Annotated in this window: 56 protein-coding genes and 2 pseudogenes (1 of these 58 running past the window's edge); 30 read left to right on the top strand and 28 right to left on the bottom strand. The window is 72.1% G+C overall.

The genetic code is table 11. From position 1 onward, the window contains the following. Window positions 1–148 precede the first annotated feature (148 nt). Window positions 149–544: a cupin gene (locus tag NR112_RS19630; protein ID WP_256795977.1), complete on the top strand. Its 396-nt coding sequence runs from the start codon at window positions 149–151 to the stop codon at window positions 542–544. Beyond that, window positions 541–1,698, top strand: a complete 1,158-nt coding sequence (locus NR112_RS19635) for an adenosine deaminase (RefSeq protein WP_256795978.1) — start codon at window positions 541–543, stop codon at window positions 1,696–1,698. Before NR112_RS19630 ends, NR112_RS19635 begins: the two co-directional genes overlap by 4 nt. 95 nt (window positions 1,699–1,793) lie before the next feature. Here the strand turns inward: NR112_RS19635 and NR112_RS19640 are convergent, their stop codons facing one another. From NR112_RS19640 to deoC, 5 genes are all read right to left on the bottom strand, one after another. Next, a complete protein-coding gene (locus NR112_RS19640; protein WP_256795979.1) occupies window positions 1,794–2,489 on the bottom strand; it encodes an aspartate/glutamate racemase family protein in 696 nt (231 codons plus the stop codon). Next, window positions 2,486–3,142: a uridine kinase gene (locus NR112_RS19645; protein ID WP_256795980.1), complete on the bottom strand. Its 657-nt coding sequence runs from the start codon at window positions 3,140–3,142 to the stop codon at window positions 2,486–2,488. The genes NR112_RS19640 and NR112_RS19645 overlap by 4 nt, the downstream gene beginning before the upstream one ends. 115 nt (window positions 3,143–3,257) lie before the next feature. Beyond that, on the bottom strand, window positions 3,258–4,145 hold the full coding sequence (locus NR112_RS19650) for an aldehyde dehydrogenase family protein (RefSeq protein ID WP_256795981.1): 888 nt from the start codon (window positions 4,143–4,145) through the stop codon (window positions 3,258–3,260). Further along, window positions 4,142–5,614: an aldehyde dehydrogenase family protein gene (locus NR112_RS19655; protein ID WP_256795982.1), complete on the bottom strand. Its 1,473-nt coding sequence runs from the start codon at window positions 5,612–5,614 to the stop codon at window positions 4,142–4,144. The genes NR112_RS19650 and NR112_RS19655 overlap by 4 nt, the downstream gene beginning before the upstream one ends. Window positions 5,615–5,674: 60 nt before the next feature. Beyond that, window positions 5,675–6,661 (bottom strand): deoxyribose-phosphate aldolase, encoded by a 987-nt coding sequence (gene deoC / locus NR112_RS19660; RefSeq protein WP_374513251.1) that lies wholly within the window; start codon window positions 6,659–6,661, stop codon window positions 5,675–5,677. Between the two features lie 55 nt (window positions 6,662–6,716). Here deoC and NR112_RS19665 point away from each other — a divergent pair, with 55 nt between their 5' ends. Then, a complete protein-coding gene (locus NR112_RS19665) occupies window positions 6,717–7,370 on the top strand; it encodes a PH domain-containing protein (protein ID WP_256795984.1) in 654 nt (217 codons plus the stop codon). Window positions 7,371–7,474: 104 nt separating this feature from the next. Here the strand turns inward: NR112_RS19665 and NR112_RS19670 are convergent, their stop codons facing one another. Continuing rightward, window positions 7,475–9,160 (bottom strand): phospho-sugar mutase, encoded by a 1,686-nt coding sequence (locus tag NR112_RS19670; protein WP_256795985.1) that lies wholly within the window; start codon window positions 9,158–9,160, stop codon window positions 7,475–7,477. Next, window positions 9,160–9,993, bottom strand: coding sequence for a purine-nucleoside phosphorylase (locus tag NR112_RS19675; protein WP_256795986.1), 834 nt, complete (start codon window positions 9,991–9,993; stop codon window positions 9,160–9,162). Before NR112_RS19675 ends, NR112_RS19670 begins: the two co-directional genes overlap by 1 nt. Window positions 9,994–10,116: 123 nt before the next feature. Here NR112_RS19675 and NR112_RS19680 point away from each other — a divergent pair, with 123 nt between their 5' ends. Then, window positions 10,117–11,520: an NAD(P)H-quinone dehydrogenase gene (locus NR112_RS19680; protein ID WP_256795987.1), complete on the top strand. Its 1,404-nt coding sequence runs from the start codon at window positions 10,117–10,119 to the stop codon at window positions 11,518–11,520. A gap of 85 nt (window positions 11,521–11,605) precedes the next feature. Here NR112_RS19680 and NR112_RS19685 read toward each other — a convergent pair whose 3' ends face one another. Beyond that, entirely contained in the window at window positions 11,606–11,827 is a 222-nt protein-coding gene (locus NR112_RS19685) for a hypothetical protein (protein WP_256795988.1), read from the bottom strand. A 120-nt stretch (window positions 11,828–11,947) separates the two neighbouring features. Between NR112_RS19685 and NR112_RS19690 the strand changes: the two genes are divergently transcribed. After that, complete coding sequence (locus tag NR112_RS19690) at window positions 11,948–12,526, top strand: antitoxin (protein ID WP_256795989.1); 579 nt, start codon at window positions 11,948–11,950, stop codon at window positions 12,524–12,526. Window positions 12,527–12,609: 83 nt separating this feature from the next. Here NR112_RS19690 and NR112_RS19695 read toward each other — a convergent pair whose 3' ends face one another. Continuing rightward, a complete protein-coding gene (locus NR112_RS19695; protein ID WP_256795990.1) occupies window positions 12,610–14,403 on the bottom strand; it encodes a biotin carboxylase N-terminal domain-containing protein in 1,794 nt (597 codons plus the stop codon). Window positions 14,404–14,521: 118 nt separating this feature from the next. Between NR112_RS19695 and NR112_RS19700 the strand changes: the two genes are divergently transcribed. From NR112_RS19700 to kynA, 3 genes are read left to right on the top strand one after another with little or no spacing between them, the layout of a single operon-like run. Further along, a complete protein-coding gene (locus NR112_RS19700; protein ID WP_256795991.1) occupies window positions 14,522–15,364 on the top strand; it encodes an aldo/keto reductase in 843 nt (280 codons plus the stop codon). Between the two features lie 39 nt (window positions 15,365–15,403). Then, on the top strand, window positions 15,404–15,916 hold the full coding sequence (locus NR112_RS19705; RefSeq protein WP_256795992.1) for a DUF3806 domain-containing protein: 513 nt from the start codon (window positions 15,404–15,406) through the stop codon (window positions 15,914–15,916). 22 nt (window positions 15,917–15,938) lie between these two features. Then, a complete protein-coding gene (kynA, locus tag NR112_RS19710; RefSeq protein WP_256795993.1) occupies window positions 15,939–16,814 on the top strand; it encodes a tryptophan 2,3-dioxygenase in 876 nt (291 codons plus the stop codon). A 32-nt stretch (window positions 16,815–16,846) separates the two neighbouring features. Here the strand turns inward: kynA and NR112_RS19715 are convergent, their stop codons facing one another. From NR112_RS19715 to NR112_RS19730, 4 genes are all read right to left on the bottom strand, one after another. After that, the gene (locus tag NR112_RS19715; protein ID WP_256795994.1) at window positions 16,847–17,542 is read right to left on the bottom strand and encodes a helix-turn-helix domain-containing protein; all 696 of its coding nucleotides are present in this window, start codon (window positions 17,540–17,542) and stop codon (window positions 16,847–16,849) included. A 379-nt stretch (window positions 17,543–17,921) separates the two neighbouring features. Further along, window positions 17,922–18,377, bottom strand: a complete 456-nt coding sequence (locus NR112_RS19720) for a SufE family protein (RefSeq protein WP_256795995.1) — start codon at window positions 18,375–18,377, stop codon at window positions 17,922–17,924. Between the two features lie 25 nt (window positions 18,378–18,402). Continuing rightward, entirely contained in the window at window positions 18,403–19,281 is an 879-nt protein-coding gene (locus NR112_RS19725; RefSeq protein ID WP_256795996.1) for a sulfurtransferase, read from the bottom strand. A gap of 31 nt (window positions 19,282–19,312) precedes the next feature. Next, on the bottom strand, window positions 19,313–19,735 hold the full coding sequence (locus NR112_RS19730) for a MerR family DNA-binding transcriptional regulator (RefSeq protein WP_256795997.1): 423 nt from the start codon (window positions 19,733–19,735) through the stop codon (window positions 19,313–19,315). An 85-nt stretch (window positions 19,736–19,820) separates the two neighbouring features. Between NR112_RS19730 and NR112_RS19735 the strand changes: the two genes are divergently transcribed. Genes NR112_RS19735 through NR112_RS19745 form a run of 3 tightly spaced genes read left to right on the top strand, consistent with a single transcriptional unit; the run spans window position 19,821 to window position 23,852 of the window. Then, window positions 19,821–20,999 (top strand): acyl-CoA dehydrogenase family protein, encoded by a 1,179-nt coding sequence (locus NR112_RS19735; RefSeq protein WP_256795998.1) that lies wholly within the window; start codon window positions 19,821–19,823, stop codon window positions 20,997–20,999. Next, the gene (locus NR112_RS19740) at window positions 20,996–22,591 is read left to right on the top strand and encodes an acyl-CoA carboxylase subunit beta (RefSeq protein ID WP_256795999.1); all 1,596 of its coding nucleotides are present in this window, start codon (window positions 20,996–20,998) and stop codon (window positions 22,589–22,591) included. Before NR112_RS19735 ends, NR112_RS19740 begins: the two co-directional genes overlap by 4 nt. Then, window positions 22,545–23,852, top strand: coding sequence for a hypothetical protein (locus tag NR112_RS19745; RefSeq protein ID WP_256796000.1), 1,308 nt, complete (start codon window positions 22,545–22,547; stop codon window positions 23,850–23,852). The genes NR112_RS19740 and NR112_RS19745 overlap by 47 nt, the downstream gene beginning before the upstream one ends. Here the strand turns inward: NR112_RS19745 and NR112_RS19750 are convergent. The 6 genes and pseudogenes from NR112_RS19750 to NR112_RS23225 form a co-directional block, all read right to left on the bottom strand. Continuing rightward, a complete protein-coding gene (locus tag NR112_RS19750) occupies window positions 23,843–24,511 on the bottom strand; it encodes a nucleoside triphosphate pyrophosphatase (protein ID WP_256796001.1) in 669 nt (222 codons plus the stop codon). The two genes, NR112_RS19745 and NR112_RS19750, sit on opposite strands and share 10 nt — an antisense overlap. A 90-nt stretch (window positions 24,512–24,601) precedes the next feature. After that, the gene (locus NR112_RS19755; protein ID WP_256796002.1) at window positions 24,602–24,829 is read right to left on the bottom strand and encodes a hypothetical protein; all 228 of its coding nucleotides are present in this window, start codon (window positions 24,827–24,829) and stop codon (window positions 24,602–24,604) included. Between the two features lie 112 nt (window positions 24,830–24,941). Then, window positions 24,942–25,181, bottom strand: a complete 240-nt coding sequence (locus tag NR112_RS19760) for a hypothetical protein (protein WP_256796003.1) — start codon at window positions 25,179–25,181, stop codon at window positions 24,942–24,944. 76 nt (window positions 25,182–25,257) lie between these two features. Further along, window positions 25,258–26,952, bottom strand: coding sequence for a DUF885 domain-containing protein (locus NR112_RS19765; RefSeq protein ID WP_256796004.1), 1,695 nt, complete (start codon window positions 26,950–26,952; stop codon window positions 25,258–25,260). A 74-nt stretch (window positions 26,953–27,026) separates the two neighbouring features. Further along, complete coding sequence (locus NR112_RS19770) at window positions 27,027–27,317, bottom strand: PASTA domain-containing protein (protein WP_256796005.1); 291 nt, start codon at window positions 27,315–27,317, stop codon at window positions 27,027–27,029. A 24-nt stretch (window positions 27,318–27,341) separates the two neighbouring features. Beyond that, window positions 27,342–27,725, bottom strand: a pseudogene (locus NR112_RS23225) (hypothetical protein); the annotation flags it as partial. A gap of 35 nt (window positions 27,726–27,760) precedes the next feature. Between NR112_RS23225 and NR112_RS23230 the strand changes: the two are divergent. Then, entirely contained in the window at window positions 27,761–27,901 is a 141-nt protein-coding gene (locus NR112_RS23230; RefSeq protein ID WP_374513269.1) for a hypothetical protein, read from the top strand. A gap of 47 nt (window positions 27,902–27,948) precedes the next feature. Here NR112_RS23230 and NR112_RS23235 read toward each other — a convergent pair. From NR112_RS23235 to NR112_RS19785, 3 genes and pseudogenes are all read right to left on the bottom strand, one after another. Next, window positions 27,949–28,719, bottom strand: a pseudogene (locus NR112_RS23235) (protein kinase); the annotation flags it as partial. Window positions 28,720–28,773: 54 nt separating this feature from the next. Beyond that, window positions 28,774–29,028: an acyl-CoA carboxylase subunit epsilon gene (locus tag NR112_RS19780; protein ID WP_256796007.1), complete on the bottom strand. Its 255-nt coding sequence runs from the start codon at window positions 29,026–29,028 to the stop codon at window positions 28,774–28,776. After that, on the bottom strand, window positions 29,025–30,689 hold the full coding sequence (locus NR112_RS19785) for an acyl-CoA carboxylase subunit beta (RefSeq protein ID WP_256796008.1): 1,665 nt from the start codon (window positions 30,687–30,689) through the stop codon (window positions 29,025–29,027). The genes NR112_RS19780 and NR112_RS19785 overlap by 4 nt, the downstream gene beginning before the upstream one ends. 24 nt (window positions 30,690–30,713) lie before the next feature. Between NR112_RS19785 and NR112_RS19790 the strand changes: the two genes are divergently transcribed. The 8 genes from NR112_RS19790 (at window position 30,714) to purE (ending at window position 37,964) form a co-directional block, all read left to right on the top strand. Next, window positions 30,714–31,637 (top strand): biotin--[acetyl-CoA-carboxylase] ligase, encoded by a 924-nt coding sequence (locus tag NR112_RS19790; protein WP_256796009.1) that lies wholly within the window; start codon window positions 30,714–30,716, stop codon window positions 31,635–31,637. A 7-nt stretch (window positions 31,638–31,644) separates the two neighbouring features. Then, window positions 31,645–32,838, top strand: coding sequence for an adenylate/guanylate cyclase domain-containing protein (locus NR112_RS19795; RefSeq protein ID WP_256796010.1), 1,194 nt, complete (start codon window positions 31,645–31,647; stop codon window positions 32,836–32,838). A 20-nt stretch (window positions 32,839–32,858) separates the two neighbouring features. Further along, on the top strand, window positions 32,859–33,704 hold the full coding sequence (locus NR112_RS19800; RefSeq protein WP_256796011.1) for an enoyl-CoA hydratase/isomerase family protein: 846 nt from the start codon (window positions 32,859–32,861) through the stop codon (window positions 33,702–33,704). A 108-nt stretch (window positions 33,705–33,812) separates the two neighbouring features. Continuing rightward, window positions 33,813–34,490 (top strand): response regulator transcription factor, encoded by a 678-nt coding sequence (locus NR112_RS19805; RefSeq protein ID WP_020145846.1) that lies wholly within the window; start codon window positions 33,813–33,815, stop codon window positions 34,488–34,490. A gap of 2 nt (window positions 34,491–34,492) precedes the next feature. Next, window positions 34,493–35,521, top strand: a complete 1,029-nt coding sequence (locus NR112_RS19810) for a HAMP domain-containing sensor histidine kinase (RefSeq protein ID WP_256796012.1) — start codon at window positions 34,493–34,495, stop codon at window positions 35,519–35,521. Between the two features lie 41 nt (window positions 35,522–35,562). Next, a complete protein-coding gene (locus tag NR112_RS19815) occupies window positions 35,563–36,216 on the top strand; it encodes a GtrA family protein (RefSeq protein WP_256796013.1) in 654 nt (217 codons plus the stop codon). 21 nt (window positions 36,217–36,237) lie between these two features. Next, a complete protein-coding gene (locus NR112_RS19820; RefSeq protein WP_256796014.1) occupies window positions 36,238–37,434 on the top strand; it encodes a 5-(carboxyamino)imidazole ribonucleotide synthase in 1,197 nt (398 codons plus the stop codon). Further along, entirely contained in the window at window positions 37,431–37,964 is a 534-nt protein-coding gene (purE, locus tag NR112_RS19825; RefSeq protein ID WP_256796015.1) for a 5-(carboxyamino)imidazole ribonucleotide mutase, read from the top strand. Before NR112_RS19820 ends, purE begins: the two co-directional genes overlap by 4 nt. Before the next feature lie 56 nt (window positions 37,965–38,020). Here the strand turns inward: purE and NR112_RS19830 are convergent, their stop codons facing one another. Then, window positions 38,021–38,698: an alpha/beta fold hydrolase gene (locus NR112_RS19830; protein WP_256796016.1), complete on the bottom strand. Its 678-nt coding sequence runs from the start codon at window positions 38,696–38,698 to the stop codon at window positions 38,021–38,023. A 7-nt stretch (window positions 38,699–38,705) separates the two neighbouring features. Further along, on the bottom strand, window positions 38,706–39,170 hold the full coding sequence (locus NR112_RS19835; RefSeq protein WP_256796017.1) for a CoA-binding protein: 465 nt from the start codon (window positions 39,168–39,170) through the stop codon (window positions 38,706–38,708). Between the two features lie 74 nt (window positions 39,171–39,244). On the opposite strand from NR112_RS19835, the gene NR112_RS19840 reads away from it, so the two are divergent. Next, window positions 39,245–40,264: an LLM class F420-dependent oxidoreductase gene (locus tag NR112_RS19840; protein WP_256796018.1), complete on the top strand. Its 1,020-nt coding sequence runs from the start codon at window positions 39,245–39,247 to the stop codon at window positions 40,262–40,264. An 86-nt stretch (window positions 40,265–40,350) separates the two neighbouring features. Here the strand turns inward: NR112_RS19840 and NR112_RS19845 are convergent, their stop codons facing one another. The 3 genes from NR112_RS19845 to NR112_RS19855 are packed head-to-tail and all read right to left on the bottom strand — an operon-like array spanning window position 40,351 to window position 42,943. Continuing rightward, window positions 40,351–41,139, bottom strand: a complete 789-nt coding sequence (locus tag NR112_RS19845; RefSeq protein ID WP_256796019.1) for an SDR family oxidoreductase — start codon at window positions 41,137–41,139, stop codon at window positions 40,351–40,353. Beyond that, window positions 41,136–41,918, bottom strand: coding sequence for an acylneuraminate cytidylyltransferase family protein (locus tag NR112_RS19850; protein WP_256796020.1), 783 nt, complete (start codon window positions 41,916–41,918; stop codon window positions 41,136–41,138). Before NR112_RS19850 ends, NR112_RS19845 begins: the two co-directional genes overlap by 4 nt. Then, window positions 41,915–42,943, bottom strand: coding sequence for a Gfo/Idh/MocA family oxidoreductase (locus NR112_RS19855; RefSeq protein WP_256796021.1), 1,029 nt, complete (start codon window positions 42,941–42,943; stop codon window positions 41,915–41,917). The genes NR112_RS19850 and NR112_RS19855 overlap by 4 nt, the downstream gene beginning before the upstream one ends. Before the next feature lie 101 nt (window positions 42,944–43,044). Between NR112_RS19855 and NR112_RS19860 the strand changes: the two genes are divergently transcribed. The 9 genes from NR112_RS19860 (at window position 43,045) to NR112_RS19900 (ending at window position 54,248) form a co-directional block, all read left to right on the top strand. Beyond that, window positions 43,045–44,481: an oligosaccharide flippase family protein gene (locus NR112_RS19860; protein WP_256796022.1), complete on the top strand. Its 1,437-nt coding sequence runs from the start codon at window positions 43,045–43,047 to the stop codon at window positions 44,479–44,481. A 76-nt stretch (window positions 44,482–44,557) separates the two neighbouring features. Further along, window positions 44,558–45,976, top strand: a complete 1,419-nt coding sequence (locus NR112_RS19865) for a hypothetical protein (RefSeq protein WP_256796023.1) — start codon at window positions 44,558–44,560, stop codon at window positions 45,974–45,976. Next, the gene (locus NR112_RS19870) at window positions 45,973–46,617 is read left to right on the top strand and encodes a NeuD/PglB/VioB family sugar acetyltransferase (protein ID WP_256796024.1); all 645 of its coding nucleotides are present in this window, start codon (window positions 45,973–45,975) and stop codon (window positions 46,615–46,617) included. Before NR112_RS19865 ends, NR112_RS19870 begins: the two co-directional genes overlap by 4 nt. Beyond that, window positions 46,614–47,672, top strand: a complete 1,059-nt coding sequence (locus NR112_RS19875) for an N-acetylneuraminate synthase family protein (RefSeq protein WP_256796025.1) — start codon at window positions 46,614–46,616, stop codon at window positions 47,670–47,672. The genes NR112_RS19870 and NR112_RS19875 overlap by 4 nt, the downstream gene beginning before the upstream one ends. Window positions 47,673–47,676: 4 nt before the next feature. After that, complete coding sequence (gene neuC / locus NR112_RS19880; protein WP_256796026.1) at window positions 47,677–48,897, top strand: UDP-N-acetylglucosamine 2-epimerase; 1,221 nt, start codon at window positions 47,677–47,679, stop codon at window positions 48,895–48,897. Continuing rightward, window positions 48,894–49,949 carry a nucleotidyltransferase family protein gene (locus NR112_RS19885; protein WP_256796027.1) on the top strand — a complete coding sequence of 352 codons (1,056 nt, stop codon included), beginning with the start codon at window positions 48,894–48,896 and terminating at the stop codon, window positions 49,947–49,949. Before neuC ends, NR112_RS19885 begins: the two co-directional genes overlap by 4 nt. A 68-nt stretch (window positions 49,950–50,017) precedes the next feature. Next, on the top strand, window positions 50,018–51,115 hold the full coding sequence (locus NR112_RS19890) for an SDR family NAD(P)-dependent oxidoreductase (protein WP_256796028.1): 1,098 nt from the start codon (window positions 50,018–50,020) through the stop codon (window positions 51,113–51,115). Next, a complete protein-coding gene (locus NR112_RS19895; RefSeq protein WP_256796029.1) occupies window positions 51,112–52,293 on the top strand; it encodes a DegT/DnrJ/EryC1/StrS family aminotransferase in 1,182 nt (393 codons plus the stop codon). The genes NR112_RS19890 and NR112_RS19895 overlap by 4 nt, the downstream gene beginning before the upstream one ends. Window positions 52,294–52,355: 62 nt before the next feature. Further along, window positions 52,356–54,248, top strand: coding sequence for a Na+/H+ antiporter (locus NR112_RS19900; RefSeq protein ID WP_256796030.1), 1,893 nt, complete (start codon window positions 52,356–52,358; stop codon window positions 54,246–54,248). A gap of 13 nt (window positions 54,249–54,261) precedes the next feature. Here the strand turns inward: NR112_RS19900 and recQ are convergent, their stop codons facing one another. Further along, on the bottom strand, window positions 54,262–56,144 hold the 3' portion of the coding sequence (recQ, locus tag NR112_RS19905) for a DNA helicase RecQ (RefSeq protein ID WP_256796031.1). 73 nt of this gene lie beyond the right edge of the window; 1,883 of the gene's 1,956 nt are visible here — the last part of the coding sequence; the start codon falls outside the window, past its right edge; the stop codon is at window positions 54,262–54,264.

The following is a 56,144-nucleotide window of genomic DNA, read 5'->3' on the forward strand; positions in this document are numbered from 1 at the left end:
AGCGCCGATGGTACTGCACTGGTGACGGTGTGGGAGAGTAGGACGCAGCCGGACAACCATTCACGACAACCCCGCCAGCACCCCTGGCGGGGTTGTCGCATGTCCGCATCCATTCACGGATGTAATTGGTGTCCACTAGTCTGGGCTCGTGCCTGAACTCATCCCCTCCCCGACCCGTATCCCCGTTCCCGGTGGCAAGGTCATCGACGAGCACGTCGGAGCCGTCAACACCCCTGACGCCCGCCTGCAGGCCTCGGTCTCACTAGCCCGCATGGTGGCTCCGGCCGGCTGGTCCGAGCCCTTCCAGACCCCCGACTTCGACGAGATCACGCTCGTGCTGGCCGGGACGGTGCTCGTCGACCACGACGGCGGCACCCTGGAGGTCACCGCCGGCCAGTCGGTGGTGACGCGAGGCGGCGAGCGCGTCCGTTACTCGTGCGGTCCCGAGGGCGCCGAGTACGTCGCCGTCTGTCTGCCGGCCTTCAGTCCGGACTCGGTCCATCGTGAGGAGGAGGCCGACTCCGCGGCCGGGGAGGCGTCGTGAGCTCGGACGACGTGCTGCGCGCTCCCAAGGTCCTGCTCCACGACCACCTCGACGGCGGCCTGCGCCCGCAGTCGGTCATCGAGCTCGCCGCGGACGTCGGCTACGACGCCCTCCCCGAGACCGAGGCGGCCGCCCTCGGCACGTGGTTCCGCGAGAGCGCCGACTCCGGGTCGCTCCCGCGCTACCTCGAGACCTTCGACCACACTCTCGCCGTCATGCAGACCCGGGATGGCCTGTTCCGGGTCGCGAGCGAGTGCGCGCAGGACCTGGCCGCCGACGGCGTCGTGTATGCCGAGAGCCGCTACGCGCCGGAGCAGCACCTGACCCGTGGCCTCACGCTCGAGGGGGTCGTCGAGGCCGTCAACGCCGGACTGCGTGACGGGGAGGCCGAGGCCGCGGCTGCCGGGCACCCGATCCGGGTCACCTCTCTGCTCACGGCGATGCGCCACGCCGCGAAGTCGACCGAGATCGCAGAGCTGGCGATCCGCTACCGCGACGAGGGCGTGTCCGGCTTCGACATCGCCGGCGCGGAGGCCGGCTACCCGCCCACCCGTCACCTCGATGCGTTCGAGTACCTCCGCCGCGAGAACTTCCACTTCACGATCCACGCGGGGGAGGCCTTCGGTCTGCCGTCGATCTGGGAGGCGATCCAGTGGTGCGGCGCGGACCGTCTCGGTCACGGTGTCCGCATCGTCGACGACATCACCATCGACGGCGCACCCTTCGCGCAGTGGGTCGAGGGGAACAAGGACGAGGCCGACGCGCTGACGTCGCTCGAGCTGGACCGGGTGCGTCTGGGGCGCCTGTCGGCCTACGTGCGCGACAAGCGCATCCCCCTCGAGATGTGCCCGAGCAGCAACCTGCAGACCTCCGCGGCGCCGTCGATCGCGCTGCACCCGATCACGCTGCTGCGTCGCCTGCGCTTCCGCGTCACGCTCAACACCGACAACCGGCTCATGAGCGACACGTCGATGAGCAAGGAGGCGGCCCTGCTGCGCGACGAGGCCGGCTGGACCCTCGAGGACCTGCGTTGGGTGACGATCAACGCCATGAAGTCGGCCTTCATCCCCTTCGACGAGCGTCTGGCACTCATCGACGACGTCATCAAGCCCGGCTACGCAGCCCTCGGCTACCAGGCCCCGCCCATCGCCTGAGAGCGTCCGTACCTCGCCCGGTTCGAGGTGATCGTGACGCCCCCTGGGGGCGCGCGATCACCTCGAACCGGCTGTTGGCGTCAGGGACAGAGAGGTCAGTCGTCCGCGAGCGCGGCGTCGACGGCGGCCTCGACGTGCAGGCGCGTCGTCGGGAAGACCGGTACGTCCGCGTCGGACTGGTCGACGAGCAGCTCGATCTCGGTGCAGCCGAGGATGACGCCCTCGGCTCCGGCCGCGACGAGCCGGGCGATGACCTGCCGGTAGGCCTGCCGGGACTCCTCGGTCACCACGCCGAGGCACAGCTCCTCGTAGATGATGCGGTGCACCACGGCGCGGTCGTCGCCGTCGGGCACGAGCACCGTCAGCCCGTGATCGGCGAGCCGCTCGCGCAGGAAGCGCTGCTCCATCGTGTAGGACGTCGCGAGCAGCCCGACGCGCCCCAGACCCGCGGCACGCACGGCCCGGCCCGTCACGTCGCCGATGTGCAGCAGGGGGATCGAGACGGCGGCCTCGATGGCGGGAGCGACCTTGTGCATCGTGTTGGTGCACAGCACGAGCAGCTCGGCGCAGCCGGCCTCGAGTCCCGCGGCCGCCGTCGCGAGCAGCGCCCCGGCCTCGTCCCAGCGGTCCTCGGCCTGGAGCCGCTCGACCTCGGCGAAGTCGACGGAGTGCAGCAGCAGGCGCGCCGAGGCGAGCCCGCCCAGGCGCTCACGGACCAGCTCGTTGGCGAGCCGGTAGTACTCCGCGCTCGACTCCCAGCTCATCCCACCGAGGAGGCCGACGAGTCTCACGTCGAGGTGCCGACCCCGAGCAGGGCGCCGAGCTCGGACTCCGCCTCGCGCGGATGCAGGCAGCGGGCGCCGTCGGCCCGCGCCTGCGCGATGACCCGCGGCTCGTCTCGCCAGAGGGTGAGCCCGCGGCGCACGAGGATGTGCGGCGGCTTGCGACGCTCGGAGAGGTCGCGCACGAAGCGACGCAGGGCCGTGAGGGTGCGGTTCTGTCTCACGCAGAGGGCGTCGGCGAGCAGGCCCTCGCGACGGAGCGGCTCGACGAGGCGTCCCGCGAAGAGCCCCTCGGCCAGGACGAAGTCGGTGGGGAGTGCGTCCACGACGTGCCGACCCGTCACCGCGGAGGCGCCGATGTCGTAGACGGGCACCTCGACGCGCCCCTCGTCGACGAGCGTCCGCAGGGCGTCGACGGCCGCCCCCGCGTCCCACGAGTCGGCGTGGTCCCAGTCGGGGATGCCCAGGGGGGAGCGGGGCAGCCGAGGGTCGCTCGCCTCGCGGTAGAAGTCGTCGAGGCGGACGACCGGCCACCCGTGGGTGGCACTCAGCCGGGCCGAGAGCCGGCTCTTGCCGGCGCCGCTCGGTCCGGTGAGGAGGATGACCCGGCGACGGTCACGACTGGTCGCACGGGCCGCGGGCGCTCCGACGGGGTCCACCACGGGGTCCACTACGGGGTCCACCACGGGCTGCCCCGCCGGCTGATCGCCCGCGGTGCCGCCCGAGCGGTGGTCGACCGCCGCCACGTCGCCCTCCTCAACCGATCCAGGGACCTGGTCAGAGACCCTTGGGGTGCCAGACGGTCTTCGTCTCGACGAAGGCCCGGATGCGACCGAGGCCCGGGTCGGCGTTCCAGTCGGGCTCGACCGGAGCACCGTCGGCCAGAGTCGGGCGGTAGACGCGCTTGAGGTTGCCGGCGGCCTCCGCCTCGAGGGCAGCCCAGTCGACGCCCTCAGCGCCGGCGACGCCGGTGAGGTCGATGGCGTTGACGTCACGGTGTGCGGCCAGCCACGTCGCGACCTCGGCGGTCTGGGCCGTGACGATGTTGACGACGCCACCGGGCACGTCGGACGTCGCGAGCACCTCGCTGAACGTCACGGCGGGCAGCGGTCGAGCAGCCGACGACACGACGACGGCGGTGTTGCCCGACGCGATGACCGGGGCGACGACCGACACGAGACCGAGCAGCGAGGAGCCCTGCGGTGCAAGGACGCCCACGACACCCGTCGGCTCCGGCGCCGACACGTTGAAGAACGGCCCGGCGACGGGGTTGAGGTTGCCGAGCACCTGGGCGATCTTGTCGGTCCATCCGGCGTACCAGACGAGGCGGTCGACGGCGGCGTCGACGACGGCGCCCGCCGCGCGGACCGACAGGCCCTCGCTCGCGGCGACCTCCTCGACGAACTGGGCGCGGCGGCCCTCGAGCACCTCGGCGACGCGGTAGAGCACCTGGCCGCGGTTGTACGCGGTCGCTCCGGACCACTTGGCCAGCGCCCCTCGCGCCGCCACGACGGCGTCGCGGACGTCCTTGCGCGATCCCATCGCCGCGTTGGCGAGGAACTCGCCCGAGGCCGAGACGACCTCGTAGGAGCGACCGGACTCGCTGCGCGGGAACGCGCCGCCGATGTAGAGCTTGTAGGTCTTGCGCACGTCGAGGCGGCTCATCGGGCGGCTCCCGTCAGGGTCGAAGGGGCGGTGGTGACGTAGGCCTCGAGGCCGTGGCGGCCACCTTCGCGGCCGTAGCCCGACTCCTTGTAGCCACCGAACGGCGAGGTCGGGTCGAAGCGGTTGAAGGTGTTGGCCCAGACGACGCCGGCCTTGAGCTGGTCGGCCATCCAGAGGATGCGCGAGCCCTTCTCGGTCCAGACGCCGGCCGACAGGCCGTACGCGGAGTTGTTGGCCTTGGCGACCGCCTCCTGAGGCGTGCGGAAGGTCAGCACCGACAGGACCGGTCCGAAGATCTCCTCGGTCGCGACGCGGTGCGTCTGCGAGACACCGGTGAGCACCGTCGGCGGGAACCAGTAGCCCTTGGTGGGCAGCGTGCACTCGGGGCTCCAGCGCTCGGCGCCCTGCGCCACGCCGGCCTCGACGAGCGAGGTGATGCGGTCGAGCTGCGCCTGGGAGTTGATCGCTCCGAGGTCGCTGTTCTTGTCCATCGGGTCACCGACCCGCAGCGTGCCGAGGCGGCGCTTGAGCTTGGCGACGACCTGGTCGTGGACGTTCTCCTGGACCAGCAGGCGCGACCCGGCGCAGCAGACCTGACCCTGGTTGAAGAAGATGCCGTTGACGATGCCCTCGACGGCCTGGTCGAGGGGCGCGTCGTCGAAGACGATGTTGGCGGCCTTCCCGCCGAGCTCGAGCGTCGCCTTCTTCGACGTGCCGGCGATGGACCGCGCGATCGCCTTGCCGACGTCGGTCGAGCCGGTGAACGCGATCTTGTCGACGTCGGGGTGCTCGACGAGCGCCTGTCCGGTGCGGCCGTCACCCGTGATGATGTTGACGACACCGGCGGGCAGCTCGGCCTGCTGGCACACCTCGGCGAAGAGCAGTGCGCTCAGCGGGGTGGTCTCGGCGGGCTTGAGCACGACGGTGTTGCCCGTCGCGAGGGCGGGCGCGATCTTCCACGCGAGCATGAGCAGCGGGAAGTTCCACGGGATGACCTGCCCCACCACGCCGTGCGGGCGCGGCACGTCCGCGCCCGAGGCGGACAGGCCGGCATACTCCAGCTTGTCGGCCCAGCCCGCGTGGTAGAAGAAGTGCGCCGCGGCGACCGGCACGTCGACGTCGCGCGTCTCCTTGATCGGCTTGCCGTTGTCGAGCGTCTCGAGGACGGCGAACTCGCGGGCCCGCTCCTGCAGGATGCGGGCGATGCGGAAGAGGTACTTGCCGCGCTCGGCTCCGCTCATCCGGCCCCAGACGCCCTCGTAGGCTCGACGGGCCGCGGCGACGGCCTTGTCGACGTCCTTGGGGCCGGCCTGGCTCACCTCGGCGAGGACCGTCTCGTCGGCGGGGTTGACGGTGGGGAAGGTCGCCTTGGGGCGCGTGAAGACGCCGTCGATGAACAGACCGTAGGACTTCTCGATCGTGACGATGGCGCGCGACTCCGGCGCTGGGGCGTACTCGAACTTCGGCATCAGGGTGTCTTTCGTGGGCGCTGTCGTGTGAGGCGCGGTGGGTCAGTCAGGCAGTCACCGTCAGTCGATCGTCACGTAGTCGGCGCCGGAGTAGGCGCCCGTGGCGAGCTTCTGACGCTGGAGGATGAGGTCGTTGAGCAGGCTCGAGGCGCCGAAGCGGAACCACTCGGGCGCCAGCCAGTCGTCGCCGGCGATCTCGCTGACCATGACGAGGTACTTGATGGCGTCCTTGGTCGTCTTGATGCCACCGGCCGGCTTGACCCCGACCTGGCTGCCGGTGAGGTCGCGCCAGTCGCGCACGGCCTCGAGCATGATGAGCGTGACGGGCAGGGTGGCGGCGGGCTGCACCTTGCCCGTGGAGGTCTTGATGAAGTCACCGCCCGCGAGCATCGAGAGGTAGGAGGCCCGGCGGACGTTGTCGTAGGTGACGAGCTCGCCCGTCTCCATGATGACCTTGAGGTGCGCCGTGCCGCAGGCCTGCTTGACCTCGGCGATCTGGTTGAAGACGGTGAGGTAGTCACCCGAGAGGAACGCGCCGCGGTCGATGACCATGTCGATCTCGTCGGCGCCGGCCTCGACGGCGTCGCGGGTGTCGGCCAGCTTGACCGGCATGCTCGCCCGCCCGGAGGGAAAGGCCGTCGCCACCGCGGCGACGTGGATGCCGCTGTCGCCGAGTGCCGCCTTCGCGGTCGCGACCATGTCGCCGTAGACGCAGATCGCGGCGGGACGTGGCGTCGTCGGGTCGAGCGGGTCGGGCACGAGGGCCTTGGCGCACAGGGACCGGACCTTGCCGACGGTGTCGGAGCCCTCGAGGGTCGTCAGGTCGATCATCCCGATGGCGGTGTCGATGGCCCAGGCCTTGCTCGTGGTCTTGATCGAGCGGGTGCCGAGCGAGGCCGCACGCGCCTCGCAGCCGACCTGGTCGACCCCGGGTAGGCCGTGCAGCCACGAGGTGAGGGCGTGGTTCGTCAGACGCGACACCCCGAGGACGTCCCGCGCCTGCGCGGTGAGGTCCTGCGCGGTGTGCGTCGTGGTGCTAACTGTCACCACGGGAGTCTATCCACCTATCGAGACGGCCCGTGACGCGTGAGAGAGTCTGTCCGTGAGCCCCGACGTGTCCCCGCTGCCCTCCGACTCACCCGCGGAGGAGCGTCCCGAGGGCGTCGCCCTGCGCGACGCCCGCACGCTCCGACCCGGCTCGTCGGTCACCGTCGGCGTCATCGGCGCAGCGGCGGGCCTCGCCCTGCTCGTCCCCGGCGTGCTGACCGAGCCGCGCAGCTGGACCCTCATCTCGAGCGTGGTGCTCGCGCTCGTGCTGCTGTGGCTCTTCGTCGTGCGTCCGTGCGTCGTCATCCACGCCGAGGGGATCCGGCTCGTCAACCCGCTGCGGGTCGTCGACGTCACGTGGCCGGCCATCAGCGAGGTCAGGTCACGCTGGGCGCTCGAGATCGTCGCGGACGGTCGCCGCTACACCGCGTGGGGCGTGCCGGCCGACCCGGGGCGTCCGAGGTACGGCCGCGGCATGCTGACCGTGGGCGCCAACAAGGTGCGGGGCAAGAGGACCACCGAGGAGCCGACGAAGTCGAAGGTCGAGGCGCAGGCCGTCGCGGCCGAGGTCGAGGCCCGGATGAGTGCCGATCGCAAGCGCAAGGACGGCCGGACGCCACGCATCGCGCACCAGGTCTGGGACCCCGCGTCCGTCGGCCTGCTTCTCGTCGGCCTCGCCTTCTTCGTCATCGGCACGTTCGTCGTCTGACGGAGCCGACTCTGAGGGGGCCGACTCCGGCGCCGCCCATCCTGACGGGCCCACGTGACCCGGCCCCACGCGTACGCCGTCGATGGCGTACGCGTGGAGCGGCGTCACAGGGAGGTGAGGCGTTCCAGGTCGGCCCGGACCCGGGCGAGGCGGGTCTCGGCGACCGCCCGCGACTCCCCGAGGGATGCCGGACCGGCCACCGGCTCGATGACCTCGAGGTAGACCTTCACCTTGGGCTCGGTGCCGCTCGGGCGCACGATGACCCGCGAGCGGTCCGCGAGGAGGTAGCGCAGGCCCTCGGTCGGGGGCAGCCCGCCGTCGCCCTCGGCCAGGTCGTCGACGCGGACGACGTCGATGCCGGCCACCGTGGTGGGCGGCTCGGCGCGCAGGCGGCCCATCAGGGTGTCGGTCTGGGCGAGGTCCGAGACGCGCACCGAGAACGAGTCGGTCGCGTGGACGCCGTGCTCGATCGCGAGGTCGTCGAGCAGGTCGATGAGGGTGCGCCCCTGCGCCTTGAGGCCTGCCGCGAGCTCGGCGAGCAGGAGGGCGGCGCTGACGCCGTCCTTGTCGCGGACGAGCTGCGGGGCGACGCAGTAGCCCAGCGCCTCCTCGTAGCCGTAGCGCAGCCGGTCGACGCGGGAGATCCACTTGAAGCCGGTCAGCGTCTCCTCGTGGGCGAGTCCGGCCGCCTTGGCGATCGAGGCGAGCAGCCGCGAGGACACGATGGAGTTGGCGAAGACGTCGCGGCGCGAGACACCGCGCTGCACGATGTGCGCGCCGAGCAGTGCCCCCACCTCGTCGCCGCGCAGCATCCGCCAGTCGCCGAGCGCCGGGTCGAGCACGGCTGCGGCGCAGCGGTCGGCGTCGGGGTCGTTGGCGATGACGAGGTCGCAGCCGACGGTGCGCGCACGAGCGAGCGCAAGGTCGATCGCTCCCTTCTCCTCGGGGTTCGGGAAGGCGACGGTCGGGAAGTCCGGGTCGGGCACGGCCTGCTCGTCGACGACGACGGGGGCCGTGAAGCCCGCCTGGACGAAGGCCGTGTGCACCGTGCCGTGGCCGACGCCGTGCAGGCTCGTGTGGACGATGCGCAGGTCGCGCGGTGACTGCGGGTCGACGACGCTGACGACGGCGTCGACGTAGTCCTCGAGGAGGTTGTCGCCCAGCGTCTCCCAGCCCTCGGACACGCGGGGCACGTCGGCCACCCGCTCGACGCGACCGATGTGGGCGGCGATCTGGGCGTCGGCCGGCGGCACGATCTGGCTGCCGTCGCCGAGGTAGACCTTGTAGCCGTTGTCCTGAGGCGGGTTGTGGCTCGCCGTCACCATGACGCCGGCATCGGCACCGAGGTGGCGGATCGCGAACGCGAGGACGGGCGTCGGCAGGGGCTGGGGCAGCAGCAGCGCGCGACCGCCGGCCCCTACGACGACCGCGGCCGTGTCGCGGGCGAAGACGTCGGAGTTGTAGCGGGCGTCGTAGCCGACGACGACGGTCGGCGCCTCGCCTGCGCGCCCCTCGTCCTTGAGGTATGCCGTGAGGCCGGCTGCCGCACGGATGACGACGCTGCGGTTCATCCGGTTGGGGCCGGCACCGAGGGCCCCGCGCAGGCCGGCGGTCCCGAACTCGAGCAGGCCCGACATGCGGTCGGCGAGGTCGGCGGCGGCCTCCGCGTCTCCCGCTGCGGCCCGCCCGAGGACGGTGTCGAGCTCGTCACGCGTCGTCGGGTCGGGGTCGTCGTCGCGCCAGGCGCGCGCCGCGGCATACAGCGTCCCGGTCGTGTCGAGGGTCGTCATCAGAGACGCCCCACGACCGCTGCGAGCAGGCGGCCGCACCGTTCGGCGGCGGCCTCGCCGGCCTCGAGCACCTCCGCGTGGCTCAGCGGCTGGTCCGAGATGCCCGCGGCGAGGTTGGTGACGAGCGAGATGCCGAGGACGTCGAGCCCGGCCTGACGCGCGGCGATCGCCTCGAGGCTCGTCGACATGCCGACGAGGTCGCCGCCGATGACCTTGGCCATCTGCACCTCGGCCGGGGTCTCGTAGTGGGGGCCGCGGAACTGGACGTAGACGCCCTCTTCGAGGTCGGGGTCTACCTCGCGGGCGAGGTCGCGCAGCCGCGGGGTGTAGAGGTCGGTGAGGTCGACGAAGTTCGCCCCCTCGATGGGGGAGTGCGCGGTGAGGTTGATGTGGTCGCGGATGAGGACCGGGGTGCCGGGCGCCCAGTCCGGGTTGAGGCCGCCGCACCCGTTGGTCAGGACGATCGTCGAGCAGCCCGCGGCCTTCGCGGTGCGCACGCCGTGGACGACCGCCCGCACGCCGCGTCCCTCGTAGAAGTGGGTGCGGGTCCCGAAGACGAGGGCCCGACGGCCGGTGTCGCCGATGGCGACCGAGCGCATGCTGCCGGAGTGGCCGGCGACGGCGGCCTTGTGGAAGCCGGGGACGTCGGCGTTGTCGACGGTCGCGAGCGTCTCACCGATGAGGTCGGCGGTCTGGCCCCAGCCCGAGCCGAGCACGAGTGCGACGTCGTGGTGGTCGACGCCGGTGCGCTCGGCGATGACGGCGGCGGCGTCGGCGGCGACGTCGAAGGGGTCGGTGGAGGGGTCGCTGAGATCGCGGTGGGAACTGGTCACGCTCAGGACTCTAGCGAGGTCGGCGCGGCGCAGGAACCGGCCCTGCGGGTCGGCCGGGACTCCCCGCGAAGGGCCCGAGCCCCGTCGGACGGGGGCCCGTCCGGAGGATGGTTGGATGGTCCCGTGATCACGCGCGAGACATCCGTTGTCATCATCGGCGGCGGCCCGGGGGGCTACGAGGCAGCCCTCGTCGCGGCCCAGCTGGGGGCGCAGGTCACGATCGTCGAGAAGGACGGCCTCGGCGGCGCGGCCGTGCTCACCGACTGCGTTCCCAGCAAGGCCCTCATCGCGACCGCCGACTACATGTCCGACTTCGAGACGGCCTCGCGTCTCGGCGTGCGGTTGCAGGACGACGACGGTGACGAGGTGTCCGACGCCGTCGCCCAGGCGCAGACCGTGAACGACCGGATCCTCGCGCTCGCCGCCGCCCAGAGCGCCGACATCCAGGGAAGCCTCGAACAGGTCGGCGTCACGGTCCTGCGCGGCACCGCCCGGATTGCCGGGCGCGAGCGCGTCGTCGCCGATCTCGCCGACGGCACGACGCGGGAGCTCTCCGCCCACGTCGTCCTCGTCGCCACCGGCGCAGCGCCCCGCGTCATGGACACGATGCGGCCCGACGGCGAGCGCATCCTCACCTGGCAGCAGATCTACTCCCTCGAGGAGCTTCCCCAGCGCATCATCGTCATCGGCTCCGGCGTCACCGGCGCCGAGCTCGCCCAGGCCTACCTCGGCCTCGGCTCCCAGGTCGTCCTCGTCTCCTCCCGTGAGCGGGTGCTGCCCGGCGAGGACGCCGACGCCGCCACCGTCATCGAGGACGTCTTCCGCAAGCGCGGCATGGAGGTCATGGGCACCTCGCGTGCGGCCTCGGTCGAGCGCACCGCCGACGGCGTCGTCGTGACCCTCGTCGACGGCCGCACGGTCGAGGGCTCGCACGCGCTGCTCGCCGTCGGGTCCGTGCCCAACACCGCGGGTCTCGGCCTCGAGGAGGCCGGCGTCGAGCTCAGCCCCTCCGGACACGTCCAGGTCGACCGCGTCTCCCGCACGAGCGTCGGCGGCGTCTACGCGGCGGGCGACTGTACCGGGGTGCTGCCCCTTGCGTCGGTCGCGGCCATGCAGGGACGCATCGCCATGTGGCACGCGCTCGGCGACGCCGTGTCACCGCTCAACGTGCGAGGTGTCGCCGCCAACATCTTCACCGAGCCCGAGATCGCGACGGTCGGCATCAGCCAGAACGCCGCCGACGAGTCGCCCGAGGTCGAGTCGATCACCCTGCCGCTCGCCCGCAACCCGCGCGCCAAGATGCAGGGCATCAGCGACGGCTTCGTCAAGCTCTTCTGCCGCAAGGGCTACGGCACGGTGCTCGGCGGGGTCGTCGTCGCGCCGAAGGCCTCCGAGCTGATCTACCCCGTGGCCCTGGCCGTGCAGAACCGGCTCAGCGTCGACCAGGTGTCGAGCACCATCACGGTCTACCCCTCGCTCTCCGGCTCGATCGCCGAGGCGGCGCGCCAGCTGCACCAGTCCGACTGACCGCCGCTCACGGACCACGCGCGACGACGGCCCGGGAGTCTCCGTCGCGACGGGACCCGGGCGGACGGCATACGTCGTCGGTGGGTCAGCTCTGCTCGTCGTCCGGCGCCGGACGGTCTCCCGGCTCGGGCTGGTGCCCGGTCAGCCGTTCCTCCTCGGCCCAGCGCTCGCGTCGCCGACGCGAGACCACCTCGCGCAGCTTCTTCTGCAGCGGGTAGAGGATCGCTGCCACGACGATGAGGATGACGAGGTTCGCCACGGGGAAGGCTGTCTGGTCGGCAGTGGCACTGGGGAGGGTCGCAAACACACGTGCAGTGTGCCAGAGGCGTAGCGTCGGGACGGTGGTGGCGTCGTCGCCGCGTCAGGAAGGCCGCCCGGGCCGCGGGCCGGACCTTCCTGAGCAGGTCGGACCGTGGAGGCACACGCAGTGAGCGACTGGATCCAGAAGGCCAAGGACTTCGTCAAGGGTCATCCCGAGCAGGCCCAGCAAGGTCTCGACAAGGCCGAGGAGCTCATCAACGAGCGCACCGGCGGGAAGTACGCAGACCAGGTCGACCAGGGCACCGACACGCTCAAGGAGGGCTTGGGGCTGCCGCCCGACGCGGAGGGTACGCAGCCGCCCGGCGCGCCCGGCGCGCCTGGCTCGCCTGAACCGCCGGCCCCGCCAGCGCCGGCTCCGAGCCCCGCCCCGGCTCCGACCCCGCCGCCTGCGCCCACACCGGAACCCGCTCCCACACCGGAACCCACCCCGGAACCCACCCCCACCCCGGAACCCACCCCCACCCCGGAACCCGGTCCGGGACCTGGCGAGCCGAGGCCCCCGGTCGACCCGACCGACCCGGCCCCCGTCGACCCCCACCTGCCCGGCGGACCCGGACCGTCGGAGATCCCGCCCGCGGGTGAGCCTGCGGGCGAGCAGGACCTGCCCGGCGTCCCCGACCCCAACCTCCCCGGATCGGGCGAGGGCGACATCACCCTCGGCGACCCGCCCGCCAGGCAGGGCTGACGCGAGCGCCGCTCACCCGCGCACGCACGAGGGCCGACCTGCCACGCGGCAGGTCGGCCCTCGTCGTCGTCAGGACTCGGCGCTCAGGCCTCGATGACGTCCGCGATCTCGGCGAGCACGGCGCCCGACGTGACGGTCTCGCCGACCTTCGCGGTGAGGCCGGAGACGACGCCGGCCTTGTGGGCGGTGATGGGCTGCTCCATCTTCATCGCCTCGAGGACGATGACGAGGTCACCCGCGGCGACGGTCGCGCCCTCCTCGACGGCGATCTTGACGATGGTGCCCTGCATCGGGGCGGTGAGCGAGTCGCCGGAGGCGGCGCCACCGGACTTGCCACCGCCGGACCTTTTGGGCGCCTTCTTCTTCGCCGCGGACGCACTCCCGCCGCCACCGAGCGAGAGGCCGCCCGGGAGGGTGACCTCGAGGCGCTTGCCGCCGACCTCGACGACGACGGTCTGGCGCTCCTCCGCCTCGGCCGTGTCGCCTGCGTTACCGGGCCCACCGGCATACGCCTCGATGGTGTTGTCGAACTCCGTCTCGATCCAGCGGGTGTGGATCGTGAAGGGCGTGCCGTCGGCCGGTGCGAAGGCCGGGTCGGCGACGACCGCGCGGTGGAACGGCACGACGGTCGGCATGCCCTCGATGGTGAGCTCGGCCAGGGCCCGGCGGGATCGCTCGATGGCCTGCTCGCGCGTGCGGCCGGTGATGACGAGCTTGGCGATCATGGAGTCGAACGCGCCGGCGACGGTGTCGCCCTCGACGATGCCGGCGTCCCAGCGCACACCCGGGCCCTGCGGCACGACCATGCGGCTGACGGTGCCGGGCGCGGGCAGGAAGCCCCGGCCGGCGTCCTCGCCGTTGATGCGGAACTCGATCGAGTGGGCGTGCGGCTCGGGGTCGCCGTAGTCGAGGGACTCGCCGTTCGCGATCCGGAACTGCTCGCGCACGAGGTCGATGCCGGTGACCTCCTCGGTCACGGGGTGCTCGACCTGCAGGCGGGTGTTGACCTCGAGGAAGCTGATGTCGCCGGCCGGGCCGACGAGGAACTCGCACGTGCCGGCGCCGACGTAGCCGGCCTCCTTGAGGATCGCCTTGCTCGCGCGGAGCAGCTCGGTGTGCTGCGCCTCGGACAGGAACGGCGCGGGCGCCTCCTCGACGAGCTTCTGGTTGCGGCGCTGGAGCGAGCAGTCGCGGGTCGAGACGACGACGACGTTGCCGTGCTGGTCGGCGAGGCACTGGGTCTCGACGTGGCGCGGGTGGTCGAGGAAGCGCTCGACGAAGCACTCGCCGCGGCCGAAGGCCGTCACGGCCTCGCGCACGGCCGAGTCGTAGAGGTCGGGGATCTCCTCCATCGCGCGGGCGACCTTGAGGCCGCGGCCGCCGCCGCCGTAGGCCGCCTTGATCGCGACCGGCAGGCCGTGCTCCCTGGCGAACTCGACGACCTCGTCGGCCCCGGAGACAGGGTCCTTCGTGCCGGGCACGAGCGGGGCGCCGGCCTTCGTCGCGATGTGGCGCGCCTTGACCTTGTCGCCGAGGGAGTCGATGGCCTGGGGCCCGGGGCCGATCCAGACGAGCCCGGCGTCGATGACGGCCTGGGCGAACGACGCGTTCTCGGCGAGGAAGCCGTAGCCGGGGTGGACCGCGTCGGCCCCGGACTGACGGGCGACGTCGATCAGCTTCTCCTGGACGAGGTAGCTCTCGCCGGGGGTCGAGCCCCCGAGGGCGTACGCCTCGTCGGCGACCTTGACGTGCAGGGCATCCCGGTCCGGGTCGGCGTAGACCGCGACCGAGGCGATCCCGCTGTCCGCGCACGCCCGCGCGATGCGGACGGCGATCTCACCACGGTTTGCGATCAGTACCTTGCTGATGGGTGCCATGGATCGGACTCTATCGGGCTGACGTCACGTCAATTCGGCGTCCTCCGGCGTATTCCCGGTCGTCTCGGAGTGAGGTCGCGCACACCGTCTCCGTCCGCCCCGACCTAGCGTGGACGGCATGACGACACACGAGTCCGCCCCGACCATCGACCTCGGCCACGCCTCCACCCCCGGCCTGACGATCCCGCAGATCGGCTTCGGCGTCTGGGAGGTGCCGGACGCCGCCGTCGACGCCGCGTTCGCGCAGGCCCTCGACGACGGCTACCGCCACATCGACACCGCGCGGATCTACGGCAACGAGGAGGGCGTCGGCCGGGTCCTCGCCCGCGAGGACGTCGACCGCGACAGCGTCTTCGTCACGACGAAGGTCTGGAACGACGACCACACCGACGTGCCCGCCGCCTTCGACGCGTCGATGCAGCGCCTGGGCATCGACGTCCTCGACCTCTACCTCATCCACTGGCCGGCGCCGCAGCAGGACGCCTACGTCGACGCCTGGCGCGCGATGCTCGAGCTCCAGCGCGAGGGCCGGGTCCGCTCGGTCGGTGTCTGCAACTTCCAGGTGCCCCACCTGCAGCGCCTGCTCGACGAGACCGGCGTCCTGCCGTCGGTCAACCAGATCGAGCTGAGCCCGTACCTCCAGCAGCGTGAGCTGCGCGCCTTCCACGCCGAGCAGGGCATCGTCACCGAGGCCTGGAGCCCGCTGGCCGTGCGCGCCGGTCTGCTCGCCGACCCCGTCGTCGTCGACCTCGCCGGGAAGCACTCGGTGACGCCGGCGCAACTCGTGCTGCGCTGGCACGTCGAGCTCGGCAACGTCGTGCTGACGCGGTCGGTGACCCCCGCCCGCATCACGGAGAACGTCGAGATCTTCGGCTTCCACCTCGGCGACGACGACCTCGAGGCACTGGCCGGGCTCGACCGGGGCACGCGCACGGGACCGGACCCGGACACCTTCGGCTGACCCGGCCCTGGCCGGGGCCGAGCCACTAGATTGGGGGACATGGGACTGTTCTCGCGCAAGGGCAAGGACGAGACCGACGAGCCTGTGGGCGTCGAGCCTGCCACGGGCGAGGACCCGGACGACGGGCTCGGCCCCGACTTCACCGGACGCCCGGTCGCCGTACCGCTCGGCGACGAGGAACGTGCCCGGCTGGCCTCGGCGCTCGAGCGCGCCGCCGCTGAGGGGGTGGACGTCGACGACCTCGTGTCGATCGGCGCCCACTACGACGTGGCATACCGGCGTTGGGCCGACGAGGGTGGCTCGGGGGAGGGGCCCGACGTCGTCGTCGAGACCTATGCCGTGGCCATCGGGGAGCACCTCGCACGCCACAGCGCCCGTGAGTGGGCCGTCGTCACCGACGTCTTCGGCACCGACCTCGGCCTCGTGGCGGCACGCGCCGACACCGTCGTCGTGCCACACAACCTCGTCGGAGCACGTTGGATGCGCGGCGAGACCGGCTGGGTCCCCGGCGTCGTGTCCCACCTCGTCGGCATCCGCCCGCGGTCCCGCTGAGGCGGCCCCTAGGATCGGCGGCATGGACAGTGCCGCCCAGGGAGGGCCCGACCGACGCAGCAAGCGCGACCTGGAGGAGGGGATCCAGCGCGACTTCACGCGCAAGATGTCCTACGGCGACTACCTCCGGCTCGACACCCTGCTCAGCGCGCAGCAGCCGCTGAGCGAGCCGCCCCAGCACGACGAGCTGCTCTTCATCATCCAGCACCAGACCTCGGAGCTGTGGCTCAAGCTTCTCATCCACGAGCTCCGTTCTGCCAGAAGCCTGCTCAGGGACGACGAGCTGGCGCCGGCGCTCAAGAGGCTCGCCCGGGTCAAGCACATCCAGCACACGCTGACCGACCAGTGGTCGGTGCTCGCGACCCTGACACCGAGCGAGTACGCCGAGATCCGGCCCTTTCTCGCCACGAGCTCGGGCTTCCAGTCGGCGCAGTACCGAGAGGTCGAGTTCCTCCTCGGCAACAAGAACGCCGACATGGTGGCGGTCTTCTCTCACGACGAGGGCGCGCGCTCGGCACTCGACGCGCTGCTGCACGAACCGAGCCTCTACGACGAGTTCCTCGCCTACCTCGCACGACGGGGGTATGCCGTCCCGGCAGCCTTGCTCGACCGTGACTGGACCCAGCCCTACCGGCACGACGAGGGGCTCGTCGACGTCTTCGCGGCCGTCTACGCCCAGCCCAACGAGCACTGGGGCGTCTACGAGACGTGCGAGGAGCTCGTCGACCTCGAGGACAACTTCCAGCAGTGGCGCTTCCGGCACCTGCAGGTCGTGCAGCGCACGATCGGGCAGAAGACCGGCACCGGCGGCTCGACGGGCGTCGACTTCCTGCGGCGCGCTCTCGACCTCACGTTCTTCCCCGAGCTCTACGAGGTGCGCACCCGCATCGGGGGCTGACGCCGCGGCGGCGACCCTCGCTCGCGGGCCCGTCACCTAGACCCGCTCAACCCACCCCGGCCATCCGTCTCACGGGGCTCCTCGTCCGTCTCGACGGGGAGCGCGAGTCGGCTGCGGACCCTGAGGGTGCGCGCCTCGCACTGGCAGGGGCACTCGGAGATGCACAGCTCCTCGAAGCAGGCGTCCAGGCAGTCGCATTCGACGTCGGCCACGGGTGGTGCGTCGACGCGGGGCTGGCGTCCTCGCATCAGCCGACGCCGGAGCGCGAGCGCCGGTTCGGTCGGGTGGTCGGTCGGGCGTCCACGATGCGGTGTGGCCTCGGCCAGCTCGTCACGCGCGGCGCGATGTCGGAACCAGCCCCGGGCCTCGGGGCGGTCGTAGCGCGGGAAGGCCCAGCGTTCGAACGGCACCTCGTCGGGCGGGGCGACGTCGAGGTGGGCCGGGAACCGTCGCCCTTGGTTGTCCCGAACGGTGTCGACCGGGACGGGCAAGACCTCGTTCCCGTCGCCGTCGACGACGGCGAGACGGAGCCCGGCCGTGCTCAGGATCTCCTCGAAGAGCCGAACGGGCGGCACCGCGGCGTTCGTCTCGTACCGGCCGATCGTGCTCGGGGAGACGCCCACCAGCGCGGCCAGGTCGCGCTGGCTGAGGTCACCCAGCCGTCGGACCCGCACGACGTAGCGCGCGATCTCGTCTCGTGCCTGCTCATCCGTGGAACCGGTGCTCATGGAGGTGATCCTCAGGGCGCGCACCGACACATCGCGGGTCTGCGCCGTCGCCTGTCCACAGGCGGCATCATCACGCCAGGGGGTGTGGACCGACCTCTACGTCACTGCCCCGTCCCGCGGAGCACTGACCGAGCCAGATCGGAGGGCTTCCGCGCAGGCCCGCCCTCAGCGGGTGCGTCACTGCTCCGTCAGGTGGGGCAGTGACGTAGCCGTGGAGGTGGGCTCCTGGGGGGGAGGTGTCCGCTCGCTACGTCAGTGCTCCGTCAGGTGGGGCAGTGACGTAGCCGTGGGGGTGGGCTCCTGGGGGCGAGGGGTCCCCACGCTACGTCTGTGCTCCGTCAGGTGGGGCAGTGACGTGGCGAACGACGGGTTCGGGTGCTCAGGCGGCGGTCTTGGCGCGGACCTGGCGTTTGATGCGGCCGAGCATGGCCACCATGCCGCGCATGCGCAGGGGTGACACGGCCTCGGCGAGACCGAAGCGCATCGGGGCGTCGTCGGGGACGGCCAGCACCTCGGCGGCCGAGAGGCCGTCGAGGCCCTCGTGCAGGATGCCGGCGAAGCCGCGGGTAGTCGGGGCCTCGGCAGGTGCGTCGAAGAAGAGGCTGACGAGCCGGTCCTCGAGGGAGGTGCCGTCGGCGACCTCGACGGTGAGGAAGAGCGGCGACTGGCACTCGTCGACCCGCTCGAGCTGGTCGAGGTGACCGGCATACCGCTCGGGCAGACCCGGCAGCTCGTCGCTGAACTCGAGCAGCAGCTGCAGCTTGAGGTCGTTGCTCGCCGAGCGGAAGTCCTCGGCGATCTCGGCCAGGGAGGTCGGTAGCGGGGTGTCACTCACGAGAGGCTCCTGTCTCGCGTCGGGGTCACTTCTCGATCGGCACGCGCACGGCGTTGCCCCACTCGGTCCACGATCCGTCGTAGTTGCGCACGGCCTCGAAGCCGAGCAGGTGCGTCAGCACGAACCACGTGTGCGACGAGCGCTCGCCGATGCGGCAGTACGCGACGACGTCGTCGGACGGCGTCAGGCCCTGCTCCTCGAGGTAGATCGCCTCGAGGTCCTCGCGCGACTTGAACGAGCCGTCCTCGGCCGCAGCGCGGGCCCACGGCACCGACTTCGCGCCGGGGATGTGTCCGCCGCGCATCGCCCCCTCCTGGGGGTAGTCGGGCATGTGGAGCAGCTCACCGGAGTACTCGCCGGGGGAGCGGACGTCGACGAGCGGCTTGCCGAGGTGCGCGAGCACCTCGTCCTTGAAGGCGCGGATCGGAGCGTCGTCACGCTCGGCGACGGGGTAGTCCACGGCTGTCGGCGCCGTGACGTCACGCGTCAGCTCACGGCCCTCGGCGACCCACTTCGCGCGGCCACCGTCCAGCAGCCGGACGTCCTCGTGGCCGAAGAGGCTGAAGACCCAGAGGGCGTAGGCCGCCCACCAGTTGCTCTTGTCGCCGTAGATGACGACGGTCGTGCCGCGGCTGATGCCGCGCTGACCCATCACCTCGGCGAACCGGGCGCCGTCGACGTAGTCGCGCGCCACCGGGTCGTTGAGGTCGACGTGCCAGTCGATCTTGAGCGCTCCCGGGATGTGGCCGGTCTCGTAGAGCAGCACGTCCTCGTCGGACTCGAGCAGCACGATGCCGTCCGGGCCGCCGATGCTGCCGGCCGAGACCTGCGCCGCGAGCCACTCGGTCGTGACGAGTCGCTCGGGGTGGGCGTAGGCGGAGATCTTCGTGTCTTCAGCGCTCATGGTCCCATCGTGTCACGCGGGCTCCGGCCACTCACACGTGGTCGAGGCGCCCGAGGTCGTCGCGGCACCGGCGCTCGAACTCGCCCAGCTCGGCGATGGCGTCCTGCACGTCCCGTAGCCGCTGCTCGAGGTCGGCGCGGCGCTCGTCGATCTGGTCCAGGACGTACTCGAGCTGGGTGCGACGGCCGCGCGGGGCGTCGAAGAGGTCGATGATCGTGCGGATCTCCTCGAGCGGGAAACCGAGCCGCTTGCCGCGCAGGATCAGGCCGAGACGCGTGCGGTCGCGGCGGTGGTAGACGCGCTGCGTGCCACGACGCTCGGGGGAGATGAGCCCGAGGTCCTCGTAGTGGCGCACCGTCCGGTGGGTGACGTCGAACGCCCCGGCCACCTGGGCGATGGTCCACGTCTCCCCGGTCCGCGAGGACCGGTGCATGGTCGAGGTGTCACTTGTCATGGGGTCGATAGTGCTTTACGTTTACGTCAACGTCAAGCACGCGTCACGAGCGCGTGATGGCCGCCACCCCTTCAGGAGAACAGCGATGTTCGAGCTCAGCCAGGACCACGAGGACTTCCGGATGGTCGTCCGCGACTTCGCCGAGAAGGAGGTCGCGCCTCACATCGCCAAGTGGGACGCCGCCGCGCACTTCCCGACCGACCTCGTGCCGAAGATGGGCGACCTCGGGCTGTTCGGCCTCGTCGTGCCGGAGGAGTACGGCGGCGCGGGCGAGTCCGGCGACTTCACGAGCCTCTGCGTCGCCATCGAGGAGCTCGGCCGTGTCGACCAGTCGATCGGCATCACGCTGTCGGCGGGCGTGGGCCTCGGCATCAACCCGATCCTCACCTACGGCACCGAGGAGCAGAAGCAGCGCTTCCTGCCCGACCTCGTCGCCGGCCGCGCCCTCGCCGGCTTCGGCCTCACCGAGCCCGAGGCCGGCTCCGACGCCGGTGCGACCCGTACGCGAGCCGTCCGCGACGGCGACGAGTGGGTCGTCAACGGCGCCAAGGCCTTCATCACGAACTCCGGCACCGACATCACGTCCGTCGTCACCGTGACCGCACGCACGGGCACGAACGAGGACGGGTCGCCGCAGATCTCGGCGATCATGGTGCCCGCCGGCACCCGGGGTTTCGTCGTCGAGCCGGCGTACCACAAGCTCGGGTGGCACGTCTCGGACACCCACGGCCTCACGTTCGAGGACTGCCACGTCCCTGCCGACCACCTCCTCGGCGAGGAGGGGGAGGGTTTCAAGCAGTTCCTCAAGACCCTCGACGACGGCCGCATCGCCATCTCGGCGCTCGCCGTCGGGTGCGCACAGGCCTGTCTCGAGCTCGCCACCGACTACGCGAAGACCCGTGTCGCCTTCGGCCGCCCGATCGGTGTCAACCAGGGCGTCTCCTTCCAGCTCGCCGATCTCGCGGTCATGGTCGAGGGCGCCCGGCTGCTCACCTACAAGGCGGCCTGGCTCAAGGATGAGCTCCACGCCGGCAAGCGCTCCGTCAAGGAGGTCAAGCAGGCTGCCGCCATCGCCAAGCTCTACTCGACCGAGGCCGCCGTCACGGCCACCCGGATCGCGACGCAGGTCTTCGGCGGCAACGGCTTCATGGAGGAGTACCCCGTGGCCCGCTTCTACCGCGACGCCAAGATCCTCGAGATCGGCGAGGGCACGTCCGAGGTCCAGCGCATGCTCATCGCCCGGGGGATGGGGCTGCCGGCATGACCGAGACCGCACCGAGCCCCACCTCCGGCGCCACGTCGAGCCCCGACCCGCACGCCGACCCGCGCGTCGCCGACGTCCGGGCCCGTCTGGCGGCCGCCCACACGGCGTCGGCCAGCGCGCCGGAGAAGGCCCAGGCCAAGCTCGATGCGCAGGGCAAGATCTACGTCCGCGACCGCATCGCCCTGCTCTTCGACGAGGGCTCGTTCGTGGAGGACGGCCGCTACGCCAACGCGCTGCAACCGGGTCTCCCGGCCGACGGCGTCGTCACGGGACGCGGCACCGTCGACGGACGACCGGCGATCGTCATCGCCAACGACCCGACGGTCAAGGCCGGATCCTGGGGCGCACGGACCGTCGAGAAGATCGTCCGCGCCACCGAGATGGCACTGCGCGAGGAGCTGCCGGTCTTCTGGTTCGTCGACTCAGCGGGCGCCCGGATCACCGACCAGGTCGAGATGTTTCCCGGCCGCCGCGGCGCCGGGCGCATCTTCCACAACCAGGTGGCGCTCTCGGGCAAGGTGCCCCAGATCTGCTGCCTCTTCGGTCCGAGTGCCGCAGGTGGCGCCTACATCCCCAGCTTCTGCGACCTCATCATCATGGTCGAGGGCAATGCGTCGATGTACCTCGGCAGCCCGCGCATGGCCGAGATGGTCGTCGGCGAGAAGGTCTCCCTCGAGGAGATGGGCGGCGCCCGGATGCACTGCACGGTCTCCGGTGTGGGTGACCTGCTAGCCCACGACGACGCCGAGGCCATCGAGCTGGCCAAGCTCTACTTCTCCTACGTCCCCGGCAGCTGGCGCGACCACCCGCCCACGTATGCCGCTGAGGAGCCCGCGACGCCGCTGACCCGCGCGACCGTGCCCGAGCGGGAGTCGGTGCCGTTCGACGTCCACGAGGTGATCGACGGGCTCGTCGACGACGACTCCTTCTTCGAGCTCAAGCCCCTCTGGGCCGGCGAGCTCGTCATCGGCTTCGGCCGTCTCGAGGGACAGACCGTCGGCATCGTCGCCAACAACTCGATGGTCAAGGGCGGCGTGCTCTTCACCGACAGCGCCGACAAGGCCGCGCGTTTCATCTGGCTGTGCGACGCCTTCAACATCCCGCTCGTCTACCTCGCCGACGTCCCCGGCTTCATGATCGGCTCCGACGTCGAGCGCGGCGGCATCATCCGCCACGGCGCCAAGATGGTCAGCGCCGTCTCGTCCGCGACCGTGCCGCAGTTCTGCGTCGTCGTCCGCAAGGCCTACGGCGCAGGGCTCTACGCCATGGGTGGACCCGGTTTCGGACCGGACGCGACGATCGCGCTCCCGACCGCGCGCATCGCGGTGATGGGGCCGGAGGCTGCCGTCAACGCCGTCTACGCGAACAAGATCGCCGAGATCGCCGACCCGGACGAACAGGCACGATTCGTGGCAGACCGCCGCCGGGAGTACGAAGAGGACGTCGACATCGAGCGTCTCGCGGCCGATCTGGTCCTCGACTCCATCATCGAGGCGGACGAGCTGCGCTCGGACCTCGTGCACCGACTGGCTTATGCTTCCCGGCGTGACCGTCACTTCAGCGAGCGCCGACGCTCCGTCCCGCCGGTCTGAACCGCGCCTCGGTCACAGGCTCGAGCACCCCGACCGGGACCTCGAGCGGAATCAATCGTTCTGGCGCCGCTTCCCGGTCTGGTTCCCGTTCGCGGTCTTCGCGATCTCGCGTCTCTTCGTCTGGGTCTCCGCGACCTACCTCTCGCGCTACCAGATCCCGCTGCCCATCGGCACGGCCAACATCCGCATCTTCTACCCCTCGCCCGCGGACCCCGGCTACGCGGCGGTCATGACGGGCTGGGACGGCCAGTGGTACCGCGTCATCGCCGAGCAGGGCTACCCCGCGGTGCTGCCCCGGGTCGGCTGGGGCGGCATCGACATGAACCCGTGGGCCTTCTTCCCGGTGTTCCCGATGACGGCCGGGCTCATCATGAAGGTCACCGGCCTGTCCTTCGCCGTCGTCGCGCCGACGCTCTCGATCGTCATCGGCTTCGCCGCCATGCACGTGCTCTTCAAGCTCGTCGACCAGGCCGTGGGTCGCTGGGAGGCGATCGTCGCCGTCGTCGCCACGTGCTTCTTCATCGCGTCGCCGGCCTTCTCCGCCTCGTACACCGAGTCGACGGCCCTGCTGGGGGTCGTCACCGTCCTGTGGCTGCTCCGCAAGCGGCAGTACGGGTGGGTGGCTCTGGCGCTCCTCGTCCTGTCCCTGAGCCGCAACGTCGTCATCGCGATGGTGCCCGTCATCATCGCCCACGCGGTCGTCCGCTGGCGCCAGGGTGACGAGGGCGAGCACCCCGTGCGCCTGCGCGTCGGGTTGGCGGCGCTCGCGGCATACGCCGGGGCCTTGACATTCCTGTGGCCGACGATCGTCACGATCGCGACCGACACACCCAACGCGTACAACGACACGATGCTCGCCTGGAACATCGAGACGAAGATCAAGCTCTACCTCTGGTGGAACCTGCTCTACGACTACTGGGGGGTCGTCGGGCAGGTCGCGGGCGTGATCGGCATCGCGGGGTTCACGTGGTTCATGCTGACGAAGAACGCGTGGCGCTGGGGCCCTGAGATCTGGGGCTGGGCCGGCGCCTACCCGGCCTACATCATCCTCGTGACGAGCACGACGCCCAGCCGGGTGCGCTACGCACTGCTGGCCTTCCCGATGACGCTCATCATCGCGTGGTTCCTCAAGCTGCGCTGGTGGCGACGCTATCGATACTGGCTTCTCGGGCTCATCGTCGTCATCGGCGCCGCCCAGATGTGGTGGTGGACCGAGCACTACCTCGTCATCGAGAACCTCACCGACGACCTCTACCCCTGACCGTCGACCCCGCCGACGACGTCGAACCACTCGATGCCGGCGTCGGCCAGCAGGTCGCGGAGCAGCGGCAGGGACAGGCCGACGACGTTGTGGTGGTCGCCCTCGACGGCCGTGACGAACGCGCCGCCGAGCCCGTCGATGGTGAAGGCCCCGGCGACCGTGAGCGGCTCGCCGGTCGCGACGTAGGCTTCGATCTCCTCCTGGGAGAGCTTCGCGAAGTGGACGGTCGTGGACGCCGTCGCGCCCAGGGTGGGGCCGCCGCTGCCGCGCTCGTCGACGAGCCAGTGGCCCGTGTGCAGCACCCCTGACCGGCCCCGCATCCGGCGCCACCGGGACACGGCCTCGGCGGCGTCACCGGGCTTGCCGTGGACCTCCCCGTCGAGCTCGAGCACCGAGTCGCAGCCGAGCACGACCACCCCGGCGTCGACCCGGGCCGCGACGTCCTCCGCCTTGGCCCGCGCGAGGAGCAGCGCGATGTCGGCGGGTTCGAGCGGGCCGTAGCGGTCGGTCGCTTCGGCGACGGTGAGGTCCTCGTCGACCTCGCTCACCACGACGACCGGCTCGATGCCCGCGGAGCGGAGCGTCGCGTGGCGGGCCGGCGACGCGGAGGCGAGGACGAGCTGGACGGCGGGCACGTCGGGGAGGGGGCTCGGCGGCATGACGCCATGGTAGGCGGCACGCCCGCCGGTGGGACGCCGACGGCGCCGCCCAGTGGGAGCGGCGCCGTGGGTCGTACGCGTGAGCCGACGTCAGCCGATCGCTGCCGTCTGTGCCGAGTAGACGGACTTCGTGAGGTAGCCGGACCTCGCGCCGGTGACGCGGACCTTGACGAAGGCTCCCTTGTCCGTCGTCGTGAGCCTGTACGTCTTCGCCGTGGCTCCCGAGATCGCCGTGCCCGAGCGGTACCACTGGTAGGCCAGGGTGACCGGCGCCGGCCAGCACGACAGGCCCGGTGGCGGACACCCGGAGTGATGCACCGTCGAGGTAGGCGCTCATCCGCAGCGTGATGCGCTGGCCGACCATGGCGCTCGTCAGGGCCAACGGGGACAGGCCGCCCCACATGGTGTCCTGCGGCACGCCTCCCACGACCTAGGTGTATCCCGGCGACCAGCCTCCGGCCGGGGTGATGGCGCCGTGCGTGGCGTTGAGCGACGTACCTGCGACCCCGGAGCCCGTGATCGTCAACGGGCTCGCCCAGGTGCCCGGGTCGACCGTGAGGGTGCTGCCGACGGTGGGGGTGCCGCTGACGAAGGGCTCACGGGCCGTGAGGCCCTTGCCGGCGACGGGCAGCACGATCGTCAGGTCGCGTCGCCGCGTCTCGGTCGTCACGGTGAACGGGGTGGCCGCGAAGGGAGGCCTCCGACCAGTGCGGTCGGAGGCCTCCTGCGGCGCTCGGGTCGGGCGCTCAGATCTCCTGCAGCACCGCGCCGCGAAGGGTGTCGAGCCCGACGCCGCCGATGTCGAGGGCGCGGCGGTGGAAGGCCTTGAGGTCGAACGCGTCGCCTTCGCGCTGCTTGACCTCGTCGCGCAGCTGCAGCCACAGGCGCTCGCCGATCTTGTAGCTGGGCGCCTGGCCCGGCCAGCCGAGGTAGCGGTTCAGCTCGAAGCGGAGGACCTTCTCGTCCATGAAGCCGTAGCGGGTCAGGTAGGTCCATGCCTTGTCGTAGTCCCACGCGCCGCCGCCGACCTCCTCCGGGGCGTCGAACCCGCAGTGCACGCCGATGTCGATGACGACGCGCGCGGCCCGAAGCGACTGTCCCGCAAGCCAGCCCATCCGGTTGCCGGGGTCGTCCATGTAGCCGAGCTCGGCCATGAGCCGCTCGGCGTAGAGAGCCCAGCCCTCACCGTGCCCGGACGTCCACGCCTCGAGCCGCCGCCACTTGTTGAGCAGCTCGGAGCGGTAGACGGTCTGCGCGACCTGCAGGTGGTGGCCCGGGACGCCCTCGTGGTAGACGGTCGTCAGCTCGTTCCACGTCCGGAACTCGGTGTTGCCCTTGGGGACCGACCACCACATGCGGCCGGGCCGGCTGAAGTCGTCGGACGGGCCGGTGTAGTAGATGCCACCGGTCTGCGTCGGGGCGATCATGCACTCGATGCGCTGGACCGGCTCGGGGATGTCGAAGTGGACCTCCTTGAGGTCGGCGATGACCTCGTCGGCGCGCTCCTGCATCCAGGCTTTGAGCGCGTCCGTGCCGTGCAGGGCGTAGCGGTCGTCGGCGTCGAGGATCTCGACCCCTCGCTGCACGCTCGCCCCGGCCTCGAGGCCCTCGGCGATCTCGCTCATCTGGGCGTGCAGGCTCGCCACCTCCTGCTGGCCCCAGCGGTAGGTCTCCTCGAGGTCGACCGCGGCACCGAGGAAGTAGCGCGACTCGAGCCGGTAGCGCTCGATGCCGCAGGCGTCGGCCTCGGGGGCGTGTGGCAGCAGCTCCCGCTCCAGCCAGTCGGCGATGTCCGCGTATGCCGCCGCGGCCACCTTCGCGCCCTCGGCGAGCTGGTCCCTGACCTCGCCCGCGAGCGGCGCGTCACCCACGGTCGCGTCGGCCACGACCTTGGCGAAGTAGCCGTCGTCGGCCACGAGGTCGCGGGACTGGTCGGCGCAGGCCTCGACCTGGCGGCGCGGAGAGACCTGTCCGCGCTCGCGCGCGAGGAGCAGCGACTCCTTGTACCCCTCGAGCGCGGCCGGGATCTTCGTCAGGCGCACGGCGAAGGTGCGCCAGTGGTCCTCGGTGTCCTGCGGCATGAGGTCGAAGACGTCGCGGACCGCCTGGAGCGGGGACGCGAGGACGTTGAGGGACATCTCGTCGAGCCCGGCGGCAAACCGGTCCTCCGAGAGCCGGAGACGCTCGGTCATGGCGTCGACGGTGACACGGTCGACGTCGTCGGTCGGGCTCGCGGCCGCGAGCTGGGCGAGGGTGGCCCGGCGCAGCTCGGAAGCCGCAGCGTTGCCGCCAGGGGAGAGGTCGTCGAGCTCCTCCTCGGCGCCGGGGACGCCGAGGAAGGTTGCGTTGATGGGGCTGAGGGCGACGGACGCGTCGAAGTAGGTCTCCGCGATGCGGTCGACGTCGGTCTGGGGTCGCGCGGTCTGGGTGTTGGCGGTCACTCGGCGAACGTAATCCAGCCCGCGGTCCCGTGCCAGTGCATTGTGGGCGCCTGGCTCGTGCCCAGGGCCGTGGCTCAGCCGTCGCCGTCGGACGAGCCGCCCTTGGCATCGCCCGACACGACGAGCACGACGATCCCGTCGGTGGTCCGGGTGCCTGCCGTCGGCCAGGTCGCGAGGACCTGACCGCTGTCGCCGTCGGACGGGACGGTGACCCGCGTGACGCGGACGTCCTTGCCGTCGACGGACTTCTCCGCGTCCTTGGCGCTCGTGCCGACGAGACCGTCGGGAACGACGAAGGAGGAGTTGATCCGCTCAGGGGCGTGTCCGCGGCTGACGACGAGGGCGACGGTCTGCCCCTTCGTCATGGGCTGGCCCTCGGCGGGGTAGCTGCCCATGACCGCACCGTCGGGCTGCGTCGAGCGCACGAGCACCCAGCGCACGTCGACGCCGAGCCCGATCAGCTCGTTGACCGCGGCGTCGCGCTGCTGGCCGACGAGGCCGCCGGGGACGGTGCTGCCGTCGGACGGTGGGGCGGTCGTGGACGGGGCGGGCGTCGGCTTCTGGGACGTCGCCGATGGGCGCGTGCCACGAGCGGCGGTCGTGGGCGCGTCCGAACCCGACAGCAGGATGTAGCCGAGGATCCCCACGAGCGCCACGACGGCGACGAGGAGCACCCAGACGACCGGGCTCGGGCCGGGGCGACGGCGGCTCACCGCGCTCGAGCGCCGGGTCGTGACCGGCGCGTGCGGGACCGGCGGGGTCGAGCCGGTCACCTCGGCGTACGCCGGGGGGCACCGGGTGGACGACGGTGCGCTCGCCGCTCGACGGCAGCCCGACGGTCGGCATCATCGCGGTGCTGGCCGCCGTGCTGTCGGAGCCGAGGTCGAGCACCGAGGTGGCCTCCCCGGCCGGCAGGGCACGCGTGGCGGCGTCGGCGCGCATCTCGTGACCGACCAGCGCGGCAGCCATGGCGTCGGCATCGGCGTAGCGATCGGCCGGCGACTTGGCCGTGGCGCGGACGACGACCTCGTCGAGGTTCGCAGGGAGGTCGGCGACGCGCGAGCTGGGCAGCGGTACGGGCTCGTCGAGGTGGCGCATCGCGATCGCGACGGGGGTGTCGCCCTCGAAGGGCACGGAGCCGGTCAACATCTGGAAGAGCAGGATGCCGAGCGAGTAGAGATCGGACGACGGCGTCGTGGCCTCACCCCGGGCCTGCTCGGGCGCGACGTAGGCGGCCGTCCCCATCACGGTCCCGGTGTCGGTGAGCGACGCCTGCCCGCGGGCCCGGGCGATGCCGAAGTCGGTCACCTTCACCGTGCCGTCGGAACGGACGATGACGTTGCCGGGCTTGACGTCCCGGTGGACGACACCGGCGCGGTGGGCGGCGCCGAGCGCTGCGCACACCTGCTCGGCGATGCGGACGGCGTCGCCGGGGGTGAGTCGGCCGTGCTCCCTGATCACCTGGGCGAGGTCTTGGCCCTCGGCATACTCCATGACGATGAAGTGGGAGTCGCCGTCGACGCCGTAGTCGTAGACCTGGGCGATGTTCGGGTGGGAGAGGGCGGCTGCCGTCAGGGCCTCACGGCGGAAGCGCTCGACGAAGTCGGGGGAGTCGGCGAACCCCGCGGCGAGCACCTTGACGGCGACGAGTCGGCCCAGGCGGTCGTCGGTCGCGAGGTGCACCTCACCCATGCCGCCGACGGCGATGCGCTCACGCAGGGAGTAGCGCTCGGCGATCCGGACGGTGGGGCTCGACTCAACAGACATGGGCAACGAGCGTAGGGCAGCAGGCCGGGTCCCGGCCAACCGACGGGCCTCGCGTCAGCGCGGCAGACCGGTGCGGCGCCACCCACCGTGGCGTGCCGAAGGCCCGACGAGCCGCCACGACGGGTCGGACCACGCCGAGCGGGCGTGCTCGGGTGCCGGCTCGTCCCCGCCGAGGGCGGACAGCACGGCGACGAGCGCCGCGACCTGCTCGGGAGTGGGGTGACCCGAGATGCGGAGCATGGGCGGGACGTCGGCGGCCTCGGGGGCCTCGGGGGCCTCGGGGGCCTCGGGGGCCTCGGGATCGGTCACAGTGGGATGTTCCCGTGCTTCTTGGGCGGGAGCGTCTCGCGCTTGTTCTGCAGGGCCCGGAGGGCGCGCGTGACGTTCATCCGCGTGTTGGAGGGGCTGATGACGGTGTCGATGTAGCCGCGCTCGGCCGCGACGTACGGGTTGGCGAGCGTCTCCTCGTAGTGGGTGATGAGCTCCTGGCGCTGGGCGTCGACGTCGCCGCCCTGCTCCGCGGTCGCCTTGAGCTCCTTGCGGTAGAGGATGTTGACGGCGCCCTGGGCGCCCATGACGGCGATCTGCCCGGTGGGCCATGCGAGGTTGATGTCGGCGCCGAGGTGCTTGGAGCCCATGACGTCGTAGGCGCCGCCGTAGGCCTTGCGGGTGATGACGGTGATCTTGGGGACGGTGGCCTCGGCGTAGGCGTAGATGAGCTTCGCGCCGCGGCGGATGATGCCGTCCCACTCCTGGCTCGTGCCGGGCAGGAAGCCGGGGACGTCGACGAGCGTGAGGACCGGGACGTTGAAGCAGTCGCAGGTGCGGACGAAGCGTGCGGCCTTCTCGGACGCGTCGATGTCGAGGCACCCGGCGAACTGGAGCGGCTGGTTGGCCACGATGCCGACCGACATGCCGTCGATGCGGGCGAAGCCGGTGAGGATGTTCGGCGCGAAGAGGGGCTGGACCTCGAGGAACTCGCCGTCGTCGACGAGGTGCTCGATCACCTGCTTCATGTCGTAGGGGACGTTGGGCGAGTCCGGGATGCACGTGTCGAGCCAGCGGTCGTCGTCGGTGACCGAGAGGTCGGCCTCGCCGTCGCCGTAGGAGGGCGGGGTCTCGAGGTTGTTGCTCGGCAGGTAGGACAGGAGCGCCTTGACGTAGTCGATGGCGTCCTGCTCGTCGGTGCCCATGTAGTGCGCGACGCCCGACTTGCTGTTGTGCGTCAGCGCCCCGCCGAGCTCCTCGAAGCCGACGTCCTCCCCGGTCACGGTCTTGATGACGTCGGGGCCGGTGATGAACATGTGGCTGGTCTGGTCGACCATGACGGTGAAGTCGGTGATCGCGGGGGAGTAGACGGCACCACCGGCGCAGGGGCCCATGACGAGGGAGATCTGCGGGATGACGCCCGACGCTCGGACGTTGCGGAAGAAGATCTCGCCGTAGAGGCCGAGCGAGACGACCCCTTCCTGGATGCGGGCGCCGCCGGAGTCGTTGAGGCCGATGACGGGGCAGCCGATCTTCATCGCGAAGTCCATGACCTTGACGATCTTCTCGCCGAAGACCTCGCCGAGGGATCCGCCGAAGACGGTGAAGTCCTGGGCGAAGACCGCCACCTGGCGGCCGTCGACCATGCCGTAGCCGGTGACGACGCCGTCGCCGTAGGGCCGGTTCTGGTCCTGGCCGAAGTTGTTGCTGCGGTGCCGGGCGTACTTGTCGAGCTCGATGAACGTCCCCTCGTCGAGGAGCATCTCGATGCGCTCGCGCGCGGTCTTCTTGCCGCGCGCGTGCTGCTTCTCGACCGCCCGCTCGGAGCCGGCGTTGGCGACCTCGGCGACGCGCCGCTTGAGATCGGCGAGCTTGCCGGCGGTGGTCGTGAGGTCGGGCCCTGGGGCCGTCTCCGCCTGTGGTGTGGCGCTCTCCGGCGACGTGCTGGTCGACTGTTCTGCGACGGCGTGATCGGTGGCCATGCTCGGCACTCTAGCCTTGTGGACGTGCGCGATTCGCTCGACATCGAGACTGTGAGTGCGGCCTTGGTCACGTCCGGACGGCCGTGGCGCGGGGTGGAGTTCCACCCGGCCCTGGGGTCGACGAACACCCGGCTGCGCGAGCTGCTGACCGGCACGGCGGAGCAGCCCGACGCGGCTGGGTCGACCGGGCCGTATGCCGCAGGGCCGTATGCCGCCGGGCGCCGCGACGACGACGCCGGACTCTGGTGGGTCGTCCTCACCGACCACCAGACCGGTGGGCGCGGCCGTCTCGGCCGGGCCTGGACGGTGCCCGACCGGGCCTCGCTCGCCGTCAGCGTCGCAGTGCCGGTCGCCGACCCCACCCAGGCGGGCTGGATGCCACTGCTCGCCGGACTGGCGCTGTCGCGAGCGGTGCGCCGAGTGACCGAGGCCACGGGCGCCGCGCTGACGGCCCGGCTCAAGTGGCCCAACGACGTGCTCCTCGCCGAGGACGGCGACCGCAAGCTGAGCGGCATCCTCTGCGAGCTCGTCACCGTGGGCTCCGTTCAGGCGGTCGTCGTGGGGACCGGCGTCAACATCGACCAGACCCGGGAGGAGCTGCCCGTCGACACGGCCACGTCGCTGGCGCTCGCCGGCGCCCGGGTGCGCCGGGAGGAGCTCCTCGTCGCCTACCTCGACGAGCTCAGGGCCGTGCTGACCGGAGCCGGAGTCGGCGCCGACGCCTTGGATGGGTCCGGCGCAGCGGAGGTGCGGACGGCATACCGCGAGGCCTGCTCGACCATCGGGCTCACGGTCCGGGTGCACCTGCCGACGGGGGTCGCGGTCGAGGGAACCGCTGTCGGCGTCGACGACGACGGCGCGCTCGTCGTGCGCACCGACCACGGCGTGCGGACCTTCGCGGCAGGTGACGTCGTCCACGTCCGGCCCGCGGCTGGCGGACTGGCATGATCGGGCCATGACCGAGCCGGGCCCCCAAGGCACCCAGGGCGCCGAGGACGCCGAGGACGCCGAGGGCACCCAGGGCACCCAGGGCACCCAGGGCCCCGAGACCGTCGGGCGGGTCAGCGAGGACTACACGGAGCGGCTGCTCGGGCGTCCGCTCGAGCTGCGTCGCCGCGAGGTGAGCCGCGGCGCCGAGGTCTCCCTGCTGTCGGCACGCAAGTTCTGGCACGCGCTGGGCTTTCCCGTCGTCGACACCGACGACGAGCTGTTCACCGAGGCCGACCAGAAGGCGCTCGCCGCTGTCGCCGGCATCGTCCGGGACGGGCTGCTCGACGAGCCGACGGCGCTCTCGATGACCCGCGCCTTCGCCCGCTCGGCCGACCGCCTCGCAGGCTGGCAGTCGCAGCTCATCGCCGAGGCCGTCGAGAACCACATGAGTGCGGTCCTCGCCGACGAGGCCGACGACGACGAGCACGAGTCCCGCTCGGTGCCGAGCATCGAGACCGCCACCGAGACGGCAAAGCGCCTTGCCGTGCTCACCGACCGCCTCGAGCCACTCCTCGTCTACGCGTGGCGCCGGCACCTGTCGGCCACCGTCGCGCGCATGCTCGCCGACGCCGACCCCGAGTCCTACGGCATGACGAAGATGCGCTCGGTGGGCTTCGCCGACCTCGTCAACTTCACGGCACTCGTCCGGCGGATGTCCGAGCGCGACCTCGCCCGGCTCGTGTCCCGCTTCGAGGCGCTCTCGGCCGACGTCATCACCGCGCACGGCGGCCGGCTCATCAAGACGGTCGGTGACGAGGTGCTCTTCACGACGATGGGCGCCGCACCCGCAGCGGCCATCGCGCTCGACCTCGTCGAGACGATGACCGACGACGACGTGCTGCCCGACGTGCGCTGCGGGATGGCGCGCGGACCGATCATCTCCCGCCTCGGCGACGTCTTCGGCACCACGGTCAACCGGGCGTCGCGCCTGACCGCCGTGGCCCAGGCCGGGAGCGTCCTCGTCGACGCGACGATGGCGCGCGAGCTCGCGAGTCTCTCGGGCTTCGAGCTGACCGGCCAGCGCCGACGCATCCTGCGCGGTGTCGGCCCCGTGACCCCATCGCTGCTGCGTCGCGCGACGTCCGCCGGCCGCCGCTCCGTCTCGGGCGAGCCGCTCCCCGACACCACCCACCGAGCCACGTCGCGCACCGACGCGTGACCCCCGAAGGAGTCCTTCGTATGCCGTCAACGCCGACCGCCGCCGACGCCACCGCCAGCGCGGGGCCGGACGAGCCCACCCTGGTGCGCGTCGAGCGCTTCGAGGACCCGGAGCTCGCGCACGTCGTCGAGATCGTCCTCGACCGTCCCGAGGCGATGAACGCCGTGTCGACGGCGATGGCCCGTGCCATCACGGCGGCCACGGCCCGGGTCGCGGCGGACGAGTCGGTGCGCTGCGTCGTGCTGACCTCGAGCCACGCGAAGGCGTTCTGCGTCGGCGCCGACCTCAAGGAGCGCAACGGCTTCTCGGACGCAGAGCTCATGGAGCAGCGCCCCCTCGCCCGGGCGGCCTACACCGGCGTCCTCGACTTGCCGGTGCCGGCCATCGCCGCCGTCGACGGCTTCGCGCTCGGGGGTGGCTTCGAGCTGGCGCTCTCGTGCGACCTCGTGGTGGCGGGAGAGGGCGCCGTCGTCGGCCTGCCGGAGGTGAGCGTCGGGGTCATCCCGGGCGGTGGCGGCACGCAGCTGCTCGTGCGCCGGGTCGGGTGGTCGCGGGCGGCCAGGGCCATCTTCACGGCCGCGCGGCTGCCGGCCCGCGAGGCCCTCGAGCTCGGCGCCGTCGACGAGGTCGTCGCTGCCGGCACGGCCCGTGACCGAGCCCTGGAGCTGGCCCGGACGATCGCGGCGAACTCGCCCGTCGGGCTGCGGAACGCCAAGCGAGCCATGCGCCTCGGCTCCGACGTGGGTCTCGAGGCGGGCCTGGAGATCGAGGACGGCTGCTGGCGCGCGACGGCCTTCTCCGGCGACCGGCGCGAGGGTGTGGCCGCCTTTGCGGAGAAGCGGCGCCCCGTCTGGCCCGGTCGCTGAGGCCCCATCCGCCGTGTCGCCGGGGGGTCAGGGTGCACATCGGGCCGTTGTCGATAGGCTCACGACGGTCGGTGCACCCCCGGGCCGGCAGATCCTGAGGACGGTGACATGACCCGAGTGCTCCTGGCGGAGGACGACCCAGCCATCTCCGAACCGTTGGCGCGTGCGCTGCGGCGAGAGGGCTACGACGTCGACGTGCGCGAGGACGGTGTCGCTGCGCTCGACGGTGCCAAGGAGAACCCCGACCTCGTGCTGCTCGATCTCGGTCTGCCGAAGATCGACGGGCTCGAGGTGTGTCGCCGCATCCGGGCCGAGGGCCGCGCCATCCCCGTCCTCATCCTCACGGCCCGCGCCGACGAGGTCGACACGGTCGTGGGGCTCGACGCCGGTGCCGACGACTACGTCACCAAGCCCTTCCGACTCGCCGAGCTGCTCGCCCGGGTGCGGGCCCTGCTGCGGCGCACCCCCACCGAGGTCGTCGCGTCGGGTGAGCTGGTTCGCATCGACTCCGACGGCCGTCGCGCCTGGTTCAAGGGCGAGGAGCTGCAGCTCACGGCCAAGGAGTTCGACCTGCTGCGGGTGCTCGTGCGCGAGCAGGGCAAGGTCGTCTCGCGCGAGCAGCTGATGCGCGAGATCTGGGACACCGCGTGGTTCGGGTCGACGAAGACCCTCGACATGCACATCTCGGTGCTGCGCCGGAAGCTCGGCGACGACGCGACGTCCCCGCAGTACATCGCCACCGTCCGTGGCGTCGGCTTCCGCTTCGAGCGTCCCCAGGTCGACTGACCGTGCGCCGAGTGCTCGACCGGATGGCGCTCGTCGTGGCCGTCGTGTGCGCCGGGCTCGTCGTGCTCCTCTCGACGGCGGTCGTCGCCTGGGCGGTGACGCAGCAACCCGGCACCGTCACCGCGTGGATCTCCTCCGACCCGTCCGTCGGGATCGCCCGGTTCGGTGCCATCATGCTCGGGATCGGCGCGCTGAGCAGTGGCGCGGCCTACCTCGCCACCCTGGGCACCCGGGCGCACGTCGAGCAGTCCTCGCAGGAGCTCGTCCACCTCGCCAGCCGCTTCGCGGCGGGGGAGGCGCGCCTGACACCGGTGCACTCGGACATCGACGAGATCGACCACGTGTCGGGCGTCATGACCCGTCGGGCCCACGACATGACGAAGTCGCTCGCGGCCGAGCGCGACTTCGCCGCGGACGCCTCGCACCAGCTGCGCACTCCGCTCACGGCCCTGCTCATGCGCCTCGAGGAGATCTCCGAGACCGACGACGCCGAGGTCGTCAAGGAGGAGGCGACGATCGCGATCGCCCAGGTCGAGCGGCTGACCCGTGTCGTCGATGACCTGCTCGGCCGCACCCGCGGCTCCGGTGGGCCGTCGCCGGCCGTGTCGCTCGACTCCGTCATCGCCGCCCTCCAGCGCGAGTGGCAGCCCGCCTTCGAGCAGGCGCGCCGCTCGGTGCGGGTCCGTGGCGAGCGCGGCCTCTTCGTCCGGTCGACGCCGGTCGCGCTCTCGCAGGTGCTCTCGACGCTGCTCGAGAACTCCCTCGTGCACGGACGGGGCACCGTCGACGTGCACGCGCGTCGCTCGGGCCCGTCGGTCATCGTCGAGGTCAGTGACCAGGGCGACGGCGTGCCGGCCGCCATGGCCCCGCACATCTTCGAGCGCTCGGTCAGCAGCGGAGCCGGCGGCAGCACCGGGCTGGGGCTGGCGCTCGCCCGCGACCTCGCGGAGTCCAACGGCGGTCGCCTCGACCTCGTCCAGGCCCAGCCGGCGCGTTTCGCGCTGTTCCTCTCCGAGGCCGAGACCGACTGAACGCTGACGGGACCCTCTGGCTGCCGGGGTAGGGTGCCCCGGTGAGGCGCCTGCATGAGTTCCTGTTCGTGCGCCACCGGCACAACTGGCTGCTGCTGCTCCGGTTCGCGGCCGTTGGCGTCTCAGGTGTGCTCATCAACCTCCTCACCCTCGTCGTCGTCAAGAAGCTCGGGCCGGGCTTCAACCAGGCGATCGTCGGCGTCCCCGGCACGGAGTTCAACGTCCGCTGGTACCACGTCTACTCGACCATCGCCTTCCTCGTCGCGAACCTCTGGAACTTCCAGCTCAACCGCACGTGGACCTTCCGCACCAGCAAGCACGCGCGCTGGTGGCACGAGTACTGGCCGTTCCTGGCCGTGGGCCTGCTCGGTCAGGTCATCGGCCTCGTGCTGCTGACGCTCCTCATGCATCTCGACTCGCCGATCCACCTCTCGCCGACGGTCTTCGACGACTCCACGGGCTTCCGCACCCGGCTCTACTGGGCGCAGCTCATCGTCATCGCCGTCGTCACCCCCATCTCGTTCGTGCTCAACAAGCTGTGGACCTTCGCGGCCGTACGCACCCACCACCCCGACCTCGCCGACCCCAGCCACGTCGAGGCCGTGCTCTCCGACGAGGGGGACGAGACCGTCGCGTCGAGCAACGCGGACCCACGCGCCGGAGCGGTGCCGGGGCGCCACGACCCGCTCCGCTGACGGCGACTACGCTTGGGCGTCGTGACCCAGCCGAAGCGCGCCCCCGGAGGATTCCCCGTCGTCGGTGTCGTCGGCGGCGGACAGCTCGCCCGCATGATGCAGGGCCCCGCCGTCGAGCTGGGCGTCCAGCTGTCGGTGCTCGCCGAGAGCGACACCGCGGCAGCGGCCCTCGTCGTGCCGAGCTCACCCGTGGGCGAGCACACCGACCTCGAGACGGTCCGCGCCTTCGCGCAGCACTGCGACGTCGTCACCTTCGACCACGAGCACGTGCCGCCTGCCGTGCTCGAGGCGCTCGAGGCCGACGGGGTGGCCATCCACCCCACCCGCGCCGCCCTCAACTTCGCCCAGGACAAGCTCGCGATGCGCGAGCGCCTCAGCGCGCTCGGGATCGCGTGCCCTCGATGGGCGCGTGCACGCTCCGCCGACGAGGTCACCGCCTTCGGTGACGACGTCGGCTGGCCGATCGTCGCGAAGACCCCCCGGGGCGGCTACGACGGCAAGGGCGTGGTGGTCGCCTCCTCGGCCGACGACCTCGGGGAGTGGATCTCCCGCATCGGCGAGCCCGGCCCGCTCGAGCACGGCCTGCTCCTCGAGGAGAAGGTCGACTTCGTGCGGGAGCTGGCCGTCCTCATCGCCCGCAGCCCGTCCGGCCAGGCCGCGGCGTGGCCCGTCGTCGAGACGGTCCAGACCGACGGCATCTGCACGGAGGTGCTCGCGCCCGCCCCGGAGCTCGACGCGGACCTCGCCTCGGTGGCCACCGAGGCCGCGCTGCGGATCGCCGGCGAGCTCGGGGTCACCGGCGTGCTCGCCGTCGAGATGTTCGAGGTGCGCCCCGGCACGGGCGGCGCTTCGGCCTACGTCGTCAACGAGCTGGCGATGCGTCCGCACAACAGCGGTCACTGGTCGATGGACGGAGCCGTCACCGGACAGTTCGAGCAGCACCTGCGTGCCGTGCTCGACCTGCCGCTCGGCGACCCGCGCCCCCGGGCGCCGTGGACCGTCATGGCCAACGTCCTCGGCGGCGACTACGAGCACCTCTACCCCGCGTACCGCCACATCATGGCCCGCGACCCCGGCGCCAAGGTGCACGTCTACGGCAAGGGCGTGCGGCCGGGCCGCAAGATCGGGCACGTCAACGTCAGTGGCGCCGAGCTGGACGATGCGCGCGAGCGCGCCGGTCACGCGGCCGACTACCTCAGAGGAGTGATCACCGAATGACCGAGAGCACCGCGCCCGTCGTCGGCATCGTCATGGGCAGCGACAGCGACTGGCCCGTCATGCGCGAGGCAGCCCGTGCGCTCGAGGAGTTCGGGATCCCCTACGAGGCCGACGTCGTGTCGGCCCACCGGATGCCCGACGAGATGATCGCCTACGGCCAGAACGCCGCCCGGCGCGGCCTGCGCGTCGTCGTCGCCGGCGCCGGGGGAGCCGCCCACCTGCCCGGGATGCTCGCGTCGGTGACGCCGCTCCCGGTCGTCGGGGTGCCCGTGCCGCTCAAGTACCTCGACGGCATGGACTCGCTGCTCTCGATCGTCCAGATGCCGGCCGGCGTGCCGGTCGCGACCGTGTCGATCGGTGGCGCGCGCAACGCCGGGCTGCTGGCGGCGCGGATCGTCGGCACCGGGTCCGACGACCTCGCCGCCGACGTCCGCGAGCGCATGGTCGCCTTCCAGGCCGACCTGCGCGACCAGGCGCACGCCAAGGGGGCATCGCTGCGCGAGCAGGTCGCCCGCGGCCTCACCGACTGAGCCGGAGCCGCTCCCCGCGGGCGACCGGGGACCATGCTGTCGGCCTCCGCCCTCGGTCAGTCCGGCAGAGCGAGGAAGCCGCGCACGGCTGCCGTGAACGCGACGGGCTGGCGGGCGTGGACGAGGTGCCCGGCGTCGATGCGCAGGAGGCGGCCGTCGGCGACGGTCTCAGCCATCTCCGCGACGTGCTCGGCCGGCATGGGACTGCTCGGGCCACCCCAGACGACGAGCGTCGGGGCGGTGACACCGGCGACGACCTGCGGCCACGCCGGGTCCGGCTCGTCGATCTGCGCGCGCACCTGGAGGACCGCCTCCCAGTCGAAGGCCAGGTCGCCGTCGGGGCGCTCCGGCGGTCGGGGGTCGCGAGGGTGGGGGACGGGCACGTCCTCGAGGACGAGGCGCCGGACGAGGCCGGGGCGACGGCTCGCGAGGAGACAGGCGACGAGGCCTCCCAGCGAGTGGGCGACGACGTCGACCGGACGGCCCTGCTCGGCCGCCAGGGAGTCGGCCACCACGACGAGGTCCTCCGCCAGCTCACCCAGCGCATAGCTGCCGGGCCGCGGGCTCTCGCCGTGCCCGCGCAGGTCGACGGCGACGACGAGCCGGTCGACGGAGAGTCCGGCCGCCACCTCGGCCCAGTCCGCCGACGTGTCTCCCGTGGCGTGCACGAGCAGGACGCAGGGCAGCCCGCTCGGGACGCCCCAACGCTGCTCGTGGAGGACGACCGCCGCCATCGTGGCGTCAGTCGGTGACGGCCGACGCGCCGTCCCCCGGCTGGATGCGGGGGTACTCGATCTTGGGACAGGTGTCCATGACGACCGAGAGCCCGGCCGCCTCCGCGCGAGCAGCGGCCTCCTCGTCGATGACCCCGAGCTGCAGCCACAACGCCTCGATGCCGAGCCGCTCTCGCTCGGCGATCGCCTCGTCGACGACCTGTCCCACGTGGCCGCTGTTGACGAAGCAGTCGACGACCTTGACAACGGTGCCGTCGGGGATGTCGGCCAGCGTCGCGTGGCCGACCGCGCCGTGCACGGTCGCGGCGCTCGGGTGCACCGGCACGAGGCGGATGCCGAGCTCGCGCTGGAGCCACAGGGACACGCGGTAGGCCGTGCGGTCGGGGTTGTCACCGAGACCGACGACGGCCCACGTGGCCGGGGTGTGGAGCAGGTCCCGGATGACGTCGGGGTCGTTGCGGTGCTGACTCATTCCGTCATCTTCACACGTCGGCGTGCCGGGACCGCGCCCCGACGGCGTCCGGCCGACCGTGGTTGGATGGCTGGATGCGATTCGGAATGTTCGTTCCCCAGGGCTGGCGTATGGACCTCGTCGGCATCGAGCCCGCCCAGCAGTGGGAAGCCATGGTCAACCTCGCCAAGCACGCCGACGACGGAGACGTCTTCGAGTCCATCTGGGTCTACGACCACTTCCACACCGTGCCGCAGCCCTCGGGCGAGGCGACGCACGAGGCGTGGTCGCTCATGGCGGCCTTCGGTGCCGCCACGAGCCGGGTGCGGCTCGGGCAGATGTGCACGTGCATGACCTACCGCAACCCCGCCTACCTCGCCAAGGTCGCGGCGACCGTCGACGTCATCTCCGGCGGTCGCACCGAGATGGGCATCGGCGCCGGTTGGTACGAGCACGAGTGGCGCGCCTACGGCTACGGCTTCCCCAAAGCCGGCGACCGCCTCGGCGCCCTCCGCGAAGGCGTCCAGGTCTTCCGCGACATGTGGACGACGGGGTCGGCGACGGTCGACGGGACGTACTACCAGGTCGACGGCGCCCTCTGCGCGCCCCGTCCCCTGCAGGGCACGAGCCACCCGGGCAGCGCCCTCAACGGCATCCCCATGTGGATCGCCGGCGGGGGCGAGAAGGTGACGCTGAAGATCGCCGCGGAGTACGCCGACTACACGAACTTCGACGGCAGCCCCGAGGGCTTCGACCACAAGAGCGCGATCCTCAAGGGTCACTGCGACGACCGCGGCCGCGACTTCGGCGAGATCGTGCGCTCGTCCAACTACAACGTCGTCATCGGCGAGACCGACGCCGACGTCGAGGACCGCCTCCAGTTCTACGGCGAGCTGCTCCGCAAGGGCGGCGTGGCCGACGACAAGGCCGCGGGTGCCGTCGAGGACCTCCGCAAGCAGCCCGCGGTGGGCACGCCCGACAAGATCGTCACGACGCTCAAGGACATGGAGGCCCGCGGGATGACGTATGCCATCACGTACTTCGCGGAGGCCGCCTACGACCGCTCGGGCATCGAGCTCTTCGAGCAGACCGTCGCTCCCGAGCTGACGGCCTGACGCGCCTGCTCCGAGGCCGCCGTTCGAGATGATGCCGGCACCCACGTGGGTGCCGGCATCACCTCGAACCGGGTCGGTGCCGTGGCCTACCAGGCGGTCCAGCCGCCGTCGACGGCGACGACCTGGCCGGTGACGTAGGCGGACGCGTCCGAGGCGAGCCACGTGACGACGCCGCGGAAGTCGTCCTCGGTGCCCATCCGGCCCAGCGGCGTGAGCCGCTCGTAGCGCTCGACGAACGCCTCGTCCTGACCGCGCGCGATGCCCCCGGGCGCAAAGGCGTTGACCCGCACGTCGGGCGCGAGCACCGTCGAGAGGTAGCGGGTCAGCTGGGCCATGCCTCCCTTGCTCGCCGCGTAGGCGGCGGGGTTGCCCATCCGGGTGCCCTCGTAGAGACCCATGTTGGGCCCGACGAGACCGTAGATGCTCGACACGTTGACGACGCTCCCGTGACCCGAGGCACGCAGGAGCGGCGCGAGCTGCCGGGTCAGCGAGAAGGGCGCCGTGAGGTTGAGGGCCAGCGCCATCGCGAATGCGTCGTCGGTCTGCTCCTCGAAGGGGACGGCATACCCGGGGACGCCGGAAGTGCCGGTGAACGCGGCGTTGTTGACGAGGACGTCGCAGGCGCCGAGGTCGCGGACGACGTCGACGACACGCGAGATCCCTTGTGAGTCAAGTAGGTTGGCACCGAGGGGGACGTGGTCGCTGCCGGGCAAGGCGTCGGCGGCAGCCGCGCAGCTCTCCCCATCGAGGTCGACGACGACGATGCGGGCGCCCGCCGTCGCCAGGGCGTCGGCGAGCACGCGGCCGAGCGGTCCCGCGCCCCCGGTCACGACCGCCGTGCGTCCGGTCAGCGACGTCGTGGGCGTGGTCGTCATCGTGCTTCCTCCGTCTGGGCGATGGGGGCGGCGACGTCGAGCCACGGCAGCGTGATGAGGCCGGCGCCGATGAGGGCCTCGATGAGCCGGAACTCGTACTCGTCGTCGATGGAGAAGGCCTGGGCCTCGGGGATCTCGAGCCCTTCGTGCGTGCCTTCGTCGAACCACGAGCTCTCGAGGCGACGCACGAAGTCGGCCCGCCAGAGGTAGAAGTTGCCGTTGATCCGCAGGAACCGGCCGACGTCCTGCCGTCGGGTGACGCCCGTGCCTGCCTCGAAGTAGCGGGAGAGTGCGCCGTCGCGGGATCCGTCAGGGCGCACGCCGACCCACACCGGGTTGAAGGTGGGCTCGGAGACGCTGATGACGCCGTCGAGGGCGGGCGTCGTGGCGAGGCGTCGGACGGCCTCGGCCAGCTGGGACGGCACTCGTGCGGGACTCGTCGGGTCGAGGAGGAGCACCGCGTCGTAGGAGGCGCCCTCGTCGCGCTCGACCCACTCGAGGGCATGACGCACGACGGGAGCCATGGGGGTGTCGTCGGCCGCGAGGTCGACGGGGCGCAGGAACGGGGCCTCGCCACCGTGGGCGCGCACGACGTCGGCGATCTCGGCCGAGTCGGTGGTCACGACGCAGCGGGTGACCTCGGCCGTGAGGCCCGCGGCACGGATGCTGTGGGCGATGAGGGGCACGCCCCACATCGGACGGATGTTCTTGCCGGGCAGACCTTTCGAGCCGCCACGTGCCGGGATGACCGCGAGGACGCGGGGCGGGGTGTTGGTCACGAGCCGTCCTCGGGGTCGGGGGCCTGCGAGGCCAGGGCTCTGGCCTCGTCGCAGAGGCGGACGGCGTCGATGCCGTCGACCAGGGTGGCCGGCGCCCCCCGGGCGATCCGCTGTGCCGCGGGGGACCACGGCTTGAGCCCGAGGGCCGCGCGCGCCTGGGTGCCCATGACGATGTCGCGGTCCAGGTCGTGCTCGAAGACCTGCTCGCTCACCTCGCCGTCGGAGGTCGTGTGACGAACCATCGCGCGCGTGACGTCCCACTCGAGGATGCCGTCCGGGCTGTGGATGACGACTCCCCGCGATGTCGGGCGGGTGACGTAGTCGAGGCGCGCCGTCACGGTGAAGCGGTCGCGCGTCGTCCAGAGCAGCGTGGCGGCCTGCTCCGCCTCGATGTCGAGCGGACCGCTCGTCTCGAGGCGCCCGCCGACGAGGTGGGGGCGGCCGAAGAGCACGCCGGCATAGTCGATCTCGTGGACCATGTCGCGCAGCACACCACCCTCGTCGCGGCGGGCCGAGTAGGACTCGCGGTAGTCGCGGTCGGGCCGCCAGTCCGGCAGCCACGACTGCGAGCGCACGTGGGCCGAGGCCGGTCCGTCGATGCGACCGACGAGACGGCGCAGGTGGCGGAACGCCTCGTGCGCCCGGAGTGGCGCGGCGACCCAGATGTCCTGGGTCCGCGGGTGGGAGCGCAGCACGGTCGCGTCGTCCGCCGTCCCGGCGACGGGCTTCTCGACGAGGACCGACGCCGCACCGGCGTCGAGCGCCACGACGGTGTCGCTGACGTGTCGGGCCGTGTCGGTGGCGATGACGACGAGAGCACCCTGCAGGGTGGCCGGCCCCGTCGTGTCGTCGAGGAGGCGCGCGCCGGTGACGTCGTCGACGGCGCCCGCGCCGAGCTTTCGGTCGCGGACCGGCCAGAGCGCGACGTCCGCGCCCTCCTGCCGGAAGACGCGCGCGTGCCGCTGCCCGATGGAGCCGGAGCCGCGCACGACCACGGGCATCGACGACGGAGACGGGCTGGGCACACCTGCAGGCTAGAGGACGGCGCCCCGCACCGCGCAGGTCGCCGGGCTCAGGGGCGGGCGGTTGAGCGGTGCCCCGGTGCCGCACCGGTACCTTCGAGCCTGTGACGAGCACGCCCGAGGACACCGCGCCCACCGCCGACCGCGCGGGCGGCTCGCTCGGGGCGCACTCGGTCGTCTACCTCGTCGGCACGGCGCTGCAGGGCCTCGGCGTCCTCCTCGTCCTGCCCTTCGCCACCCGGGTGCTCGGCGTCGTCGAGTTCGGTCGCGTGGCGACAGGCCTCGTCGTCGTGCAGATGGTCGGCACCATCGCCGCCGCCGGACTGCCACAGGTCGTGCTCCGCGAGCACCACCGCGGCGCCGAGGGCCCGCGGGTCGCGCGCGCTCTCGCCGGGACGATGGTGCTGCTGGCCCTCGGGCTCGGCGTCGTCGGGCTCGCGCTGGCCCTGCTCCTCTCGGCCACCGGGCACGCGGACCTCCGACAGTGGGTGCCGCTCGTCATCGCCGCGGTGGCCCTGACGACGGTCGTGGCCGGCCAGACGCTGATGCGAGCGCGGCTCCAGCCCTGGGGCTTCCTCGCCCTCGCCGTGCTCGCGACCGTCGGCGCACAGCTCGCGGGACTGCTCGCGGCGCGGGGCGAGCCGACCGCGGGGACGTACCTCACGGCATACGCCGGCGTCGTCGTGCTGGCCGCCTTCGTCGCCCTCGTCCTCGGCCGTCCGTTGCCGCCCACCGTCGAGCGCGAGCGGGTCCGGGCAGGCATCCGCCTGGCCACGCCCCTGCTGCCGCAGGCGGCCGCGATGCTCGGCCTGCTCTCCGGCGACGTGCTGCTGGCCCGGGTCCTCGTCGGCGAGGCCGGCGCCGGCAGCTACCAGGTGGCGCTGCAGCTCGGGAACATGCCGTTCGTCCTCGCCGTCGCCCTCTTCAACGCGTGGGGACCGCTCGTGCTCTCGCACCCCATCGAGCGCCGCTGGGCGTGGACGGCCCGCACGGGCACGGCCCTGACGACCGTCGTCGCGGCGGGCGCGGCCGGCGTGGCGCTGCTCGGGCCGTGGCTCGTCGCCGTCATGGCCGACCCCGGCTTCGACCACGTCGCCATGGTCGGCGCGCTCGGGGTCATCTGCACCGTGTCGGTGTCGTACATGCTCTACCAGGGCTCGTCGCTGGCCGTGCTCGACGCGGAGCGCACCGGCCGCCTCGCGTGGGCCGCGCTCGTCGCGCTCGCGGTCGTCGTCCTCGTCGCGCTCTGGCTCGCGCCGCGCTCAGGCGCGACGGGAGGGGTCGTCGGCGTCGCCATCGCCAAGGCCGTGGGCTACGTCGTGCTCATGGCGCTGACGACGTGGTTCGCGCGGACCCACTCGCCGATGCGCTGGCCGCCGCGGGTGGCCGTGGTGGCGCTCGCCGGTGTCGCCCTCGCCCTCGTGGGGGCGGTGCTGCCGCTGGACGGGCCGGCTGCCTGGGTGCGGGTCGCGCTCGCAGCCCTCGTCGGGGCGGGCGCCCTGGCCGTCGCGCCGCGAATCCTGCGCACGCTGCGCGGATAGGATGAGGCGCCCGCCCGGCTCACCTCGATCCGGCACGCACCGACACGCACCGACACGCAGGAGAGACGCTTTCGTGGTGACACCGCTCGTCCACATGGGGTTGGGCTACGACGACCTCCTCGTCCCGGCCCTCGTGCACGCGGGCTTCGAGACGAAGGACCTCATCCTCGTCGTCCGCACGGACGCCAACCTCGCGTGGGTGCGCCGGCACGCGCCGCGTGCCACGACCGTCCGGCTGCCGTATGCCGCCGCGCGCAAGGCCAATGTCGTCAGTGGCCTCGCGCCCCACGCCGCCCTCAAGCGGGCCTGTGCCGGGGTCGGCCTCGACCCCCTCGACCTGCTCGTGTCCGAGCGGGCGCTGCGCCGCAACCGCGTCGACACGGCGATGAACTTCCTCAACCTCGCCGCCGAGGAGCTCGAGGCCGCCATCGAGGGGCGCGGTCCGGTGCTGGCGCTCGTCGAGTTCACCGTGACCTCCGAGCTGCTCACCGCGGGCCTCGTGACCCACCACGGCGGCCTCGCAACGTGGCCACGCGGCATACGCCTCCCGTCCGACCGATTCGGCCTCATCGGGGCGCCCAAGGGGATCACCCTGTGGGAGCGGCAGGTCGAGGACCCGTCGGCCCTCGCCGCCGGTCAGGCCTTCATCGACACGTGGCGTGCCGAGCACGGCCGGCCGATGGGCTTCGCGCGCAACCTCAAGGTCGAGACCGGCCAGGAGATCTGGCGGCTCGCGAGCGACCGCATCAAGGAGTTCGCCGTCGACCGCGGCGCGAACCTCCAGCTGCCCCGGCCCTCGGACTACGCCCGGCTCCCGTGGCTCAACCCCGTCAAGGCCCGGCTCAACCTGCGCGAGTACCAGGACCGTCGCTGGGACCCGGTGCCGGAGAAGTTCGTCTTCGTGCCGCTGCAGGTGCAGCCCGAGTCGAGCGCCGACGTCATGGGCCAGGAGTGGCGCGACCAGGCCTACACCGCCCGCGTGCTCGCCGACGCGCTCGCGCCGCTCGACATCGGGGTCGCCGTCAAGGAGCACGCGCACTTCATGTGGCGTCGCGACCCGGACTACTGGCCCCAGTTCGACGCCCATCCCAACATCGCGACGATCGACCCCTTCGCCGACTCGCGCGACCTGATGAAGCAGGCGGTCTTCACCGTCACCGCGACTGGCACGGTCGGCCTCGAGGCCGGCCTCCTCGGCCTGCCCGTCGTCACCGGAGCCGAGATGCCGTGGAGCGGCCTGGGCAACGTCGCGCGGCTCGACTCGCCCGACGACCTGACGCAGTTCGTCGCCGAGCGCGGCTGGGAGTCGCTGCGCGCCGACCAGGCCTCGATCGACGAGTGGTTCGTCCACGACTACGTGCGCAACTCGTGGGAGGGCCTCGTGCTCGACCCGCCGCGGGTGCCCGCCGTGCTCGAGCCCGACAACATCCGCAAGGTCGGCGGCGCGCTCGGCGAGGCTGCGGCCGCGCTCGGCCACCGGAGCGGGCCCACGTGACGGGCGACGGCACGGGCTGGGTGGTCCTCGGCGCGGGCGGCCATGCGCGCTCGGTCGTCGACGTCCTGGAGCGCGCCGGCCACACCGTCGCGGCGGTCTCGGGCGTCGTCCCGGCAGGCGAGTCCTGGCACGTCGACGTGCTCGTCGACGACCGGGAGGCCTTCGAGCTGCTCGCGGCGCAGGGACTCCACGCGGTCGTCGCCGTCGGCGCCAACCCGGTCCGAGCCCGTCTCGTGCGCGAGCTCGTGGCCCGCGGGCTCTCGGTGCCGCCGGTCATCGCCGCCACCGCGACGGTCTCTGCCCGCAGCGTCCTCGGGGCCGGCTCGGTCGTGCTCGAGCACGCGCACGTCGGACCGTCCAGCACCCTCGGCGAGGCCGTCGTCGTCAACACCGCGGCCGTCGTGGAGCACGACTGCACCGTCGGCGCCGGCTCCCACGTCGCGCCCGGCGCCGTGCTCCTCGGTGCCGCGTCCATCGGCGAGCTGACCCTCGTCGGCAGCGGCGCACGCATCCTTCCCGGCGTCACGGTCGGGTCAGGTGTCACCGTCGGCGCCGGCGCCGTGGTCACGACGCCCGTCGTCGACGGCGAGACCGTCGTCGGAGTCCCCGCAGCCACGCGCCCCCCCGGAGGCACCGCATGAGCGACCACCTGAACGCCGTCCACCCGGTCGCCATCGGCGACGTGGAGGTCCCGACCCCCGGTGACGTCTACGTCATCGCGGAGGCCGGGGTCAACCACAACGGCGACATCGAGCTGGCCCACCGCCTCGTCGACATCGCGGTCGCGTCCGGTGCGGATGCCGTGAAGTTCCAGACGTTCTCGCCCGACAAGCTCGTCTCGTCGGCGGCCGCGACGACGCCCTACCAGCGTGACCGCGGGGGAAGCGCGGACCAGCGCAGCCTGCTCGAGGCCCTGACCCTGCCCAAGGAGGCGTGGGTCGAGCTGCGCGACCACGCCACCGAGGCGGGGACGACCTTCCTCTCGACGCCCTTCGACCTCGACAGCGCCGAGATGCTCGTCGAGCTGGGGCTGCCCGCGCTCAAGGTCAGCTCCGGAGAGCTGACGAACCTGCCCTACCTGCGCGAGATGTCCCGACTCGGGGTCGTCCTGCTCGTCTCGACGGGCATGGGCACCCAGGACGAGGTCGAGGCGGCCGTCGAGGCCTGCGCCGACGCGCCGGGCCTCGTGCTCTTCCACTGCGTCTCGGCCTACCCGGCGCCCGTCGAGGAGTGCAACCTGCGGGTCATCCCGCGCCTGACCGAGCTGCACGGCATACCCGTGGGGTGGTCGGACCACACGCCCGGCCTCACGACGGCGCTCGGCGCCGTGGCGCTCGGGGCGCCGATCCTCGAGAAGCACTTCACGAGCGACCGCAGCCTCCCCGGCCCCGACCACCTCGCCAGCCTCGAGCCGGACGCCCTCACCGACTACGTCGCGACGACGAAGCAGCTCGCGCTGGCGCTCGGCGACGGCGTCAAGGTGCGCATGCCGTCGGAGGAGGAGAACGCCGTCCTCGTCCGACGGTCGTGGCACGCGGCGCACGCGATGCCGGCCGGCACGGAGCTCGCGGGCACCGACCTGCAGCTGCTGCGACCCGAGGGCGGCGTCAGCCCCGCCATCGACATCCGCGGCCGCGTCCTGGCCCGCGCCGTCGAGGCCGGCGCGCCCGTCACCGACGCCGACCTCGTCGGCTGACCCCGTGGCCCCCACGCACACGGTCGCCGTCTTCGTCGGGACCCGCGCCGACCTCGGACCGCTCTCGGCGGTGCTCGAGGCCCTGCAGTCGGCGGACGACGTGACCCTGCGGGTCCTGACCGGGGTGATGTATGCCGCCGACGACCTCGTCGCGGCCCTGCCGACGACGGCCCCTCGAGAGGCCTGGCGGAAGGTCGTCGTGCCGCTGGCCGAGCCGATGACCGCTGTGACGGTCGACGCGCAGCTCGAGCAGGGTGCGCTGCTCGCGCGCGCCTGCGGCCGTGCGCTGAAGGACGAGCACGTCGACGTCCTCGTCGTGCTCGGCGACCGCTGGGAGCTGCTCTACGTCGTGCCGCCCGCCGTCCTGCTCGGGGTCCCCGTCGTGCACCTGCACGGGGGAGAGGTGACCGAGGGGGCACTCGACGAACGGGTCCGCCACGCCGTCACGAAGCTCGCCGACCAGCACTGCGTCGCGTCCGAGGACGCCGCGGTCCGGGTGCGCCAGCTCGGCGAGCCGGCTGACCGTGTCCACGTGACCGGTGCCCCGGGTCTCGACCGCCTGGCGACCGCGTCGCCGATCCCGGACGCCGACCTCGGCGAGCTGCTCGGCACGACCGTCGAGCGACCGCTCGCGGTCTTGACGTACCACCCGCCGACCGCCCAGCCCGGCGCCCCCGTCGGGCAGTGGGCGCGCGAGGCGGCGGAGGCCGCGCTCGCCACGTGCGGCACCGTCGTCGCCACCCACCCGGGCATGGACGAGGGTCGCGACGAGATCCTCACGGCGCTGACCGGCCTCGCGGCACGCGAGCCCCGCCTCCGGCTCGTCGCCGCGCTCGGCCGCGACTACCCGCGCGTCCTCGCGGCCGCCGACGTCGTCGTCGGCAACTCGAGCTCGGGCGTCATCGAGGCGGCGACCCTGCACGTGCCGGCCGTGGACATCGGCGAGCGTCAGCGCGGTCGACTGCGGGGCGACAACGTGGTCCACGCGGCCGAGGGGCGCGAGGCCGTCGAGGCGGCGCTCCGCACCGCGCTCAGCCCCCGCTGGCGCGAGCACGCGGCGCACGTCGCCAACCCCTACGGCACGGGTACGGCCAGCGCCGCCATCCTCGATATCGTTCGGACAGCGGCGCTCGCCCCGCGGGCCAAGCACTTCGTGGAACTGCCCCCCGCACCGGTGGTGGGCCGGTCACGCGCCCGCCGCCCGAACGAGGAGGAAGAGGAGTGACAGCGCGAGACCTGCGCGCGGCGTGCGCGCCGACCACCGCGACGATCCGCGACGCCCTCGAGGTCGTGGACCGCAGCGGCAACCTCGTGTGCCTGCTCGTCGACGACGAGAACCACCTCGCCGGCCTGCTCACCGACGGCGACCTGCGCCGAGCGTTCCTCAAGGGCACGAGCCTCGACGACGCCGCTCTCGACCACGCCACGCGGACGCCGCACTTCGTCGCCGCCGGGTCACCGCGGGCGCTCGTCCTCGACCTCATGCAGGCCCTGCGCATCTCTGCCGTGCCCGAGCTCGCCGGCGACCGCACCCTCGTCGGCCTGCACACCCTGTCGGACGTCGTCGGGTCGGCACCGTTGCCCAACGTCGCCGTCGTCATGGCGGGTGGTCGCGGCACGCGCCTCGGCGACCTGACGAAGGACACCCCGAAGCCGCTCATGACCGTCGCGGGCCGCTCGATCCTCGAGTGGATCGTCCTCGGTCTCGTCGGTGACGGCATCCGCGAGATCTACGTCAGCGTCAACTACCTCGCCGAGCAGATCGAGGAGCACCTCGGGGACGGCTCCCGTCTCGGGTGCACCGTGCGCTACCTCCGGGAGGACCCGGAGCGACCCCTCGGCACCGCGGGCTCCCTGACGCTGCTCCGCGACGAGCGACCCGACCTCGAGCACGCTGTGCTCGTCATGAACGGCGACCTCATGGTCGAGTTCGACGCGAGCGACCTGCTCGACGCCCACCGGCGGACGGGGGCCGCGGTCACCGTCGCGACCCGCACCTACCAGCACGAGGTGCCGTTCGGCGTCGTCGAGAGCACCGACGGGCGCGTCACGGGCGTCTCGGAGAAGCCGACGCTGAGCTTCGACATCAACGCCGCCGTGTATGCCGTCGAGCCGCGGGCGCTCGCCTGGCTGCCGGCCGGGCGCGCCAGCACGATGCCGGGCCTCGTCGAGACGTGTCTCGAGCGCGACGAGCCGGTGACGGCATGGCCGATCCAGAGCGACTGGATCGACGTCGGCACCCCGAAGGACCTGGCTCGGGCGAAGGGCGAGACGTGAGCGCCCGCGCGAGCGACGACGTGACCGCCACGGTCGTCGTTGACGTGGCAGACGGCATACGCAGACACATGGACGATGAAAAGGCAGCTGTGACAACACTTTCCGGCCAGAGCACCAACGGCGAGATCCCTGAGATGGAGCTGACCGCGCGACCCGTCGAGGGGTCGGTCGCCGGCAGGACCGTGCTCGTCACGGGCTCCGACGGCTTCATCGGGTCGCACGTCGTCGAGCGGCTGCTCGCCGACGGGGCGCACGTGCGCGCCTTCTGCCTCTACAACTCCAACGGGTCGACGGGTTGGCTCGACGAGTCGGACGCGTTCAGGGCCGCCGTACGCGAGGGGCAGGCCGAGGTCGTCCTCGGCGACATCCGCGACCCCGAGCACGTCATGGCGACCACCGAGGGCGTCGACGTCGTGCTCCACCTCGCGGCGCTCATCGCGATCCCCTTCTCCTACGTGGCTCCCCGCTCCTACGTCGAGACCAATGTCATCGGCACGCTCAACGTCCTCGAGGCCGTCCGGCGTCACGGCACGCCGCGGATGGTCAACACGTCGACGTCCGAGGTCTACGGCACGCCCGAGTCGGTGCCGATCACCGAGGCGCACCCGCTCCGCGGCCAGTCGCCCTACTCGGCGACGAAGATCTCGGCCGACAAGATGTGCGAGTCCTACGCCCTGTCCTTCGAGACGCCGGTGACGACGCTGCGGCCGTTCAACACGTTCGGCCCCCGCCAGTCGACGCGCGCCGTCATCCCGACCGTGCTGTCGCAGCTGCTCGCCGGTGCGAGCCAGCTCAAGCTCGGCGACGTGACGCCGAAGCGCGACTTCACGTTCGTCGCCGACACGGCCGACGGCTTCGTCCGCGCGGCTCTGGCCGACGTCGCGCCCGGCACGACGATCCAGCTCGGCACCGGACGCACCGTCTCGGTCGGCGACGTCGTCGAGCTGTGCCGCAAGGTCACCGGCAGTGACGCGGAGATCGTCACCGAGAGCGACCGCGTCCGGCCCGAGGGGTCGGAGGTGCAGATCCTGCTGTCGGACCCCTCGCTCGCCAACGCGGTGCTCGGCTGGGCGCCCACCGTGTCGCTGGAGGAGGGCCTCGCGGCCACCGCCGAGTGGCTGCGTCCGCGGGTCGACCCCGAGACCGCCGGACGGTACCACCGGTGACCGCGACCGGAGAGGCGCACGCGCCCGGAGCCCGCGGCCCCGAGGGCACGATCCCGCTCGCGGTCCCCAACATCGGTGAGCTCGAGCGCCGCTACGTCCTCGAGGCCGTCGAGTCCGGTTTCGTCTCGTCCGTCGGACCCTTCGTCTCGGAGTTCGAGCGGCGCTTCGCCGAGCGCGTCGGGTCGAAGCACGCCATCGCCTGCGCGACCGGCACCGCCGCGATCCACATCGGGTTGATCCTGCTCGGGGTCGAGCGCGACGACGACGTCGTCTGTTCCGACTTCACGTTCGTCGGCTCGGTCAACCCGATCGCCTACTGCGGCGCACGGCCCGTCCTCGTCGACGCCGAGGCGACGACGTGGAACATCGACCCGGGCCTGCTCGCGGGCGAGCTCGATCGCCGGGCGGCCGGCGGGGAGGCCCAGCCCAAGGTCGTCGAGATCGTCCACGTCCTCGGCCAGCCCGCCGACATGGGACCGCTCATGGACGCCTGCGACCGGCACGGCATACCCGTGCTCGAGGACGCCGCGGAGTCGCTCGGCGCGACGTGGACGGCTGGGCCCTACGCCGGGCGCCACACCGGCACGGTCGGCCGGATCGGCTGCTTCTCCTTCAACGGCAACAAGATCGCGACGACCGGCGGTGGCGGCATGATCGTCACCGACGACGACGACCTCGCCGCCCGGGCCCGCCACCTGACGACCCAGGCGAAGGTGCCCGACGTCGGCTACCTCCACGACGAGGTCGGCTACAACTACCGCCTCACGAACATCGCGGCGGGCCTCGGCCTCGCCCAGCTCGAGCGGCTCGACGAGTTCGTCGCGGCCAAGCACCGCATCGCGGCGCGCTACGACGAGGCCTTCGCCGACCTGCCGCTCGTCCTGCCGCCGCGCGTCGACGGCCTCGACGCGACGTACTGGCTCTACTCGGTCCTCGTGCCCGAGTCCGACGGGCGCGGGCGCGACGAGTTCCTCGCGCACCTCAACGGGCTCGGCGTCGGTGCGCGGGCGCTGTGGCGGCCGCTGCACGACCAGCCACCCTTCCTGTCGGCGCCGCTCGTCGGCGGGGTGGTCGGTGACGGCCTGTTCGCCCGCGGTCTCTCGCTGCCCTGCGCGACCGAGCTGACCGACGGCGACCAGGACCGCGTCGTCGCGGCGGTGCGCTCCTTCTTCGCCTAGGCCGGCTTCGTCCGGGACGGACGCCCGACGCACCGCGTCGCGGCGTGGGGCAGGATGTCGACGTGGAGATCGCCATCGGGCTGCTCGCGATCGCAGCCACCGTCCTCGGGGGGGCGTGGCTCGCCGACCGCTTCGACCTGCCGGCGCCCCTCGTCCTCATCGTCGTCGGCATCCTGGGCTCGTACCTGCCGTTCGTGCCCGAGGTGGCCCTGAGCCCCGAGGTCGTGCTGCTCGGGATCCTCCCGCCCCTGCTCTATGCCGCCGCGATCCAGACCTCGCTCGTCGACTTCCGCAACAACCGTGGCGTCATCCTCAGCCTGTCCGTCGGGCTCGTGCTCTTCACGGCGCTCGGGGTCGCGATCTTCCTGCGGTGGGCGCTGGGCCTCGACTTCGCCGTGGCCTTCGCGATCGGCGCGGTCGTCGCCCCTCCGGACGCGGTCGCGGCCACGGCGATCGGCCGCCGCATCGGCCTGCCTCGCCGGCTGGTGTCCATCCTCGAGGGGGAGTCGCTCGTCAACGACGCGACCGCCCTCGTCTCCCTGCGCACGGCCCTGGCCGCAGCAGGCCTCGCATCGAGCGTGTCGTCCGGCGGCCTGTCCTTCGGTGGCGTCGTGCTCGACTTCGCCTGGGCGTCGGTCGGCGGCATCGCGATCGGCGTCGGGGTGGCCCTCGTCGTCTCCGTGCTGCGGCGGCACTTCTCGACCGAGCCGGCCTTCGACACGGTGCTGTCGTTCATGGTCCCCTTCGCGGCCTACGTCCCGGCGGAGGAGCTGCACGCCTCGGGAGTCATCGCCGTGGTGACGGCAGGTCTCGTCCTCGGTCACAGGTCGCCGCGCACCCAGACCGGCGCCTCACGCATCAGTGAGCGGATCAACTGGTCCTCGATCCAGTTCCTCCTCGAGAACGCCGTCTTCCTCCTCATCGGGCTGCAGGTCTACTACGTCCTCGACAGCGTCCGCGCCTCCACCCTGTCGGCAGGGCAGATCGCGCTGGCGGCCGTCGGCACGCTCGTCGCCGTCCTGGTGCTGCGCCCACTGTGGCTCGTCCCCTTCCGCTTCCTCAGCACGCGGGTCTTCCACAACGAGGCGCACGCCCCGTGGACGCACACCGTCGTGCTCTCGTGGGCCGGCATGCGCGGCGTGGTGACGCTGGCGGCCGCCCTGCTCCTCCCTCAGGGCCCGGCGAACCCGCATCGCGACGTCCTCGTCCTCATCGCCGTCGTCGTGACCATCGGCACCCTCCTGATCCAGGGCACCACCCTGCCGACCCTCGCCCGCTGGCTGGACGTGCGAGGGCCGGACCCGCGTGAGGACGCACTCCAGGCAGCCACCGTGCTGCAGGCCGCCACGCGTTCGGGCCTCGACGTGCTCGACCGGATGGACGACGTCGACGAGGCGACCCGGGAGATGCTGCGGTCGCGGTCCGAGGACCGGCTCAACCAGATGTGGGAACGGCTCGGGCCGCGCAGCGGTGACGCGGACGAGACGCCGAGCGCCCGCTACCGACGCGCCCGCATGCAGATGCTGCAGGCCGAGCGCGACGAGGTGCTCCGGCTGCGGGACGAGGGGCGGGCCGACCACGTCGTGCTCCGCGTCGTCCTTGGCACACTGGACCTCGAGGAGACCATGCTCGACCGCATCGACGACCAGGAGAGCCGCCTGGCAGAGAGTGAGATGTTGCCCGTGGACACGATCGAGGCTCCCTGTGAGCACCTCCAGGACACCGACTCCTGCGTCGAACCACGAACTCCCGAGGGCTGCGAGGAGTGCCTCCGCGACGGCACGACGTGGGTGCACCTGCGCCTGTGCCTCCAGTGCGGGCACGTCGGCTGCTGCGACTCCTCCGAGATGAAGCACGCCACGGCTCACTTCCACGAGACGCAGCACCCCGTGATGCGCTCCATCGAGCCGGGGGAGGCCTGGCGCTGGTGCTTCATCGACGAGGTCGTCGGCTGAAGCCGTGGCTCGGTCAGCCGGAGTGCTGGGCCAGCAGGGTCAGGAACGCCGCGCCGTACTTCTCTGCCTTGACCGGCCCGATGCCGTTGACCCTGAGCAGCTCGGCCGTGCTGCCCGGTCGGGCCCTCACCAGCTCCCACAGCGTGCGGTCGGGCAGGACGACGTAGGCCGGCACACCCTCGGCGTCGGCGATCGACCGCCGTTTGGTGCGCAGCAGCTCGAAGAGCGCCCGGTCGGCAGGGCTGGCCCCGGCCGCGGCACCGGCTCCGGTCCCGGCACCGGTCCTGGGCGACCGCGAGCCTGACGACGAACGGCTGCGTGCCGGCGCGGGCGAGAGCCGACGCAGCTCGACCCTCTCCACGCCGTCGAGGATCGGTCGGGCCGCCTCCGTGATGGTGAGGGCACCCATCCGGTCCGGGTCGGGGACCAGCACCGAGCGCGCCACGAGCTGGCGGATGACCGAGCGCCACTCCCGGTCGGCGAGATCGCTGCCCACCCCGAACGTCGGCAGCTCGTCGTGCTGCCAGCTCACGACCTTGTCCGTGCGCTTGCCGAGCAGCACGTCGATGACGTGCCCCGCGCCGAAGCGCTGACCCGTGCGGATCACGGCCGAGAGCACCTTCTGCGCGGGCACGGTGGCGTCCCACAGCTGTGGCGGCTCCAGACAGGTGTCGCAGTTGCCGCAGTCGCCGGACTCCTCGTCGAAGTAGGCGAGCAGCAGGCGCCGCCGGCACGAGGAGGCCTCGGCGTACCCGAGCATCGCGTCGAGCTTCATCGAGTCGACGCGCTGGTGCTCGGGACTGCCGTCGGACCTCATGATGAACGAGCGCTGCTGCACGACGTCGGCGAGGCCGTAGGCCATCCACGCCACCGCCGGCTCGCCGTCGCGGCCCGCCCGCCCGGTCTCCTGGTAGTAGCCCTCGAGGCTCTTCGGGAGGTCGACGTGTGCGACGAACCGCACGTCGGGCTTGTCGATGCCCATGCCGAAGGCGATGGTCGCCACGACGATCACTCCCTCGTCACGACGGAACCGTTGCTGGGCGGCGGCCCTCGCCTCGTTGGGCAGGCCGGCGTGATAGGCGATCGCGTCGTAGCCCTGCTGGCGCAGCAGCGCCGAGATCTCGTCGGTGCGTTTGCGTGACTGGCAGTAGACGATGCCGGCGGAGCCGCGGAGGCCTGCGCCGTCGCTGCCGCGCTCGAGGAAGCGCAGCAGCTGGGCGCGTGCGTCGCTCTTCTCCTCGACGACGTAGCGGATGTTGGGTCGGTCGAAGCTCGAGACGAACTCAGCCGCGCCGTCGAGGCGCAGCCGTTGGTGGATCTCGGTGCGGGTGAGCGCGTCGGCAGTGGCGGTCAGGGCGATGCGCGGCACACCGGGGAACCGTGCGGTGACCTCGGCGATACGGAGGTACTCCGGCCGGAAGTCGTGGCCCCACTGCGACACGCAGTGCGCCTCGTCGATGGCGAAGAGTGCGATGCCGGCGCCGGCGGCCGCGTCGTCGAGCAGACGCAGGAACGAGGGCATGAGCAGGCGCTCGGGAGCGACGTAGAGCAGGTCGAGGCGGCCCTCACGCACGTCGCGGCGGACGGCGTCGGACTCCTCGGCGGACGACGTGGAGTTCCAGAAGGCCGCTCGCACACCGAGCAGGCGCAGCGCCTCGACCTGGTCGTGCATGAGCGCGATGAGTGGCGACACGACGATGCCGACGCCGGGCCGCACGAGCGCGGGCAGCTGGTAGCAGAGGGACTTGCCGCCCCCGGTGGGCATGAGCACGACGGTGTCGTGACCCGCCACGACGCGGTCGACGATCGCCTGCTGGGCCCCGCGGAACGAGCTGAACCCGAAGACGTCGTGCAGGACGCGACCAGCCGCCCCCTCGTCGTGCGAGCCCTGGTCCG

This window comes from Terrabacter sp. Ter38, assembly GCF_024519435.1.
Lineage (GTDB): Bacteria > Actinomycetota > Actinomycetes > Actinomycetales > Dermatophilaceae > Terrabacter.

Coding starts and splice junctions, on each gene's coding strand:
- NR112_RS19650 (WP_256795981.1), bottom strand. CDS start 4,145: ATGAGCCGCCTCGACGTGCGCAAGACCTACAAGCTCTACATCGGCGGC.
- NR112_RS19655 (WP_256795982.1), bottom strand. CDS start 5,614: ATGCCGAAGTTCGAGTACGCCCCAGCGCCGGAGTCGCGCGCCATCGTC.
- NR112_RS19670 (WP_256795985.1), bottom strand. CDS start 9,160: ATGACGACCCTCGACACGACCGGGACGCTGTATGCCGCGGCGCGCGCC.
- NR112_RS19695 (WP_256795990.1), bottom strand. CDS start 14,403: ATGGCACCCATCAGCAAGGTACTGATCGCAAACCGTGGTGAGATCGCC.
- NR112_RS19700 (WP_256795991.1), top strand. CDS start 14,522: ATGACGACACACGAGTCCGCCCCGACCATCGACCTCGGCCACGCCTCC.
- NR112_RS19705 (WP_256795992.1), top strand. CDS start 15,404: ATGGGACTGTTCTCGCGCAAGGGCAAGGACGAGACCGACGAGCCTGTG.
- kynA (WP_256795993.1), top strand. CDS start 15,939: ATGGACAGTGCCGCCCAGGGAGGGCCCGACCGACGCAGCAAGCGCGAC.
- NR112_RS19715 (WP_256795994.1), bottom strand. CDS start 17,542: ATGAGCACCGGTTCCACGGATGAGCAGGCACGAGACGAGATCGCGCGC.
- NR112_RS19725 (WP_256795996.1), bottom strand. CDS start 19,281: ATGAGCGCTGAAGACACGAAGATCTCCGCCTACGCCCACCCCGAGCGA.
- NR112_RS19730 (WP_256795997.1), bottom strand. CDS start 19,735: ATGACAAGTGACACCTCGACCATGCACCGGTCCTCGCGGACCGGGGAG.
- NR112_RS19735 (WP_256795998.1), top strand. CDS start 19,821: ATGTTCGAGCTCAGCCAGGACCACGAGGACTTCCGGATGGTCGTCCGC.
- NR112_RS19740 (WP_256795999.1), top strand. CDS start 20,996: ATGACCGAGACCGCACCGAGCCCCACCTCCGGCGCCACGTCGAGCCCC.
- NR112_RS19750 (WP_256796001.1), bottom strand. CDS start 24,511: ATGCCGCCGAGCCCCCTCCCCGACGTGCCCGCCGTCCAGCTCGTCCTC.
- NR112_RS19770 (WP_256796005.1), bottom strand. CDS start 27,317: ATGACGAAGGGGCAGACCGTCGCCCTCGTCGTCAGCCGCGGACACGCC.
- NR112_RS19785 (WP_256796008.1), bottom strand. CDS start 30,689: ATGGCCACCGATCACGCCGTCGCAGAACAGTCGACCAGCACGTCGCCG.
- NR112_RS19795 (WP_256796010.1), top strand. CDS start 31,645: ATGACCGAGCCGGGCCCCCAAGGCACCCAGGGCGCCGAGGACGCCGAG.
- NR112_RS19800 (WP_256796011.1), top strand. CDS start 32,859: ATGCCGTCAACGCCGACCGCCGCCGACGCCACCGCCAGCGCGGGGCCG.
- NR112_RS19805 (WP_020145846.1), top strand. CDS start 33,813: ATGACCCGAGTGCTCCTGGCGGAGGACGACCCAGCCATCTCCGAACCG.
- purE (WP_256796015.1), top strand. CDS start 37,431: ATGACCGAGAGCACCGCGCCCGTCGTCGGCATCGTCATGGGCAGCGAC.
- NR112_RS19830 (WP_256796016.1), bottom strand. CDS start 38,698: ATGGCGGCGGTCGTCCTCCACGAGCAGCGTTGGGGCGTCCCGAGCGGG.
- NR112_RS19835 (WP_256796017.1), bottom strand. CDS start 39,170: ATGAGTCAGCACCGCAACGACCCCGACGTCATCCGGGACCTGCTCCAC.
- NR112_RS19840 (WP_256796018.1), top strand. CDS start 39,245: ATGCGATTCGGAATGTTCGTTCCCCAGGGCTGGCGTATGGACCTCGTC.
- NR112_RS19845 (WP_256796019.1), bottom strand. CDS start 41,139: ATGACGACCACGCCCACGACGTCGCTGACCGGACGCACGGCGGTCGTG.
- NR112_RS19875 (WP_256796025.1), top strand. CDS start 46,614: ATGAGCGACCACCTGAACGCCGTCCACCCGGTCGCCATCGGCGACGTG.
- NR112_RS19890 (WP_256796028.1), top strand. CDS start 50,018: ATGGACGATGAAAAGGCAGCTGTGACAACACTTTCCGGCCAGAGCACC.